The following is a 57179-nucleotide window of genomic DNA, read 5'->3' as shown; positions in this document are numbered from 1 at the left end:
ACCTCGGTGGGCACCGCCTCGATCGCCCGGTTCCTGCGTCCGGTGGTGTTCCAGTCGGTGCCGCCGGAACTGTTGCCGCCGGAATTGCGCGACGACAATCCGCTGGGTGTGCCTCGATCGGTGAACGGGGCACGGGCGCAATGACATTCGACACGTCCGGCACATCGTCCGTGAGGGGGACCGATGTGCTGATCATCGGCGGCGGCGTGATCGGCTGCGCGCTCGCCGACCGGCTCGCCGTGGCGGGCCTGTCGGTGCGGATCTGTGAGGCGGGCGAGGTGGCGTCCGGGACCACGGCGCACGGCGAGGGCAACGTGCTGGTCTCGGACAAGGGCCCCGGTCCGGAGCTGGAGCTGGCGCGACTGTCGCGGCGGCTGTGGCCCGAGACGCTCGCGCGCATCGCCGAACGGCTGCCCCGTGCGGTCGCGGCCGTCGAGTGGGAACCCAAGGGTGGCATCGTCGTAGCGACCACCGACGCGGGTGCGTCCGCACTCGCCGCCTTCGCCGACGGCCAGCGCGCGGTCGGTGTGCACTGCGCCGATCTCGACGCGGCCGCACTCGCTGCGGCCGAGCCGGCGCTCACCACCGAGGTGAGCAGCGCGGTCCACTACCCCGACGACGCGCAGGTCCAGCCGGTCGGCGCGGCCTCGGCACTGCTCGCCGCCGCGACCGCGGACGGGGCGATCGTCGAAACCCGGTGCGCTGTCACCGGTTCGATCGTCAGCGGCGATCGGCTGCTGGGCGTGCGGACCACGCGCGGCGACCGGTTCGCCGATGTGGTGATCAATGCCGCCGGGCCGTGGTCGGGTCCGGTGGCGGCGGTGCTGGGCGCGCCGATCGCGGTCAAACCGCGCCGCGGCGATGTGCTGATCACCGCTCCGCTGCCGCCGACCGTCTTCCACAAGGTCTACGACGCGGATTACGTCGGCGCGGTGGGCAGTTCGGATACCGCGCTGCAATCCTCGGCCGTGGTGGAGTCCACCCGGGGTGGCCCGCTGCTGATCGGATCCTCGCGGCGGCAGGCCGGATTCGACGACCGGATCCGCCCCGACAGCCTCGCCGCCATCGCGCGCAAGGCATTGCGCCTGTTCCCGATGCTGGCGGACGTCGCGATCATGCGCGCCTACGGCGGTTTCCGTCCCTACGTCGACGACCACCTCCCGGTGATCGGCCCGGATCCGCGCCTGCCCGGACTGTGGCACGCGACCGGCCACGAGGGCGCGGGCATCGGGCTCGCGCCCGGCACCGCGCAGCTGGTCGCCTCCGCCCTCACCGGCCGGCCCGACGAGGTCGACATCGCGGCCTTCACCGTCGACCGACCGGCGGTCATCACCTCGAGCACGGAGTACGTCTCACCATGAGCCCCAATCTGATTCCCCCGGACCGCGACCGCCTCGGCCGTGCGGACCGGCCGCTGACCATCCGCGCCGACGGCGTCGAGGTGGCGGGTGTGCACGGTCAGACCCTGGCCACGGTGCTGCTCGCCGCCGGGCGGACACACTGGCGCACCGCGCGCGACGGCGGTGGCCGCGGCGTGTTCTGCGGTATCGGCGTCTGCTTCGACTGCGTGGCGACCGTCAACGGCGTGCCGGACGTGCGCCTGTGCCGCCGCCCGGCGCGCGACGGCGACACCGTCACCAGTCAGAGCCGAGCGGGCGGGAGCGAGCGATGAACCGGCACGTGGTGGTCATCGGCGGTGGTCCGGCGGGCACGGCGGCCGCCGAAGCGGCGCTGCGGCACGGCGCGACGGTGACGCTGATCGACTCCAACGAGGCGCTCGGCGGCCAGTACAACCGCCGCATACCCGCGGCCTACGGAGTCCGCCGGCCGCTGGCCATCGGGCACGGGTACGCGGCCGCCGAGCGCCGGGCCCGGCTCCTGGCCGAGCATCCGCGCTGCGAGTATCTGGCCCGTGCGGCGGTGTACCACCTCGAACGCCACCCTGAGGGCGGTTGTCCCACAGTGCGATTGCTCATCGGCCTCGAGGGTGATCGCCGTACGCATCGGGCGGTGCGCGGGGACGCGCTGATCATCGCGACCGGAGCCTACGACCGCGTGTGCCCGTTCCCCGGCTGGGATCTGCCCGGCGTCTACACCGGCGGGGCCGCGCAGACCCTCGCGAAAACCCAGCGGCTGCTCATCGGGCGGTCCGTGCTGGTGTCGGGCACCGGGCCGTTCCTGCTCCCGGTCGCCCACTCCCTGGCCGATGGCGGCGCGCGGGTCCGGGCGGTGCTCGAGGCCAATCCGGCCCGGGCGATCCTGCGGCACTGGGTCGCCCGGCCGTGGGAGCTGCGACACAGTGCCGGCAAGGCGGCCGAACTGATCGAGTACGCGGGTTCCGGTCTGCGCCATCGAATTCCGGTGCGCACCTCGACCGCGGTGGTCGCGGTCGCGGGCGACGGCCGGGTCGAAGAGGCGACCGTGGCCCGGCTCGACGAAGACTGGGCACCGGTGCCGGGTAGCCATACGACCATCGCGGTGGACGCGGTCGCGGTCTCGCACGGCTTCACCCCGCAGCACGAACTCGCGGTGGCCGCGGGCGCGCGCCTGACAGCCGACGGGTTCGTCAGCGTCGACCGGGATCAGCGGACGAGCGCCGACATGGTCTGGGCGGCAGGTGAACTCACCGGAATCGGTGGGGCGCAGGTCGCGGCGGTCGAGGGCGTCGTCGCCGGGATCGCGGCCGCGGGTGGCGATCCGAGCGCCGAACGCGGCCTGCGCGCCCGCCACCGCACCGCCCGGCGGTTCATCGCCCGGCTCGCTGCCGCGCATCCGATCGGCACCGAGGCGGTGGCCTGGTCCCGCCCCGAAACCGTGATCTGCCGGTGCGAGAACACCACCCGGGAGGAGCTGACCACGGCCTGGGCGGACGCTGCGGGCGAGAGCTACCGGGCCGCCAAACTGGCCACCCGCGCCGGGCTCGGGCCGTGCCAGGGCCGCATCTGCGGGACCGCCGTCGCCGCCCTGCGCGCCGCGCAGTCCGCCGGTACCGACGATCCGGCCCTTGGCGGCCAATGCGGCTACGGCACAGCGGATCTCGCTCCCACCGGCCTGGCCGCCGCCACTCCCGCCTGGCGTCCGCTGGCCGCCGTCGTGCGATTGCGCGAACTCGCCGAACTCGACACCGAAGGGCAATCCTGATGCACAGCAGCAGAATCATCTCCGCCATCGACACTCACACCGAGGGTATGCCCACCCGGGTGGTCACCGGCGGGGTCGGTCCGATTCCGGGTGACACCATGGCCGATCGGCGCGACTACTTCCTCGAGAATCTGGACGGCCTGCGGAAATTCCTGGTCAACGAGCCGCGCGGGCACGCGTCGATGAGCGGGGCCATCCTGCAACCGGCCACCACCGCCGACGGGCACTACGGGGTGCTTTTCATCGAGGTGAGCGGGCTGCTGCCGATGTGCGGGCACGGGACCATCGGCGTGGCGACTGCGCTGGTGGAGGCGGGCATGGTGCCGGTGACCGAACCGGTCACCGAGATCCGCCTGGACACTCCCGCCGGACGCGTCGTCGCGACCGTGAATATCACGGCGGGCCATGCCGATTCGGTGGCGCTGCGCAATGTCCCGGCCTACTGCGACAGCCTCGACAACGAGGTGGAGGTGCGCGGGATCGGCACCGTCCGCTACGACATGGCCTACGGTGGAAACTTCTACGCCATCGTCGATCTCGGCAAGCTCGGTATACCGTTCGACCGCGCCCAACAGGATCGGATCCTCGACGCCGGCCTGCGAATCATGGCCGCCGTCAATGAATTCCAGCGTCCGGTGCATCTGGAGGACGAGCGGATCGGCGGATGCAAGCACGTCCTGTTCCTGGATCCGGCCTCCGAACCCGCGCACACCCGCAATGCCATGGCCATCCACCCGGGCTGGTTCGACCGCTCGCCCTGCGGCACCGGCACCTCCGCGCTGCTGGCCCGCCAGCACGCCCGCGGTCTGCTCTCCGATGGGCAAGTGCTGCGCAACGACTCGTTCATCGGCACCACCTTCCACGCCCGCGCGGTCGAGACCGTCAGCGTCGCCGGACATCCCGCCGTGGTGCCGGAGATCACCGGTCGCGCGTGGTTGACCGGCACGGCCAATTACCTGCTCGACCCGGCCGATCCGTTCCCCGAGGGCTTCGTCTTCTGAGAGGGCTTCGTCTTCTGAGGCTCGCGACTGCCCCGCCGTCCACCACCCCTAGTTGAAGAATCACCACCTGAAAGGCGCGACAATGTCTGTCGTCACCCGCCGCCCACGCCCGCCCATCACCCTCGCCGGAGTCATGCGGCGAATGCCCGTCACCGATGCCGATTCCGGCGATTTCACCAAGAGCATGGGCCTGTGGCAACTGGTCGCGCTGAGCCTGGGCGGTCTGGTCGGCGCGGGAGTATTCTCCCTGGCCGGTGTCGTGGCCAACCAGGTGGCGGGTCCGGCCGTGCTGATCTCCTTCGCCATCGCGGTCGTGGCTTCCGGCGCGGCGGGACTCTGCTACGCCGAATTCGCCGGCATGGTGCCGAAAGCCGGTTCGGCTTACACGTATTCGTATGTGGCGCTGGGCGAGATCATCGGATTCATGATCGGCTGGGATCTGCTGCTCGAGTACACCGCCATCGTGTCGGTGGTGGCGATCGCGGTCTCGGGCTACCTGAACTACATCACCCATTACATCGGATTCGATCTGCCGACCTGGGCGCTCGGCGCGCCCGGCACCGGCGAGGGCCGCAAGATCGACCTGTTCGCGGTCGTTCTCTGCCTGCTGCTGGCCTATCTGCTCTCGCGTGGTACCCGTGAATCCGCACGTGTGCAAACGGGATTGGTGGCGGTGAAGGTGTTGATCGTGGCCATTGTCGTCGTCGCGGGCGCGTTCCACATCAAGGCGGGCAACTACACGCCGTTCTTCCCGTTCGGGGTCGGCGGCGCGGTTTCCGGTGCGGCACTGGCGTTCTTCGCGGTCTACGGTTACGACGCCATGAGCGCGGCCGCCGAGGAATCCAAGGACGGCAAGAAGCTGCTGCCCAAGGCCATCCTGATCAGTCTCGGCATCGCCTCGGTCGTCTACCTGCTGGTGTGCCTGGTCATCGTCGGCATGGTGAACTACACCGATATCGATGTGGCCGCGCCGTTCTCCAGCGCCTTCGACACCGTGGGCATGGGCATCCTGGGCCTGGTCATCGCGGTCGGCGCGGTCGTCGGCGTCACCACCTCCGCGTTCGCCAATATGCTCGCCGTCACCCGCGTCGGCTTCGCCATGAGCCGAGACGGCCTGCTGCCCAACTACTTCGGCAAGACCGGCGAACGCAAGGTGCCCACCCGCGTCATCTGGCCGGTCGGCGTCGTCTCCGCGCTCATCGCCGGCTTCCTCCCGATCCGCGAGGCCGCCGAACTCACCAACGTCGGCATCCTTATGGCCTTCATCGTGGTGGCGCTCGGCATCATGCGCCTGCGCCGCACCCGACCCGACGCCGACCGCACCTTCCGCACCCCTTGGGTGCCGGTCGTCCCCCTCATCGGCATCGGCTTCTCGATCTGGCTCATCAGCCACCTCGACATCGTCACCTGGATCCGCTTCGTCGTCTGGCTGCTCCTCGGTCTCGCCCTCTACACCACCTTCGGCTACCGCAACTCGACGCTGAACCGGACCGGGATCGACACCGCCCCGGTGCCGATCGAGGACTGAGCCCCGCCACTGCACAGCGTCGCCCACGGGACAACTGCCCGTGGGCGACTCGTGGATCCGCCGACTCCGCGGTGGCCGGCCGTCGGCAATCCATCACCGCACCTGGTCAGGGTCGAGCGCTTCGGGGCTGCGGCTGCCCGAATCGACCGGTTGGCCGCTATTTCACCTGCCCGTGATCACGGCTGGTTGGTGACCCACCCCTGTACGGCGTCGATGAAGTCCGGGCCACCCATGACGTATCCGCCCACGGTTGCACCGATCAGCGCACCCACGGGGATGCTGAGACCCCAGATCAGGGGAATCATCGCCCCGAGGATGCCGCCCACGATGGCGCCGACGGCGATGCCGGGCAGGTTCTTGTTGACCTGCTCCTTGAGCCGGTCGTAGGAGTTGATGTCCTTCAGTTGCGCAATATCTTCTGCCGTCGGAGTCGGCGTCAGCGTCACGGTGCGGCCGTCCGGACCGATGTGCTGCGCAATCGCGATCGAACGCCCGTCGACCGCGAGCGATTGCGGCACTTCGGTCACCGCCGCTCCATCGCCGGACTCGAGCACCACCGCACCGTTCTGCGCGACCTCGAACTTGCCATTCTCGACAGTGGCGACAACTGCCTTGTCGACTGGCGAAACGGTGATCTGGTAATTGATTCCATGATCCACGCCGGAAGTCGTGTCCTCCGCAGTCGGCTGTTCCGTTAGGGCCGGCTCTGCATGAGCGGTCGCCGCACTGATACCCACGGCCGAGATTGCCATGAAAACGACAGCGGTGATTTTCCCGAACGTCATTCGTCGAACCCTCCACTCAGCTACCCCTGATGGGCGGACCGAGTCAGAACCTTAGACGTCGAATTCAATGGTGTGTGGTACGCCACACGCAGTTCGAAGTCGCTGCACTCCCGTTTCCCATGCGACCGGCCGAGAAGCCGCATTTCGCGCGGTCCGAATCGGACAGAGCGGGCGCAACCGGCAACGAGACCAAATACGGCCCAGGACATCCGCATACGGAGTCACCGCCTCCGGACTGCTGGTTCTGGGTCTGGCCACCGCGCTGGGTGTGGTCGGATTTCTCGACGATTTCATCAAACTCTATAAGCGGCGCAATCTCGGGCTGACCGCCCGCGGCAAGTACGTCGGCCAATTCGGTGCCGCGATCATTTTCGGTGTACTGGCACTGCGTTTCCCCGATAGCACCGGACTGACCCCGGCCAGCAGGCACTTGTCGATCCTGCGCGATGTCGGCTGGCTGTCGTTCGTCCCGGCGTTGTTCCTGCTGGCGGTGTGCATCATGGTGGTCGCGTGGTCGAACGCGGTGAACATCACCGACGGGCTCGACGGCCTGGCCGCGGGATCGATGGGCCTGACTCTAGGCGCCTATGTGCTGATCACGTTCTGGCAGTACACCAACGCATGCACGACACGCCCCGGCGCGGGGTGCTACACGGTTCGCGACCCGCTCGATCTGGCCCTGGTCAGCGCTGCGGCGGGCGGGGCCTGCGTCGGGTTCCCGTGGTGGAACGCGGCACCGGCGAAGATCTTCATGGGCGATACCGGATCGCTGGCGTTGGGTGGGCTGCTGGCCGGGCTGTCCATCACGACCCGCACCGAACTGCTCATGGTCGTGATCGGTGCATTGTTCTGCGCCGAGATCCTCTCGGTTCTGTTGCAGATCGTCGTCTTCCGGACCACTCGCCGCCGCCTGTTCCGCATAGCCCCGATGCACCACCACTTCGAACTCAGCAGCTGGCCCGAGACCACGGTATCCATCCGATTCTGGCTGCTCACAGCAATTTCCGCAGCTACCGGCCTGATGCTGTTCTACGGAGAACACCTCGCAGCCACCCGATAGTGAAATCCGCAACCGCCGCGCTGTTCGGACCGGCCACGCGGCACACCCGAAGATCCACGGGCGGAGATCATCTCGAGCGGCCGCGCACCTACCGAACGCACTATGCCGAGTTCAGGGCATTGGCCGGATCAGCCACAGGCCAGTAGTAACTCAGGCACTGTGCAGGTCGGGCTCGTCGAAGATCTGAAGTTTGTCGTCCGATGCGGTGTGATGCCAGACGACGTAATGGGCAGCCAGATAGCGCAAATCGCGACGCTACGCTGGATGCTCTACCGGGGTGGAGGTTCAGCAGGTCGTGAGAGACGGTATGCAGCCGCGCGTGGTGGTGAGTATCGGGGAGTTGGCGCGCAGGACCGGGATGGCGGTGCGCACGATCCGGTTCTATTGCGACGAGGGCATTCTGGAATCGTGCCGCAGTTCAGGTGGGCATCGGATGTTCGATGCGCAGATCGCGACTGATCGGCTGCTGCTGGTTCGGCGGCTGCGCGCGCTCGGTCTCGGCCTGGGTTCGATCTCCGATGTGCTCCACGCAAAGCGGTCGATCGCTGAGGCGATCGCTGCCGAAAGCGCACGAGTCGATGCCGAATTCAGGTCGTTGGCCTGGCGGCGCGCATCGCTGCGGGCCCTGGGCGCAGCCGGACCGGCGCAGCTGGCGCAGCAAATGGCGGTGCTGGCCGCCGTGGAGGATGGCGATGCGGCACACGACTACCTCCTCCGATTCTGGCGGCGTGTCCTCGCACCGATACCGCAGCGCGACTTCGATATCTACGTTTACTGGAATGTTCCGGAACCGCCGGGCGATCCCTCTGTCGAGGAGGTTGTCGCGTATGCCGAGTTGGCAGCCCTCGTCAGTGATCCCGCGATGGACAGCGTAGTGCGACAGCAACTCTGGCGAGGCCAACCGGAGCTGATCCGTGACCGTCGCGGCTTGTACACCGATGTGGGTGACATTCTGGTGGATGTGGTGTCACTGGTCATGGAAGGAGTGCAGCCACACGGCGGCGGTGAACTCGATCGATTCGTCGGCGCTCACGCCGGTGCACGCGGTGAACGCGATACTCCTCGTTTCCGAGAGCAATTGCTGATCGACGCGACCGACAGCGACCATCGCATTCGACGGTACTGGGCCCTCACCGGTCAATTCCTCGGAACTCGTGTCACTGTCGGGCAGGCCCACCACTGGCTGTTCGACGCCCTGAGCAACTGCACCGACCCAGTCAACGGGCCAACAGCTTGGCAATCCACACTTGTCCCAGGTGATCTGAGCGGTTCCGGCAACGAGCCCGACAGCGCACGACGTCGCGCCGGCCGACGGGCCGAACTGCTCCGACACCTGCTGTAGCACCAGCCCGCATCTCGACTCGCCACGAGGATGAGTCGCAAATGAACGCACTGTCGTGCTGCTTGCGGCTCGATCCCCAGCGGTCAAACCGGTGGCCGATCAGTGGTGTTGGCAGCGTCGTTTGCAGCGCGGCTACCGTGGCGAGGTGAATTTCATCCAAGGGGGATCGATGATCGATCAACGCCCGCTGTCGGGGTGGGGCCGTACCGCATCGTCTGTGGCGCAGGTACTTTCCACTCCCGACCTCGACACGGTCGCCAAAGCCGTCAGCGCTGCCGGACCGCGCGGGGTCATCGCCCGCGGGCTCGGTCGCAGTTACGGCGATCCCGCCCAGAACGGCGGCGGCCTGGTCGTCGACATGACCGCCTTCGACCGCATCCACCACATCGACCGCGACACCGGCGTGGTCGACATCGACGCCGGCGTCAGCCTCGACACCCTCATGAAAGCGGCTCTGCCCCATGGCCTGTGGGTTCCGGTCCTCCCCGGCACCCGTCAAGTCACCGTGGGCGGCGCGATCGCCTCCGACATCCACGGCAAGAACCATCACTCCCATGGCAGTTTCGGCAACCATGTCCTCTCGATGGAACTGCTCACCGCCGACGGCACGCTACGCACCCTCACTCCCGCAGGAACCGACGCGGATCTGTTCTGGGCCACCGTGGGTGCCATGGGGCTGACCGGCATCGTCGTGCGCGCCCGGGTACGGATGAAACACACCGAAACCGCGTACTTCCTCGTCGACAACGACCGCACCGACAATCTCGAACAGACCATGGAACTGCTCACCGGCGGCTCCGATGACGGCTACGAATACTCGATGTCGGTCCCGGACACCATCAGCACCGGCCCGAAACTCGGCCGCGCGGGCTTCAGCCGCGGCTCCCTGGCCACCCTGGATCAGCTCCCGCCCAAATTGCGCCGCGACCCGCTGAAATTCGATGCACCCCAACTGCTCACGGTGCCCGACGTCTTTCCCAACGGCATGGTCAACAACCTCACCATCCGCATCGCCGCCGAAGCCGCGCACCGGGTGTATCCGAGGCGGGCGCGTGGGCGCATCCAGAACCTCACGCAGTTCTATCACCCCCTGGATCTATTGGGTGAATGGAACCGCGCCTACGGCCGCCGCGGGTTCCTGCAATATCAGTTCTCCATGCCCTTCGGCGCCGAACCACAGCTCGCGGCCGCAGTGCGCGCGATCGCGCACTCCGGCCACCGGTCGTTCCTGAACGTGTTCAAGCGCATGGGCGCCGCCAACCCGGCCCCACTGTCGTGGCCGCACCCAGGGTTCATGCTCAGCCTGGACTTCCCACTCAAACCCGGACTCGGCGAATTCTGTGCCGAACTCGACCAGCGGGTCCTCGACGCGGGCGGACGCTTGTACTTCGCCAAAGACTCCCGCACCACCCCGGAAATGGTCCGCGCGATGTATCCGCGGCTCGAGGAATGGCGGCGCGTCCGCGACAGTATCGACCCCGAACGGATCTTCGTCTCTGACCTCGCCCGCCGCCTGCACCTCATCGACGACAACCTCGTCCACACAGGCCACTGATCACCGGCAAGCGTTGCCTACCAGGAAAATACGGGTAGGCAACGTCTAGCCCAACGCCCTCTTCCCACCGCATGGCACGCTGACCGAACCGGCCAGCGCGTGGCATCGGAAGATCAACTGGCCGTGACGATCCAAGGCCCGCGGAACGTTCGCAACTGCCGGGTTTCGTGCGTCGCGTCACGGGTGGGATCCGTCCGAAAATCGGCCGGGGTAAGCCCGAAGTCGGAAGTACTGCGGTGTGCGGTCGATGCCGCATTGGATGGATTGCTGTGAGCCAGATCGCAGTTGAGGTTGACCCGAGGTCAAGGTGGAAGCTCGGCGCAGCGGCACGACGCCGACGGGACACCACAGCTTCGAGGAGCGGACCACCATGACGATCATCCTTTCCGACCAGGACAAGAGCACCCTGCGGACCGCCGCCTACGGCACGGTGTCCCTGATGGCGGCCGCCACCGGCGCGCCCCACAAGGCCGCCGCGAATGCCGTCATCGCCCTGACGTCGGCGACCGGCCTGGTCGGGCACGTGCTCGCGGCGAGGACCAAGGACATCGAACTGACGGGCAGGACCGTCGCCGACCTCGCCGACCGGGTATTGCCCGCTCTGACCGCGGCCATGCGGGTGCTCGGCGAGCAGGCTCCGGCGGAGTCCGAGAACTTCCGCGGCACCATCCTGCTGGCTGTCGAAGCCGCTCAGATCCATTCGGCCAGTGCCGGTTCCACCGCGGTCGAGATGGCCCGCAAGATCACCGCTGCCTTGGACGCCGCCGCCGGGCAGGATCGCCCGGAGTTGCGGAAGGCGATCGAGGAGATCGTCGATTCCGGTTTCATCGGAGTGTCGGTGCGCGTACGCGACGAGCGTGGCGAGTGGGCCGATAGCGCCGGAGTGGCCGAGTTGGGCGGGGCCGCGACGCCGCCGATCGATGGACATGTCCGCATCGCGAGCAACACAAAGACTTTCACCGCGGCCCTGGCGCTGCGGTTGGTGGCCGAGGGCAAGATCGGGCTGGACACCCCGGCAGTGGCCTATCTGCCCGAGTTCGCGCTGGACGAGCGGATCACGGTGCGAATGCTGTTGCAGCACACCAGCGGGATCTTCAACTTCACCGGCGAGCTCTACGCGGATGGGACGATCGTGGCGGGGATCCCCGCGCCCGGCACGCCCTGGGGGAAGCAGTGGGTGGACGACCGCTTCCACACCTATCGGCCGCAGGAATTGGTGGAGCTGTCGTTGTCCAAGCCGCCGCGTTTCGAGCCGGGCACCGGCTGGAGCTACTCCAATACGAATTACGCGCTGGTCCGGCTGCTGATCGAGAAGGTCGCCGGCCGCTCGTTCGCCGAGGAGATGCGGCGGCTGATCCTGGAGCCGCTCGCGCTGTCGGGCACCGTGGTGCCCGATGGCCCCGAGGTCCCGGAGCCGCACGCCCACGCCTACTACCGGTACGAGGAGGAAGGCCGGGAGAAGACGGTCGACGTCACCCGCCACGACCCGTCCTGGAACCCCAGCGGCGGTGACATGATCTCGACCACCCGCGACCTGGCCACCTTCATCTCCGCTCTGAACAGCGGGAAACTCCTTCCTGCCGAGCTGCTTTCGGAGATGCGCACGCCGTTCCCGACGGGCATTCCGGGCATGGGTTACGGCCTGGGGGTGTTCGTGCAGGAGACGCCCTGCGGCGGAACCGTCATCACCCACAACGGCGGCCACGCGGGCTACGCGACACTGATGTATGCCACGCCCGACGGCAGCAAGACCATGACCGCCTCGTTGACCTGCGTGGACGACTCCGCCATGTCCATCGCGGCACCGTTCCAGCTGGCACAGCAGCGCCTCGTCAACGAGGTGTTCTGCGGCGGCCGGGCCGATCCCGCTCAGCCGAGCGCCTGAGCGACGGCGATCTGCACGACCCGGCGGGCGACTGATCCTGTCGCGCCTCGGATGGACCGCGAGGGGGCCGCGGCGAGCTCAATGAGCCCGCCGGGCCCCCTCTCGTGCGCTTTCCAACTCATCCCGCATACCCATTCATGAACTGTTCGAGGAGTTCTCGTTATGTACACCATCGAAGGCACGCGATTGCCCCGGATTGTCGAGCGGCTGCTCGACGACCGCCATTCCCTGCCACTGTCCGTCGCGTTGCACCTTGTCCCCGGCGTCCTCATCGTCGGCGCCTACCTGCTCATCGGCGAACCATTCGCCAAGGCCATCGGTTGCCCGGCCTTCCTGGGCTGGGCAATCGCGCTGTGCCTCATCCTGATACCGATCCAAGCCGGGCTGCTGTGGCTGGGCCACAAGCGCAACGGCCGCTTCGCGCTACACGGCGTGCTGCACTACACCGACAAGCCGGTTCCGCGTGGCAAGCTCATCGCGATGGTCACCGCACTCATCGGGTGGATGATGGTGTTCGGGGTCGCGCTGGCCCCGTTGAACAACTTCTTCAAGCACTTCTTCACCTGGCTCCCGTACGCGAACACCGGGGGCAGCGGTAACAACACCTACCTCGATCTCCACGGATACTCGCACTCGGTTCTGCTCACCACGACGGTGATCTGCCTGCCGCTGACCGGGATCTCGCTGCCGCTCATCGAGGAGCTGTACTTCCGTGGCTTCCTGCTGCCCCGCATCGCCCACCTGCGCGCCTGGGCGCCGGTGGTCAGTACCGTGCTGTTCGCGCTGTACCACCTGTGGTCGCCGTGGGTGTTCGTCTCTCGGGTGATCTTCACCTTCCCGGGGTACTGGTTCGCCTGGCGGTACAGGGACATTCGGCTCTCGATCGGGATGCACGTCGGCGTGACCTCGATCGTGGCGACGCTCGGTACCGCGGCCCTTGCGCTGGGCCTGATTTGACGCAGGGCAGGCTGATCCCATGAGGAACGGAGTCACGATCGGGCAGGCGGCGGCCTTCGTCGGCGTCACGATCAAGACCGTGCGGCACTATCACAAGCTCGGCCTGGTCGCCGAGCCCGACCGCGACAGCTCCGGCTACCGGCGGTACGGATCGGACGATCTGCTGCGGCTGGTACAGGTACGGACGCTGGCCGCCGCCGGGGTACCGCTGGCCGAGATCGGGCCTCTGCTCGACGCCGACGCCGACCGGTTCGCCGCCGCGCTCGCCGACGTCGAACGCGGGCTCACCGAACGGATCGAGGAAATGATCGCGCGCCGTGACACGCTGCACCGGCTCGCCGACGGGGACCGGGCACTGCTGGGCGACCACGCTGTAGCGCTCCTGGAGCGGATGACCGGTCTCGGGTTCCCCGCAGACGAGGTCGCGACTGCCCGGGAAGGCTGGGTGCTGGCCAAAGCCCTTGTCCCGGAAGGCTTCGACGACTATCTCATTCATCTCGACCACGCCCTCGACGACCCCGGCTACGTCGCCTTGATCAAGCGCGCCGCCGAGTCCAAGACCTGGGAACCGGACGACCCGCGCGGCGCCGAGCTCGCCACCGACATGGCCGACCACTTCCTCGCCAATCCCGAACACCTGAAAGTCGTGACCGCCCTGCAAGCTCGCACGGATACCGCAACCCGGTACACGATGATCGCTCAGCACGGTGAAGCGCAGACCTCCGCCACGATGCGGGCAGCCGCGGTTTTCGAGAACAGGCTCCGCGCCGCTGGCGTCCGTATCCCCAGACCGAACACTCATTGATGCCGAATGCCGTACATCGGAGCGGCTCAGGTGTTGATCCACCAGCCGAGGGGGTTGTCGTCTTCGTCGTAGACGTTGCCGTACCCCCATGCACAGCCGTGCTCGGTCGCCCATCCCTCGATTACATCCTCTATCGCAGGAAAACCGACCGCGACCGGAACTGTGATCACGATGAATCGTCGGTCGGGCGGCATCTCGACCACTCCGCCGAGCCGCTCGAATCCCGCAGTGAGAGTACTGATCCCGACATCGGAGGGCGGCATACCCGTCGGGTAGGCCCTCAGGCAGAGGTTTCCCCCACGGCGCAGTACCTCGAAACCGCCGTCGTCGAAGACGCGAAGATGGTCTCCGGCGGCGAAATCGTAGGTCAGGCCGGGACTGCCGAGAATCTCATAGTCGTTGTGCTCCAGAAGCTTTGCGGGAAGTACCTCGTAGACAGGTTCACCGGCAGCGCCTGCCCCAGCAAGCACCCGGACGTGCGTATGGCCGCGGGCACTCAGATCATCTGACACGGGTGGATTTTGTCATCACACTCCCACGACACCCAGGCAGCCCCGAAACGTGCGGTACCAGAGCCTTGATCTCGCTCCGTGGCATCCGGCCACCGAGCCTCCGCGAAAACCAGTTGGCGGACCACGGCGACCACTGCTACTTTCCTGAAGGCCGTGCCAGAGAACGAGGAGGTGGTACCCGTGAACGCAATATCGACATGGGTGCTCCCCTCCGGGGTCACGGTCGGGCGATAGGTCGTCCGGGAGCGCCGTTCAAGAGCACTCCCGAAAGGCACGACCGTGCAATTCAATTCGGAACAGCGCCTCGACGACGACAGCGTCCTCGAGCGTGAATTCACTCTCGGCGAGATCCACGGCATCCTGTGGACGCCCGGATCCGCATCCGCACCAACCCCGCTGATCCTGCTCGGCCACCCCGGTGGACTGCAGAAGATGTACCCCCGACTGGTGGCCCGCGCCCGGCACACCGTGGCGGAAGGCTTCGCCGCGGCCACAATCGAACTGCCCGGCAGCGGTGACCGGCCCCGTTCCGCCGTCACCGATCAGGCTCGCACCGACCTGCACCGGGCGTTGAAGGCCGGCGAACCGGTCACCGACGAAATCGTCGAACGTCTCATTCTCCCGCTGGTCGAACAGGCAGTTCCCGAGTGGCGAGCCACCCTGGACGCCCTCCTGGCGTTGCCCGAGATCGGCGGCCCGGTCGGGTACTCGGGAGGGGTGATCGCCCTCGGCCTCCGGCTGGCGGTGGTCGAGCCGCGCATCTGCGCCGCCCGCCTGTTCGCCGGGAGTTTCGTGCCCCGCAGCATGTTCGCCGAGGCCCGGCAGGTCACCATTCCGCTGCAGGTCCTGTTGCAGTGGGACGACGAGGGAAACGACCGGCAGCTGGCGTTGGACCTGTTCGACGCCTTCGGCTCCAAGGAGAAGGCGCTGCACGCCAATATGGGCGGGCATACCGGCGTCCCGGCGTCCGAGGCAGATGAAGGGAGCCGGTTCTTCGCCCGGCACCTGAAGTGAGGCCGGCCCGTCGGGCCGGCAGCAGACGATAGGAGCTGTCGGCCAGGCCACCGCCATCGAGGACAGGTCCCGGCCCTCCTCGATGGCGGTGGCCGGCAGATGCGAGTTGCCTTGTGCCAGAACATGTCTAGGATCGAGCTGGCAAGATCATCGAAAACGTGGGGGTGGGTTGTGTTTCTGGTTCGAGCGTGGCGGCTACTCGTTTCGTTCGCGGCGATCCTGGCGGCGGGTGCCATCGGTCAGGCAACAGCAATGTGGCTCGGCTTCACGGTGCTCTTTGCAATGCTGATCGGCGGAATCATGTTCGAGAACCGCGTCATTCGCCGCAAGCTGAGGTGACCCACTCCGACCCGGCCAAGCACGACCGCTCGGACGATCAACCGGCGGAGCGCCGTGATGTCGTCAGTGGGGACGGTTGGGGTGTACGAGGCCGTGTTGGTGGGCGTAGACGACGGCGTGGATGCGGTCGCGCACACCGAGTTTGGCGAGGACTCGGGAGACGTGGGTTTTGACGGTTTCCTCGCCGACGCCCAGGGCGGCGGCGATCTCGCTGTTGCTGCGGGCATCTGCCACCAGTAGGAGTACCTCACGTTCGCGGGCCGTGAGTTGCGCCAGCTCCGGTGGCTCGACCGGCGGGGCGATGCCGGTCACCAGGCGGGTGGCCAGGCGGCGCGTCATGGATGGATCGATGACGGCGTCGCCGCGCACGGCCACCCGGATGGCGGCTACGAGTTCTTCGGGCGGAAGGCTTTTCAGCAGGAAGCCACTGGCCCCGGCCGACAGCGCGCGGTGCAGGTTGGCCTCACTGTCGTAGGTGGTGAGCACCAGCACCCGGGTGCCGCCCGCCGCCACGATGGCGGCGGTGGCGGCGAGCCCGTCCAGCTTCGGCATGCGCACATCCAGGATCGCCACGTCCGGATGGGTGCGGGCGGCCGCCTCGATGGCGGCGCGGCCGTCGCCCACCTCGGCCACGCACTCCAGATCAGGGTGCGCGTCCACCACCGCGCGCAGACCGGAACGGAACACGGTGTGGTCGTCGGCGATCAGGATGGTGATGCTCATACGGCTCCGATCGGCTGTGCGGTCCCCATGGGCATCATGCGGTCCCAACGGGCACGGAAACCCGGATGACCCAACGGGTTCCGGACGGGTCGGCGCCGTAGGCGACGGTGCCGTCGAACAGTTCGACCCGGCGGCGGATCCCGTCCAGGCCGCGCGGTACCCCGGTGGTGCTCTCCAGGGCCGCAATGGGATTCGTCTCGCGCAACTCCACCGCGCCCGGGAGATAACCGATCTCCAGCGCGGCCGCATCACGCCCGTGCCGCAGCGCATTGGTCAGCAGCTCCTGGACCACCCGGTAGAGCATGACGTCCAGCGACTCCGGCAGCACCGGCGGCTCACCCGAAACCGTCACGTGCACAGTCAATCCGGCGTCCCTTACCCGCTGCACCAGATCCTCGATATCGGCCAGGCCGGGCTGCCGCTCGCCCTCGTCGTCGCGGCCGTGCAGCAGGTCCAGCTGCCGGCGCAGATCCACCATGGCGGCGCGGCTGCTCGACTCCACCGCGGACACCGACCGCGCCGCCGCCTCGGTATCGGTGCGGGACAGCGCCATTCGCGCCACCCCGGCATGAATCCCGATGGCGCTCACATGATGCGAGATGACGTCGTGCAGATCCCGGGCGATGGCCTCGCGCTCATCGGCCAGCGCCCGGTCCAGCGCCGCCCGCTGCTCCTGCTGCCGCAGGCTCTCCCGCTGCTCCAGCTCCGCGATATAGGCCCCGCGCGCCGCGGTGTACCGGCCCACCAGCCAGGGCACCACGCCCGCGCCCAGCGCGAAGATCGCCAGCCGGATCGGATTGTTGGCGCCCGCGATGGCCGCCACCAGGTTCACCGTCAGCGAGCCGCCGGCCAGCAGCAGCACGGTCAGCACCGAGCTGATCCCGCTCAGCCACGCACCCGCCTGATACCCCGCGACCAGGAAGCCGACATCGAAAACCCGTGCGGTGATGCCGTAGTGGTGGGCGAACAGCGCCACCGCCACCTTCACCACCACCTGCGCCATCGCCACCGCGGCCGCCGTCGAGGCGGGCGCGGCCAGCGCCAGATCCGCGGCCACCGTGGCCAGCGTCAGGATCGCGGCCAGCGCGGGCGCGGCGCCGAAGGCCCCGCACATCACCATCTGGGCGCCGTCCAGCGCCGCCGCGACGGCGGCCACCAGCAGCGACTGCCGGGCCAGCGACCTGGTCACATCCATGGCCGCACGGTACCCCGGGGACCGGCCGTCCCCCGTGTGGGGGACGCGCAATCCCCCGCCGGCGCGACGATCCGCGCGCGCCGCCGAACTAGCGTCGAGCACATGTCAGCAGCCCGACCGCCCCGCCGAGGAGCACGCCCGTGAATGCCGATCTGTTCATCTACGCCCTGCCGGCGTTCGCGCTGCTCATGTTGATCGAATGGATCGACAACCGGCGCGACCCGGACCGCCCGGCCAATGGCATCGACCGCCGCGACACCACCTCCAACATCGCCACCTTCGTGCTCGGCCGCATTGCCAAACCGATTCTGGCGCAGGTGATTCCGTTCTCCGGCGTGGTGCTGGCCGCGCACTTCACCCCGTTGCACCTGTCACCCGCGCACTGGTGGGTGTGGGTGCTGGGCCTGATCGTCACCGATTTCTGCTACTACTGGGCGCACCGGGCCGACCACCGGGTGCGGCTGCTGTGGACCTCGCACAGCGTCCACCACTCCAGCCGGTTCTTCAACTTCTCCACCGCCATCCGGCTGCCCTGGGCGCATCCGGCCGCCAATATCGTGCGCGGCCTGTGCTGGGTGCCCGCGGCACTACTGGGCTTCCCGGCCTGGATGGTGTTCGCCCTGCAGTCGCTGGGGCTGCTCTACCAGTTCCCGATCCACACCCAGCGCGTGAAAACCCTGTGGCGGCCCCTCGAATTCGTGTTCAACACCCCGGCCCACCACCGCGTGCACCACGGCTCCAACCAGCCATATCTGGACACCAATTACGGTGGCATCCTGATCATCTGGGATCGCCTGTTCGGCAGCTTCGCCGCGGAAACCGAACCGATTCGCTACGGGTTGACCAAGGACATCGAAACCGACAATCCGATCAAGGTCAATTACACCGAACTCGTCGATCTGGTCCGTGATGTCCGGACTGCCCGAACCTGGCGCGGCCGTCTCGGATATATCTTCGGCCCGCCCGGCTGGCACGAGAATGCCGTCACCCCCGACCTCGAAAAGGTCTCGGCCACGGTCTAGTCCAATAAGAAAAGGGGCGCTTCGTCTTACGACGAAGCGCCCCTTTCGTCGCTCGGTGAGTGGCTACGCCACACCCTCCGCGCGAGCCGCGTTGCCGACGGCCTCGGCGACGGCCGGGGCGACCCGCGGGTCCAGCGGGCTCGGGATGATCTTGTCCACGGACAGCTCACCGGCCACCACGTTGAAGATCGCCTCGGCCGCGGCCACCTTCATGCCCTCGGTGATGCGGCGCGCACCAGCGTCCAGCGCGCCCTTGAAGACGCCCGGGAACGCCAGCACATTGTTGATCTGGTTCGGGAAGTCGCTGCGGCCGGTGGCAACGATGGCGGCGTACTTCTTGGCCACCTCGGGGTGGATCTCCGGGTCCGGGTTCGACATGGCGAACACGATGGACTCGGGAGCCATCGACGCGATGAGCTCCTCGGCGATGGTGCCCGCCGACAGGCCCAGGAACACGTCCGCGCCCGCCAGCGCCTCGGCCGCGCCGCCGGTGAGACCGCGCGGGTTGGTGCGCTGCGCCAGTTCGGCCTTCACGCTGTTGAGGTCGGCACGGTCCCGGCTCACGATGCCCTTGGAGTCGAGCACGACGATGTCGGAAACCCCGGCGGCCAGCAGGATGTCGGTGCACGCCACACCGGCCGCGCCGGCGCCGGACACCACGACCTTCAGGCCGGACATGTCGCGGCCCTGCACCGCGGCCGCACCCTTGAGGGCGGCCAGCACCACGATGGCGGTGCCGTGCTGGTCGTCGTGCATGACCGGGCAGTCGAGGGCCTCGACGACGCGCTTCTCGATCTCGAAGCAGCGCGGAGCGGAGATGTCCTCCAGGTTGACCGCGCCGAAGCTCGGGCGCAGGCGGATCAGGGTCTCGACGATCTCGTCGACGTCCTTGGTGTCCAGCACGATCGGGATCGAGTCCAGACCGGCGAACTTCTTGAACAGCGCCGCCTTGCCCTCCATCACCGGCAGCGAGGCGCGCGGGCCGATGTCGCCCAGGCCCAGCACGGCGGTGCCGTCGGAGACGACCACGACCAGGCGCTCGGCCCAGGTGTAGGTCTTGGCCAGACTCTCGTCCTTGTGAATGCCGCGGCAGACCTGCGCCACGCCCGGGGTGTAGGCGATGGACAGATCGCGCTGGGTGTCGAGCGGAGCGGTGAGTTCGACCGAGAGCTTGCCGCCAAGGTGCCCGGCGAAAATTTCTTCCGTGGTGATGTCGGACAGGTTCGCCCCATTGGACGCGGGGGCCTCGGTGGCATTCACTGCTTCAGTCACGGGTGACACGATTTCACTCCTGATCGGTTCGGACTCAACCGTTTGACGGTTACCGTTCGGTAATAGCGGAATTTGTGGTTTCGGTGCTCATATATCTTTTGCCGCAGCCGCGTTCAGCGACGTCGACACCACTTCCGAGCCACTTCGTGGAAACCTTGCCACCTCATCGTGGCGACGCATACAAAGTATTACGGCATTGCGAGAAGTGTGTCGCGGCAGCGCAGATCGTCGAGCGAGAACCGGAGGGGTGTGTCCGGGCGATACAGCCGGGGTGACCTCGTGTGAACCCGCGAGTCGGGGTTCGTGATCACCGAGTGTCCCGGGCCGGGCGGTGGCTGCGGCCGGGATCGGCCCATTCTGCCAGTCGCTGCGACGGCCTGCCAAATCGCCCCCGGGTCCGTCGCGTCGCCTCACCATCGTTGAAGGGTAAGGCAGTCGAATCACGCCGAGATGAACAGGAACTCGCTGGTCGGAACCTGAACTCGGAGAACTGTCACAACGCGGTCGCGGCGGCGGCTGTGAGCTGTCAAGCGGGGGTCACACCCGCCGCTGTGAGGTCCGGCCGGACCCAGACACTGCCGAGACCCCCGGAGAGCAACCGTACGCGCCAGTCGCTTCCGGCGCCCGGATGGTCGGTGCGGCGATGCATGCCGCGGGTCTCGGTGCGGGCCAGGGCGGAGTACTTGGTCCAGCGGGCGACGGCCAGCAGCGCGGCGGCCTGCCGGGCGGGCAGGCGATCGGGTCCCTTTCCGCCGAGCGCCAATTCGACGCCGGGCCACATGCCGTCCAGTTCGCCGATGCTGTCGCGCAGGCTGCCGTCGCTGCGCCAGTAGCTGCGCCGCAGCGGCAGCGTGTGCTCCTGGACCAGGCCGACCACCGCGCGCGGATCGAGGCGCGCCCGGTCGCCCAGGCCCGCGCCGGGCACCGGGCGCGCCTTGCCGAGCTTGCGGCGGCCCACGGCGAAATCGGCCGCGCCCGCGCCCGCCCAGACGCCGGAGGAGATGGCCCACGCGCCATTCTGGCCGCCGAACCCGCTGACCGCCCCGGTGATGGGCTCCCGGGTGGTGACGTCGCCCGCGCCGTAGAGACCGGGAACCGTGGTCGCGCAGTCCGGTCCGGTCAGCCGCAGCCCGCCGGTGCCGCGCACCGTGCCCTCCAGCACCGCGCACAGCGGCACCTGACCGGTCAGGCTGGGCCCGTGCCGCTGCAGCTCCGCGCGCACCGCCTCGGGCAGTTCGTCCAGCGCGGCATAGACCCGCCGCCCGTCGGCGATGGCCGCGAAAGCCTGTGCCCGCGAACCGCATCCCTGCCCCCACAGCACCGCCCGCGACTCGTCGTAGAGGGTGGCGAAGTGCATGACCTGGTCGGAGGCGAACACGGCGGCCACCGGGCGGCCGCCCAGCAGCGGCGAATCGGCCACCGGGGTCAGCGAATACGCGTTGGAGAACTCCATACCGGACAGCTCGGCCCCCGCCTCGGCCCCCATCAGCAGCCCGTCACCGGTGTCCACATCGGTGCCGGCGCCACCGGAGAGGAAGGCACAGCCGCCGGTGGCCAGCACCACCGCGCGCGCCCGGACGGTCCAGCCGCGGAACTCGCCGCCCTGCGTCACACCCGCCGCGCCGGACACGACGCCGTCACGGTCGGTGATGAGCTGGAGTGCGGGATGGTGGTCGAGGATGCGGATCCCCGCGATCACCATGCTGCGCCGCAGCCGCCCCAGATACTTCGCGCCGTCGAGATAGACCCGCGCCGGGCGCTCGGCGTGTTCACCCCGGAACCGGAAGCCGCCGGTCACCAGCTGGCCGACACGCCGATGGGTCTCCTCCAGCACCCGGTACATCCACTCCGGGTCCCCCAGTCCGCCGCCGTGCGCGAAGTTCTGCCGCACGGCCTCGTCCCGGGCCGGACCGGACGGAATGTTCCACAGCGTGACCCCGCCCCGAGCCGTGGGGCCGCTGCTGCCGCAACGGCTCTTGTCGGCGACCAATACCCGCGCGCCCGCAGCGGCAGCGGCCAGCGCGGCCCAGGCTCCGGCCGGGCCACCTCCCAGCACCAGCACATCGGCGTCGAATTCGGTCATAACGACAAATGTTCGACGACGGTTCACTCACTCGCAACCGTTATGGGTATTTCAATTCCACCACTGCGCCCAGAGCAGATATCCGGCTATCACGAAAACGACCAAACATCCGAAAAAAGCCGCAAAACCCCGATGTCTATCCGCATAAATTTGGGCGGCCAGCACGGCTGCCGCCGCGGTCACATGCCACGTCACAGCCGCCCATCCGGGACCCGGGAAACCGCGCCGAGCACCGATGATCGCGGTGGTGGCGACCGTGGCCGCCAGCACCAGCGTGCCCCCCGCAACCACTCCGCTCAGGCCCCGGACCACTCTCATGCGGTGATCACCGGGACTCCACTCGCTTTGCCCACGATTTCCTCGAATTGCGTTGGGTCGGTGGTGAATTCGCCGAGCCGAATGGTCTTGTTGGCGCCGTGGTAATCCGAGGAGCCGGTCGTCAGCAAACCCAGCTCGGCGGCCAGCCCGCGCAGCACCTCGCGGTCCTCCGCACTGTGGTCGGGGTGATCGAGTTCCAGGCCGCCCAGCCCGAACTCGGTCAGCTCGCGAATGTGATCCAGCGCCAGCAGCCGCCCGCGCTTGCGAGCCCGGGCGTGCGCCACGACACTCACGCCGCCGGCCGAGGCCACCATTTCGACGGCCCGCCGCAGCGGCGTGTCGGCCTTCTCGACGTAGTAGCGGCCGTGCGGGGCCAGCAGATCCTGGAACGCGGCATCCACGGTCGGCACCACCCCGGCCTGCACCAGCGCCCGGGCCAGATGCGGGCGACCCGCCGACGGGCCCACGGAGGCCATGACCGCGTCCGGATCGATGGGCAGACCGTCGGCGGCCATCTGCTCGGCCATGGCCCGTAGCCGCACCACCCGCTCGGCGCGCAACCGCTCCCGCTCCTGCGCGAAGGACTCGTCCTCGGGGTCGAACAGGTAGGCCAGCAGGTGCACCGGCACCGGATAGCCGTCCTCCCCCAGCCCGACACACGACATCTCCATGCCGCGCACCAGCGTCAGGCCCGGAGGGAGCGCGGCGGCTGCCTCGGCCCAGCCGGAGGTGGTGTCGTGGTCGGTCAGGGCCACGACGTCGAGCCCGGCAGCGGCGGCGTTCGCGATCAGTTCGGCCGGGGTGTCCGTGCCGTCGGACGCGTTGGAATGGGTGTGGAGATCGATGCGCACGCCCCCTATATTGCCTGCGGCCCGAACCATCGCCAGGGGGCGGGACGATTAGCATCCTTGATGTGTCCTCGATACCGCCGCTGCCGTCCTTCCACTGGCCCGGGCGGTCCGGCGAGCCGCGAGACCCCGCCAAGATGCCCGTCCATCACGGCCGGATCGTCGACTGCGCGGTCTACGTCGAGGGGGTGCGGCTGTTCGAGCACAGCTCCTACAAGAACGCGCTGGCCGAAGTGCGCGAACGCCACGAAGGATTCGTCTGGCTCGGACTGTTCGAACCCGGCAAGGAACTCATGGCCGATATCGCGCAGACCTTCGGCCTGCACGAACTCGCCGTCGAGGACGCGGTCAAGGCGCAGCAGCGGCCCAAACTCGAACGCTACGACGACATCCTGTTCCTGGTGCTGCGCACGGTGCGCTACGTCGAGCACGAGCTCAGCACGGTCAGCGAGATCGTCGACACCGGCGAGATCATGGTGTTCGCGGGACCCGATTTCGTGATCACCGTCCGCCACGGTGAGCACACCGAATTGAGCGGTGTGCGCAAGGATCTCGAAGCCGACCCGCGCCAGCTCGCGCTGGGGCCCAGCGCGGTCCTGCACGCGGTGGCCGACCGCGTGGTCGACTCCTATGTGGAGGTCACGGCGGCGATCGAGGAGGATGTGGACGCCATCGAGGAGGCCGTCTTCACCCCCGCGAACAAGCTCCAGATCGACGCCATCTACCAGCTGAAACGTGAAGTGGTGGAACTGCGCCGGGCCGTCAAGCCGCTCGGGCTGCCGCTGCAGGTGCTCACCCACGACACCACCCTGCCGCTGCCCAAGGAGATCCGCCGCTACCTGCGCGACGTGACCGACCACCACACCGCGGTCACCGAGCAGATCATCGATTTCAACGAATCCCTCAGCGCCCTCATCAACGCCGCGCTGGCCAAGGTGAGCGTGCAGCAGAACACCGATATGCGCAAGATCTCCGCCTACGCCGCCATGGCCGCCGTGCCGACCATGATCGCGGGCGTCTACGGCATGAATTTCGAACACATGCCGGAACTCTCGTGGACCTACGGCTACCCCATCGTGATCGTGGCGATGATCGCCCTGTGCGCCCTGCTGTACGCGAATTTCCATCGCAACAACTGGCTTTGAGCACCGAAAGCCACCAGCGGCTTTGCCGGCCGCCTCGACGCGCCCGCGGCCGGGTTGCTATGAATTCGGCTGTGTTCGTGATGAGGACTTCACCGGTCCGCGGCCGGATGGCTTGGTGGACAGCAATATTCGGGCTTCTCCTGGCGGTGCCGGTGCCCGCCGCGGCCGGTCCGGCGACCGACTCCTACGTCGACGCCCTCGCCGATGCCGCACCGGCACCCACCCTGCAGTGGACCGACTGCGATTCCGGATTCTCCTGTGCGACAGCGCGAGTGCCACTGGACTACGCGCATCCCGAGGCCCGATCTATAGACCTGGCCGTGATCAAACTCCCCGCCGCCGACCCGGCCCGGCGGATCGGCACGCTCTTCGTCAACTTCGGCGGCCCCGGCCGGTCCGGGGTGCAGCGGCTGCGGGAACGGGCGCACTGGTCGTGGCTGTTCTCCGACGAGCTGCGCGCCCGCTTCGATCTGGTGTCCTGGGATACCCGCGGCGCCGCGAACAGCGCACCGGTGCACTGTTTTCCGGATGCGACCGCGCAGCAGCTGTTCTTCGCCACCTATCCCCCGATGCCGGGGACGCCCGGCACGGAGCCGCCGTTCTTCGCGGCCGCGAAGACGCTGGCGGACAACTGCGGACAGCGTGCCGCCGACCTGCTGCCGCACCTGTCGACCGAGAACACCGCGCGGGATCTGGATCTGCTGCGCCGGGCCGTCGGCGACGACAAGCTGACGTACCACGGCATTTCGTACGGCACCTACCTCGGCGCGTTGTACGCCAACATGTTTCCCGGCCGGGTCCGCGCCCTCGCGCTGGACGGCTCGATGGACTTCCGCGGCAACGCCCTCGGTCTCGACGACGCCGCCGCCGACCAGCCCATCGACACCCGTCAGGACGTGGCCACCGGAATCGCGGGCGCATTCGACGCCATGCTCGACGCCTGCGTGGCGGCCGGGCCCGAATGCGCCTTCTCCCAGGGAGATCCGCGGGACAAATGGCAACGGATCCTGGAACGGGTACGGCGCGAACCGATCTCGTGGGACGGCAAACGCTACGACTACGGCACCGTGGTGGCCGCGGCGGGCCAGCTGTCCAATCCGGCCGGCTGGCCGCAGGTCGCCGCCACCCTGCAACTCCTCTACGACCTGCGCAACACCCCGTATCAGCCGACCGATGTGCTCGCCGAGACCGCGGCCCTGGTGCGGCAGGTGGCCGACATCGGCACGGGCAGCTCGCAGGGCCTGGGCGGCACCGGCGCCAACACCTACGACGACAACTACACCGAGGCCTTCCACGGCGTCCAGTGCGCCGACAGCCGGGTGCCGCGCGACGAGCGGCGCTACAGCGCCCTCGCGATCAGTGAGGACCAGCGGGTGCCCGTCTTCGGCCGGCTCGGCGTCCTGGACGCACTGACCTGCGCCTACTGGCCGCAGACCGCCGTGCACCCCTACTCCGGACCGTGGAATCGGCCGACCGCCCCGATCCTGGTGATCAACAGTCGCAATGATCCCGCGACACCGCTGGCCGGAGCCGCCGCCGGCGCGGCGGAACTGTCGGACGCGCGCCTATTGGTGGTGGAGGGAGCCGGGCACAGCAGCATGTACGTGCACAGCACCTGCTCCGAGGCCGCGAAACGCGACTATCTCATCGCGGGAACGCTTCCGGCCGCCGGCGCGACCTGTCCGATCGACGGCAACCCGTTCGATTAGAGCGACGCAGCGGTCGATCAGAGCGACGCTGCGGCCCGGGCGGGATCGCGCACATCGATTCCCGCCTCGGCCCAGGCGTCGCGCAACGCCGCCGCGCCGCGAATCCGCACCCACGCCGCCTCCGTCGCGGTGATCGGCGCGACCGTCAGGAACCGCACGGGCTCAGCGGGTTCCGGCAGCGCCACCTCCGGGATGTCGCTCGCACCCAGCAGCACCGCGGTGAACGGCGCGTTGGTCCACAACGGTTCTCCCAGATCGAGCAGCGCATCCGCCTGCAGCACAACACCTTCCACCGCGGGTGCCGCCACCAGCACGCCCAGCGTCCGGGTCAGCCCCGAACCCGCGCCCGCACCGCCGCGCAGCGTCAGCACCAGCTCCGCGCGCGGCCCGCGCACCGGATCGGCCAGCGCCGCGGCCGGATCCGTCATCGGATGCCGGGAGCCGCCCAGCGTGGCATAGTGCACGAACTCGCCGTCCGGGATACGCAGGATGTCGATGGGCTCCAAACCCAGGAACGTCACCGACGCCGCGTCCGCGGACTCCACCTCGAAATGACCGAGCACCGCGGCCCGGACCTGATCCAGTACCTCCATGGATCTAGATGGCCAGCCTGGCGAGCATGTCGCGCGCCTGCTCGGCGGTCTTCGGGTCGCACAGCACGTCGTAGCGGCCGGCCACCAGCTGCATGGTGGAGGCGAAGTCGCGCTGGCCCCGGGTGGCCGCGTACGGGATGGACGCGGAGATGAGGCCGAAGATGATGCCGCCGACCAAGCCGACCACCAGCGGGCCGATGGGCCCGCCGGAGGTGAACATGCTCAGCAGCAGACCCAGGAAAAGGCCCAGCCAGGCACCCGAAACCATGCCGCCGCCAATGACCTTGCCCCAGGTCAGCCGGTACAGCACGCGCTCGACCTGCATGAGGTCGACGCCGACGATGGTCACGCCCTCCACCGGGAACTGGTTGTCGGCCAGGTAGTCGACCGCCCGCTGCGCCTCGGCATAGGTCGGGTAGGAGCCGACCGGCCAGCCCGACGGTGGCGTCGGCAGGCCGGGACGGCCCCGGCTCGGATTCCCCATGGGATTCGTCATGACTCCATCATGCTATTTCGCGTCGACGGACACCGATTCGCCGTGCCCGATTCAAAGGGCAGGCGTGGTTCGCGCCATTCCGGCCGCCCTGCCCTTATCAGCAATCACCTGAGCCATCTTCGCGCTGGCCTCGTCGATCATCTCGTCACCGAGCATCACCGCGCCCCGCGCGCCGCCCTCGGTCGAGGTGTGGAACGCGTAGGCGTCGAGGATCTCCTCGGCCCGGTCGTAGTCGGCCTGGCGCGGGCTGAAGATCTCGTTGCAGGCGGTGATCTGATCCGGGTGCAGCACCCACTTGCCGTCGAAACCCAGTGCGGCCGTGCGGGATGCGTTGCGGCGGAAGCCGTCGATATCGCGGACCGCCAGGTAGGGGCCGTCGATGGCCTGCAGGCCGTGGGCGCGGGCCGCCAGCAGGATCGTCATATAGATGTGGTGATAGGCGTCACCCGGCTCATAGCCCTCGGGCTGCTCGCCCACCACCAGGGTGCGCATATTGATCGAGGCCATGAAGTCGGCGGGTCCGAACACCAGGGTCTGCACCCGCGGGCTCGCGGTGGCGATGGCATCGATATTGCGCAGCCCGAGCGCGTTCTCGATCTGCGGTTCGATCCCGATCCGCCCGACCGGCAGTCCGTTGGCCTTCTCCAGCTGGGTCAGCAGCAGGTCCAGAGCCTGCACCTGCCCGGCATCGGTGACCTTCGGCAGCAGGATGGCGTCCAGCTCCGAGCCCGCGCCCTCCACCACCGTGATGACGTCGGCATAGGTGTGCTCGGTGGTCCAATCGTTGACCCGCACAACGCGGATCTGGGCGCCCCAGCCGCCGGAGTTGAGGGCCGCCACGATGTTCGCCCGCGCGGCCTCCTTCGCCGCCGGTGCGACCGCGTCCTCGAGATCCAGGAACACCTCGTCGGCGAGCAGTCCCTTGGCCTTCTCGATCATGCGCGGGTTGCTGCCGGGGACGGCGAGCACCGATCGGCGCGATGTCATGGCTCACTCCTTCACGTGGCGCGACAATTAGGACGCGTTTGACCCACTAGCCTTACCAAACATGGCAGCGACGAAGGTTTTCGCCGCCCGGTTGGCGGGCTTGGTGGTACTGGGACCGGACGGCGAGTCTATCGGCCGCCTCCGGGACATCGTGATCTCGATACGTTATGACCGCCAGCAACCCCGAGTCCTGGGCGTTCTCGTCGAATTGCCGACCCGGAAGCGGATTTTCGTGCCCATGCTGCGGGTGCAGACCATCGACCCCGGCGCGATCACCCTCACCACGGGCACCATCAGCGTGCGCCGCTTCGAGCAGCGGCCCGGCGAGCTGCTGGCCATCGCGCAGATTCTCGACTCCACCGTCCGCGTCGCGGATCCGGAGTTGCCGCACCTGTCCGGCACGGACGTGGTGGTGGTCGACCTGGGCATCGAGCAGGGCCGTACCCGTGACTGGGTGGTCTCCCGGGTGGCCGTGCGCGAACGCCGCCGTCTGGGTGTCGGCTTCGGGCGACGCGGTGCGGTGCACGTGGTCGACTGGGCGCAGGTGCGCGGGCTCACCCAGACCGAGCTCAACATGCCGGGCCAGGACGTCACCCAGCTGCTCACGCAATTCGAGGGCATGCGCCCGGCCGATGTCGCGCACATGCTGCGCGAACTGCCGCAGAAGCGCCGCATCGAGGTCGCCTCCGCCTTCGACGACGAACGTCTCGCCGACGTGGTCCAGGAACTGCCCGAGAACGACCAGGTGGAGTTGCTCGAACAGCTCGGTGTGGAACGCGCCGCCGACCTGCTCGAGGCCATGGACCCCGACGACGCCGCCGACCTGCTGGGCGAACTGCCCGAAGGCGAGGCGGAATCGCTGCTGGCGCTGATGGATCCGGAGGACTCCGAACCGGTGCGCCGTCTGCTCGAGCACGCGCCCTACACCGCGGGTGGTCTGATGACGCCCGACGCGATCGTCATCACCGCCTCCACCACGGTCGCCGAGGCGCTGGCCCGCATCCGCGATCCCGAGCTGACCCCGGCCCTGGCCTCGATGGCCTTCGTGGTGCGTCCACCCACGGCCACCCCGACCGGCCGCTACCTGGGTTGCGTGCACTTCCAGCAGCTGCTGCGGGAACCGCCCGCCAACCTGGTCGGCGGCATCGTCGACACCGATCTGGTGCAGCTGCGGCCCGATGCCCCGCTCACCGCCGTGACCCGATATTTCGCCACCTACAACCTGGTGTGCGGACCCGTGGTCGATGCGGAGAATCATCTCTTGGGAGCCGTCACCGTCGATGACGTGCTAGACCACCTGCTGCCCGAGGACTGGCGCGAGCAGGACGAAGACCAACACGATGCACACGGCGTGCCCGTGATCGAGGGGACGGGAGGCCGCGCATGAGCGAGCGGCTCGAAAAACTCAGCGCCCGCCAGCGTTTGGAGACCCCGCTCGAGAGCCGCTTCCGCGGCCTGGACTGGGATCCCGAGGCGATGGCCCGATCCAGCGAGAAGGTGGCCCGATTCCTGGGCACCGGCCGCTACCTGGTGATCCAGACCGTCATCGTGGTGGTGTGGATCCTGCTCAATGTGTTCGCGCTGCGGCTGCAGTGGGACCCGTATCCGTTCATCCTGTTGAATCTGGCGTTCTCCACCCAGGCCGCCTACGCCGCGCCGCTGATCCTGCTGGCGCAGAACCGCCAGGACAATCGCGACCGGGTCTCGCTCGAGGAGGACCGGACACGAGCGGCCCAGACGAAAGCCGACACCGAATTCCTGGCGCGTGAGCTCGCCGCGCTGCGGCTGGCCGTGGGCGAGGTCGCCACGCGCGACTACGTGCGCCGGGAACTGGACGACATCAAGGAGTCACTGGTCAGGTTGGAGAAACTGACAGTCGGCGACGAGGTCACGAAGGTCAAGAAAGCAAAGAAGAGTACCGATCGGAAGCCTGACGAGGTCGCAATTTCGGCACAAAAAGATGGCGACTGACCACCGAAGTCGTTCCGATCCAGCTGACTCATGGGTAACCTGGATCACGTTGTTCCGAGCGACCGACCCAGACACCGCCGCTGTATGAGCGTTACCACGGGGCACCGGCCGCACGACTGAGGGGATTGTGTGGTGGCGAAGAGAATTTCTGCTCCGGTGACAGCGTCGGCACTGTTGATTGCGGGTCTGGTCACCGCCGGTTCTGCCACCAATACGACCGTCCACACCGTGGCCCCGCAGGCCGCGCCGGACGCATTGCTGGCGGCCGCCGCCACGCACAACGCGAGCGTGAACAGTCCCGCCGACACCCCCTCGGATCAGACCGTCGGCCTGGTTCCGGCAGCTCCGGAGGCCCCCCGCAAACTCAGCGCTATGACCCCGCCCGCCGACGGCTCGCCGCTCTTCGGCGGCACTGTGCCGCTGCAGGACATCGCGCTGCCCGGCGGCAGTGGCGTGCTGGGCATTCCGGAGATCGTGCTGGCCGCCTACCGCAATGCCGAACTGGCGCTGCAGTCTTCGGAACCGAACTGCCATCTGCCCTGGTACCTGCTGGCCGGAATCGGACGCATCGAGTCCAACCACGCCAACAACGGCCGCACCGACGCCGCCGGCACCACGGTCTCGCCCATCTACGGCCCGGCCCTGGACGGGACGCTGCCCGGCAACGAGATCATCAAGGCCAGCGACGGCAGTTTCGTGCGGGCTATCGGCCCCATGCAGTTCCTGCCCGGCACCTGGTCGGTGTACGCCGCGAATGGAAAGGGCAGCGGCACACCGGATCCCAACAATGTCTTCGACGCCGCGCTGGCGGCGGGCAAGTACCTGTGCTCGGGCGGCATGGATCTGGCCGATCCGCAGCAGCAGCTCAGGGCCGTGCTGCGCTACAACAATTCGGTGTCGTACGCGGCCAATGTGCTCAGCTGGGCCAACGCCTACAAGACCGGCGGCGCCCCGCAGCAGGTGAGCATCTCGCCGGATCTGGTGCCCAACAACTACGTTCCGGTCAACGGCCCCGATATCTCGGTGGCCTCCACCACGATTCCGGCCACCGAGGCGCCCGACACCACGCGGCAGTCCACCACGCCGACGCCGACCCAGGTGATGATCACCATCCCGGGCTTGCCGCCGATCCCGTGCGGCATCTTCTGCCCGGCTCCGGTGGTGCCCGCGAATCCCTGTGAGCAGGTGACGGTTCCGGCGCAGCAGCCGGATCAGAAGGCCGACAAGGTCCCCGGCGACCCGGCCACCGATGACGAGACCAAGCCCGAGGACGCCGTCAAGACCAAGCCCGAGGACGCCGCCAAGGCCGAGAACGGCAAGCCGGCCGAGCAGCAGTTCGGACCCGACGGCAAGCCGGTGGTCAAGGATCAGCCAGCCGTCACCACCTGCAACACCCAGACGGGTCAGCAGGGCCAGAAGCCGCAGGATCAGCCGCAGCAGTCCGTCCAGCAACCGCAGGACCAGCAAACGGTCGCGCCCTCCGGGACGCCCGAACCCGAGGCCGCGGCCCCGGCCGAAACCACTCCGGACGCCACCACGACCACCACCCCGGCCCCCGGCATCACGCTGCCGTTCGGCATCACGATTCCGCTTCCGGCGCCGGCCCCCGCGCCCGCCCCGTAACGATTATGCGATTCGCGAGTTCCGGCGCGCCGCTCCGGAACTCGCGTCTGACTTGCGTTTCCTTCAAATCCTGAGAGTTGGTCACGAAGGGGTAACAGAAAGGTCTCGGATAAGGTAACGTGGCCTTCGTTGCATCACCCCGGTATCAACCGATGGCAATGGAGGGTCACCACACAGTGGGTCGTCACCGCAAACCCCCGGTCCCGAAAGTTCGCCGTGGATCGGTCATCGCATTGACCGGGCTCGTACCCGCCGGACTGGCCACAGTTACCGGAGCCGGCGACGGGAACATCGCTGACAAGCTCGCGGCTACCGTCCAGCACCAGCTGTCGAACGACAGCGAGGAACAGCTACCCAAGCCCGAGGCAGCCGTAATACCGGCCGCCGCACCGGAACCGCTGCTGCACGAGGCCAAACAGGTTGCGCCCGTTGGCCCGCCGGAGGTCAAGTCCGTCGCGCAGCCGGACGGCCGGGTGCCGTCGGCACGCGCCGCCGGGCCGCTCGGCATGCCGGGCGTAGCGCAGGACGCCTACGAGAACGCGGAACGCATTCTCGCCGTGGAGAATCCGACCTGCAATATGCCGTGGAACCTGCTGGCCGGCATCGGCCGGGTCGAATCCACCCACGGCTACGGCAAGATCGACGACAACGGCTATCCGCTCGAATCCGTCTACGGCCCGATCCTCGACGGCAGGCTGGCCGGGAACAACGTGGTCGCGACCTCCGACGGCGGCGACCTGGACGGCTTGTCCGGCAGCTACCGCCGCGCCGTGGGCCCCATGCAGTTCCTGCCCGAAACCTGGCGCAAGTACGCGGCCGACGGCAATGGCGACGGCGTCGCCGATCCGCAGAACATGTACGACGCCGCGCTCACCGCCGGCAAGTACCTCTGCTCGGGCGGCCTCGATATGCGTGATCCGGGCCAGCAGACCCGGGCCATCCTGCGCTACAACAACTCCATGGCCTACGTCGCGAACGTCATGGCGTGGGAGACCGCGTACGGCTCGGGAATCTCCCCGGCGGCCGCCGCGCTGCCTCGCATCTAGACCACGCCCCCACACCCGCCCCGGGTATAAGCGGAGGGCGAAAACGGCACGGCCGACGGCGCTCCTAGACTTGGGCGCATGCCAGTGGTTATGGAATCGGATGTGCGGGTCGCGCTCGCGAAGGTGATCGACCCGGAGATCCGGAAGCCGATCACCGAGCTGGGCATGGTGAAGAGCGTCGAGGTCGGCGCGGATAGCGGTGTCCACGTTGTGATCTACCTGACGACATCGGCCTGCCCGATGAAATCCGCCATCCAGGAACGGGTCACGAAGGCCGTCGCCGACGTGGCCGGAGTCGGCGCCATCACGGTCGAGCTGGACGTCATGAGCGACGAGCAGCGCACCGAACTGCGCCGCAAGCTGCGCGGTGACGCCGCGGAACCGGTCATCCCCTTCGCCCAGCCCGGCTCGCTCACCCGCGTCTACGCGGTCGCCTCCGGCAAGGGCGGTGTCGGAAAGTCCTCGGTCACCGTCAATCTCGCCGCCGCCATGGCCGCCAAGGGCCTCTCGGTGGGCGTGCTCGACGCCGACATCTACGGCCACAGCGTGCCCCGCATGCTGGGCACCGAGCAGCGGCCCACCCAGGTCGAGCGCATGATCCTGCCGCCCATCGCGCACGACGTGAAGGTCATCTCGATCTCCATGTTCACCCAGGGCAACACCCCCGTGGTGTGGCGTGGCCCGATGCTGCACCGCGCGCTGCAGCAGTTCCTGGCCGACGTCTTCTGGGGCGACCTCGACATCCTGCTGCTGGACCTGCCGCCCGGCACCGGCGATGTGGCCATCTCGCTGGCCCAGCTGATTCCGAACGCGGAGATCCTGGTCGTGACGACCCCGCAGCTGGCCGCCGCCGAGGTCGCCGAGCGCGCGGGCTCCATCGCCCTGCAGACCCGCCAGCGCATCGCCGGTGTCATCGAGAACATGTCCTGGCTCGATCTGCCCGACGGCACCCGCATGGAGCTCTACGGCGCCGGCGGCGGCCAGACCGTGGCCGACAACCTGACCCGTGCCATCGGCGCGAATGTCCCGTTGCTGGGCCAGATCCCGATCGAGCAGCAGCTGCGCGAGGCCGGCGACGAGGGCACCCCCATCGTGCTGCGCGCCCCGGAGAGCTCGTCGGGCAAGGCCCTGCTCGACATCGCCGACAAGCTGTCCGTCCGCCGTCGCGGCCTGGCCGGCATGTCCCTCTCCATCGACACCACCCGCCACCTGTAGCAATCGCGATCAGGGAGCTCTCAGCGCGGAATTCGCCCGAATCCCGCGCCGAGAGCTCTCTGACTTTGTTCTCCCCTTGGGGGAGTGCGGAATTCGAGGGCGCGTTTCCGCCAGGGGTACGGGCGGACTGCGCTGCGGGCGGGCCCTAAGCTCGGGGCATGCTCACGATGCTGCTGTACGTGCTGATCGTCGGATTGGTCGCCGCGCTGCTGTTCCTGGTGGCCAGTGCGATCTTCGGGCGGTCGGAGGAGCTCGGGCCGCTGCCGGAGGGGACGACCGTCACCGTGCTGCCCGCGACGGGGATCAGCGGCCGCGATGTGCGGGCGCTGCGCTTCCAGCAGGCGTTCCGGGGGTACAAGGCGGGCGAGGTGGACTGGGCCCTGACGCGGCTCGCCGCACGCATCGACGAACTCGAGGGCGAACTCGCCCGCGCGACCGGAGCGGAGGCCGCGGCGGAGCCGACCGCCGAGCCCGGCACCAATTCGCAGTCCGGGCCGAGCGAGGCGGCGGTCCCCCAGGTGCTTCCGGCCGAACCGGCCGTCCCGGCGGAGCACGGCGAAGAGCCGGGCGCGCGGTGACCGCGGACGCGAGCACCGAGGGACTGATTCGGTGCGGATGGGCGGAGGGGTCCCAGCTTTATCGGGATTACCACGATCAGGAGTGGGGACGACCGCTGCACGGCGATGACGCGCTATTCGAACGAATGTGCCTCGAGGCGTTTCAGTCGGGGTTGGCGTGGATCACGATTTTGCGGAAGCGGCCCGCCTTCCGGACCGCATTCGAGGGCTTCGCGATCGAACGGGTGGCGGGGTTCGGGGACGCCGATGTGGAACGCCTCATGGCGGATCCCAGCATTGTTCGCAATCGGGCCAAAATACTGGCGAGCGTCCACAATGCGCGAGTTGCCCGCGATCTCGGCGAGAGCCTGGACGCCCTGCTCTGGTCCTATGCCCCGGCCCCGCGCACGCGCCCGCGGAGCATGTCCGATGTGCCCGCTGTCACAACCGAAAGCACCGCTCTCGCAAAAGAACTCAAGCGACGCGGGTTCAAATTCGTGGGACCCACGACCGCATACGCACTCATGCAGGCGACGGGGATGGTAGACGATCACATCGCCGATTGCTGGGTGAATGTCGGTACTCGCTGAACGCCACGACGGTCGGTTTTTGGAACTCAGGTACCCGCCCCGATCCGCGATAGGGAAGAATGGGCATGGTGTAGCCCGCCACATGCCGGCGGGCTGCCTGGTTGGTGACAACTGGAGTTCCATGAAAGTGCGCAGCAGACCGCGCAGATCTGGAGGGAGCAGAGGATGGCGGCCATGAAGCCCCGCACCGGGGACGGTCCCCTCGAGGCAACCAAGGAAGGGCGGGGAATCGTGATGCGGGTTCCACTCGAGGGTGGCGGGCGTCTGGTCGTCGAGCTCACGCCGGATGAAGCCGCGGCGCTCGGTGACGAACTCGTCAAAGTCACCAGCTGATCGATCGACTCGCCGGTGCCGGTGAGCCCAACTCCCGGGACTCTCAGGGGCTTCGCCCCCGAACCCCCTCGAGAATCCCGGGGGCTCCCAGGCTTACCGGTACCACGGTGAACAACAACTCATATCCCCCCACAGTCGGCACTGCCGAGCCCTCCCCCGCGGAACGGCTCCTGGCCTGCGCCGACCTGCTGGCCTGCCCACAGTGCGGCCTGCCCCTCACGGCTCCCGTCGCCGACCCCGGAGCCGGCGACCCGCCCGCCCGAACCCTGCGCTGCCCGCACGGCCACAGCTTCGACCTGGCCAAGCAGGGCTACATCAGCCTCCTCACCGGCGCGTCCACCAAAATGACCGGCGACACCCCGGCCATGCTCGACGCCCGCACCGCCTTTCAAGCCGCAGGGCATTTCGCCCCCATCGCCGCCGCCCTGGCCGAGACCGTCGCAGCAGCCCTCCCCCACCGCGACGCCACCCCCCGCCCCTTAACTGATTCCGACACAGCAGTATTCGGAGCGGACTCCCCCACGGCTGCCGCCTCGCCCACGCACCTACCCGCAGCCCGGCAACACGGTGGCGCCGCCGACCCGGCGAGCTCCCACATTCCACGCAAACCCGGCCCAGCCACGCCGACCCGGCATCGACGCCTCCGCCCCGGAACCCTCGCACCCGGAACGACCGTCACTGCGGCCTCCGCAGCACGACTCGCCACCACCCTCCTCTCCGCAGGCGGCGGCCCGGCGCTGCTCGAGATCGGGGCGGGGACCGGGTATTACCTGGCGGCCGTGTTGGATGCCGTGCCGGGAGCTCGGGGAGTCGCCCTCGATGTGTCGAAGGCGGCGGCGCGGCGGGCGGCTCGGGCGCATGCGCGGGGCGGGTCGGTGCTGGCGGACGCGTGGCGGGGGCTGCCGGTGCGGGATGGCGTGATGGGGGCGGTGGTGTCGGTGTTCGCGCCGCGGAATGCGGACGAGGTGGCGCGGGTGCTGGGAGACGAGGGGCGGTTCGTGGTGGTGACGCCGACCTCGCGGCATCTGGGTGAGCTGATCGAGCCGCTCGGGATGGTGAGTGTGGATGCGGCCAAGGCGGATCGGCTCGCCGAATCGCTCGGGGAGCGGTTCGAGCTGGTGGGGCACGATGCGGTCGAGTACACGATGGAGCTCTCGCACGAGGATGTGGCGAACGTGGCGGCCATGGGGCCGTCGGCGTTTCATGCCGTCGAGGGGCGGGCGGAACAGATTGCGGCCCTGCCTGATCCGATGCCGGTGACCGCGTCGGTCACGATCTCGGTGTATCGCCCACGCTGAGCCCGAGCGGTTCCGGAGGTTTCGGGCGGTTCGGGAGCAGGTCGAGGAGGTTGTGGACCAGGGGGCGGGTGTCGTCCGCCCGGGTGGCGATGTAAATCGTTGTGGCCGCGTCGGTTTCGGCGAGGGGGATGATGCGGACCGAGTCGGGGGCGGTGAAGGTGGCGCTGCGTGGGGCGATGGTGACGCCGAGGCCCGCGGCGACCAGGTAGAGGATGATGGTCCAGTTGGTGGCCTCCTGGACGATGCGGGGGCGGCGGCCGGATTCCAGGAGCGGCGCGAGGTTCTTCTCGTAGGCGAGTCCGCCCGCGGCGCGCGGGAAGAAGACCAGCGGGTTCTCGGCGAGTTCGGCGCCGGTGAGGGTGGCGCGTCCGGCGTCGGGGTGGTCGGCGGGGAGGATCGCCACGAACGGCTCGGTGATGAGAGGGACGGTGACGGTGCCGGGTTGCTCGTCGGGGTCGCGGACGATGGCCATGTCGAGAGTGCCGTTGGCGAGGCGCTCCATCAGGTGGCTGGTGAACCCTTCGACCAGGTCGACCTGCACGAGCGGAAAGCGTTCACGGAATTCGCGGACCCCGCGCAGCGGTTCGAGCGGCAGCACCGAGGGGACGAAGCCCAGGTAGAGCGTGCCCTGACTGCCCTGGCCGATGCGGGTGACCTCGGCCAGGTCGCGTTCGGCGTGACCGAGCAGGGCGCGGGCGCGCTCGCGCAGCACGATTCCCGCGGCCGTGAGCGCGACGGTGCGCGAGGTCCGGTCGAAGAGCCGGGTTCCGAGCAGGGTTTCCAGGCGCTGGATCTGCTGGGTGAGGGCAGGCTGGGCGATGTGCAGGCGGGCGGCGGCCCGCCCGAAGTGCAGTTCCTCCGCGACCGCCAGGAAGTAGCGCAGGTGCCGCAGCTCCACACCGGGGTTCATAAGTTGATCATATCGATCGCAGCTATCAAGTATTGGACGTTATGGTTCGACGTCCGACATGCTTTCCTGGTGACTCAGCAGACGGAAGCCCGCGCCCCGGAACTCGATTCGATCGTGGTCGCGCCGATGTCCTCGCCCGACGACGCCCGCGCCTTCAAGGACCTGAACCTGGAGTGGATCGAGACCATCTTCTCGGTCGAGCCCGCCGACCTGGCCACCCTCGACGATCCGCAGGCCATCGTCGATCACGGCGGCGAGGTGCTGATCGCCCGGCTGGACGGCGAGGCCGTCGGCTGTGTCGCCCTGGTCCAGGAGGAGCCGGGCGTGTTCGAACTGTCGAAAATGGCCGTCTCGCCGCGCTTCCGGGGCCGCGGCATCGGCCGGGTGGTGCTGGCCACCGCCATCGAGCGGGTGCGCGATCTGGGCGCGACGGAGTTCTTCCTGGCCAGCAATGCGCGGCTGGCCAGTGCCGTGCACCTGTACGAGGCCATGGGTTTCGTGCACGTGCCGCCCTCGGAGCTGCCGCCCAGTCCCTATGACCGGGCCGATGTGTTCATGCGGTTTCCCCTGACCGCCTGAACCGGCGCCGGGCTATCCCTTGCGGACCAGGTCGTAGATGTGCGCGGTGTGCGCGGCGATCCGGTTCCAGTCGAAGGCGCCGATCGCCCGGTCGCGGCCGGCCGCCCCCATCGCGGCGGCCGTGACCGGGTCCGCCGCAACGGTGTTCACGGCGCGGGCCAGGCCGCGCTCGTAGTCCCGGGGCGCGGTCTCGTCGTAGTGGACCAGCCGCCCGGTCTCCCCGGGCACCACCACCTCCGGAATCCCGCCCACATCCGAGGCCACCACCGCGGTCCCGCAGGCCATGGCCTCCAGGTTCACGATGCCCAGCGGCTCGTACACCGACGGGCACACGAAAACCGTTGCGGCCGCGAGCACCTGCCGCACCAGCTCGGTGGGCAGCATCTCCTTGATCCAGAACACGCCGTCGCGATCGGCCCGCAACGCCCGCACCGACGCCGCCACCTCGGCCTCCATGGCGGGCGTGTCGGCGGCCCCGGCCAGCAGCACCAGCTGGATGTCCGGATCCAGATGCCGGGCCGCGGCCAGCAGATGCGAGACGCCCTTCTGCCGGGTGATGCGCCCGACGAATGCCGCGATGGGCCGCCCCTGGGACACGCCGAGTTCGGTGAGCACGTCCCGCGAGCCGGACGCGGGACCACCCGGATGCCAGACGTCGGCGTCGATGCCGTTGTGCACCACATGGACTTTGGCGGGATCGATGTCGGGGTAGGCGGCTAGCACATCGGCGCGCATGCCCGCGCTCACCGCGATGACGGCGTCGGCGTGGGTCATGGCATTGTGTTCCGACCACGAGGACAGCCGGTAGCCCCCGCCGAGTTGCTCGGCCTTCCACGGCCTTCGCGGTTCCAGTGAATGCGCGGTCAGCACGTGCGGAATCCCGTACAGCTCCCCGGCCAGATGCCCCGCGAGCCCGGTGTACCAGGTGTGCGAGTGCACCACGTCGGCGAAGCTCGCGGCGTCGGCCATACGCAGCTGCGCGGACATCATCTGCAACGCGGAATTCGCCGCGTAGAGCATCGGATCCGGTTGGTGCACCACGGCATCCGCGCGCGCGACCCCCATGCAGTGCACGGTGACATCGCACAGCCGCCGCAACCGCGGCACAAGTTCGGTGACGTGCACCCCCGCCCCGCCGTACACCTCCGGCGGGTATTCGCGGGTCATCATGGCCACTCGCAGTCCGCGAGCTCCATCCGCGCGGTAACTCACCGGTCCAAACTAAACGTTAGCTCGCGGGCTAACCAACCGAGGTGGTCCGCAAGATCGCGATGAACACGGCACCAGCTGGACATTCCGTGTTCGGGCACAACCGGTAGTTTCAGGAGTGTGAGGAGCCAGCCGCACGTACTCGGGATCGTGCTCGCCGGTGGCGAGGGCAAGCGACTCTTTCCGCTCACCAAGGACCGCGCCAAGCCCGCGGTTCCCTTCGGCGGCGCGTACCGGCTCATCGACTTCGTGCTGTCGAATCTGGTGAATGCGGGTTACCTGCGCATTTGCGTACTGACGCAGTACAAGTCGCATTCGCTGGACCGGCACATCTCCCAGACCTGGCGGCTGTCGGGCTTCGGCGGGGAGTACATCACCCCGGTGCCCGCGCAGCAGCGGCTGGGCCCGCGCTGGTACACCGGCAGCGCGGACGCGATCATGCAGTCGCTGAACCTGATCTACGACGAGGACCCGGAGTACATCGTGGTCTTCGGCGCGGACCACGTGTACCGGATGGATCCGGAGCAGATGGTGCAGGCGCACATCGACTCCGGGGCGGGCGTGACGGTGGCGGGCATCCGGGTGCCGCGCAGTACGGCGAGCGCCTTCGGCTGCATCGATTCCGACGAATCCGGCCGCATCATCGGCTTTCTGGAGAAGCCGGTGCATCCGCCCGGCACCCCCGACGATCCGAATGTCACCTTCGCCTCCATGGGCAACTACGTGTTCAGCACCAAGGTGCTGGTGGACGCCATTCGCGCCGACGCCGACGACAACGACTCCGACCACGACATGGGCGGCGACATCATTCCGAGCCTGGTGCGGTCGGGCGCGGCCGCGGTCTACGACTTCTCCACCAATGTGGTGCCCGGCGCGACCGAGCGCAGCCGCGGTTACTGGCGCGACGTCGGCACCATCGACGCCTTCTACGAGGCGCACATGGATCTGGTGTCGGTGGATCCGGTCTTCGATCTCTACAACAAGCACTGGCCGATTCGCGGTGCGGCCGAGAATCTGCCGCCCGCCAAGTTCGGCCGCGGCGGCCTGGCCCAGGAGTCGATCGTGGGCGCGGGCAGCATTCTGTCGGCGGCGACGGTCCGCAATTCGGTGCTGTTCTCGAATGTGCTGGTGGAGGACGGTGCGACGGTGGAGGGCAGTGTGCTCATGCCGGGCGCGCGGATCGGCCGGGGTGCGGTGGTGCGGCACGCCATTCTGGACAAGAACGTGGTGGTCACCGAGGGCGAGATCATCGGCGTGGACCGGGACCGGGATCGGGAGCGTTTCGCGGTGAGCAATGGCGGCGTGGTGACCGTCGGCAAGGGCATCTGGGTCTGACTACCAGGCGTTTCAATCCATCCGGCCGCGCGAGCGACACGGATAAGAGTGGACATCCGGCCGATGCTGGTCCGAAAATCTGTGCATGGAGCGCCGCCGCCGACGGGCCGCGCGGGAGGGATCACCATGCGCCGTCCGGCACGTGTCGTCACCGCCATCACCTGCCTCGCCTTGACCGCCCTGCTGTCCGGATGCGGTAGGTCCGGCACCCCGGTTCCCGGTGAGCTGGACGTCCGCACCCTGGACACCGGGTCCTATCCGGTGAACCGCTACACCTACGACCGCAACAACGGCGGCAAGGGCAACACCCTCGAGGGCATCCGCATGACCGCGGCCATCGCCCCGGCGGTGAAGATCGACTCCCATCTCAATATCGGCCGCGGCGGCGTGGTGCTGTCCACGGTCGACGATGTGGTGAATGTCAGCCACCTGTCCTCGGCGGTCAAGAGCGTGCTGACCAACCGCGGCTTCGTGGCCGGTTTCGCGGCCAGCGGCTCGGACCGCGAGGACGTCAACGACAATCCGGATCCGAACGGCACCACCATCACCACCCGCGTGCTGCGCTTCCCGTCCGCCGACAATGCCAAGCTGGCCGCCCGCGAACTCGAGGACGCCGACTTCAATGTCGCGCTGAACGTGAACCAGAAGCTCACCCTGCCCGACTATCCGGACGCCTACGCGCACTGGCGGCCGGGCGTGCCGAACATCGGGTTGACCATGGCGCGCAAGGACTTCGTGATCTCGTTGTTCATCCTGCGCCCCAGCGCCGATCAGAAGGATCTGCTGTCCTGGGCCAAGAAGACCCTCGACGCCCAGGCCCCGACGCTGGACGCCTTCCAGGAGACCCCGAACGACCAGATCTCGCAGCTGCCGGTCGATCCCGATCGCCTGCTGGCCCGCACCCTGGTGACCGACCGCGACCACAAAACCGTCGATCCCGACAATTTCGCGGTGTTCCCGGCCAATTGGCTCATCCTGCCCTCCGACGACATGGCCTACTGGACCAAGCTGGTGTCCGATGGCGGTGCCGACGAGATGTCCAGCGCCGACGGTAATTTCGTCATCCGGCTGCGAGATGGCAAGGCGAGCACGGATTTCGTGACCGGCATGATCAGCAACCTGCAGGAGTCCGCGACCAGCGGGCCGGACAAGGTGCCCGACGTCAAGTGCGTGCACCGCACCTCGGACAAGACGCCGAGTCGCTGCTACGTCAGCTACAAGCAGTACGTGGGCGTGGTGAACGGGACCAATGATTCCGACGCCCAGAAGAAGGCGGCCGCGCAGTACGCGCTGCTGGCCAACAGCCTGTAGCGGATCCGGTGCGGCGCTTCAGAATCGGAGGACATCCGCGTCCAGCAGCCGCCAGGCGGCGGGCCGGGACACGGGACGGTGCGACCGCTCCTCGTGCGGCTGCGGAGTGACATCGGCCGGCGCTCGATCCCCGGCGCACCGGCAATCCGGCTCCGCTGCCGTGCAGTCCTTGTCGCAGGCGTCCGGGCGCACCGCGGCCGCGCTACGCGAGACCGCGTGCCCGGTGCGGGTGCGCCCGCTGCGCGGCGAACTGTCGTCACGGAACCAGTAGTCGCGAAAACCGAACGGCTGCAGCAGCGCTCGCAGGAAGGCCGCGCCGTCCTCGGGCAGCACGGTGCGGTTCTCGCCGAGAATGTCGACGCCCTGGTGGTACCAGACGCGGGCGACCAGTCCTTCGACCGGGTCCACCGTCCGGAAGGTGGCGCGACCGTCCGCGGCGAGCCGGAATTCGGCGATGCGCCGCCACTGCCCGGCCTCGCGGAAGTACAACCCGACCACGGCCGGGATCCGCTGCCCCATGGGTACCCCCACTCGTCGAACTATTCCCGTGGAGTATCCGCGCCGACGGTCCGGAAACCTCGATACGACCGTTCAGTTCGAATACCCGGGTACCGGAGTTCGCGCACCGCAGAACGGTTCACACGTACTGGTCGTCGTCGGCACGTACCGCGACGCGTGGTCGTCGAAACGGGCTCCGCTCACCAGTAGCAGTACCAGCAGCCCCACGCAGATGATGCTGCCGAAGAAAACCAGTGCGGGCCAGAGCCATCCGGCCGGTAGGTGTACCCCGAGGGCCAGTCCCTCGAACATATCCCCCACCTCCTAGCAAAAATCGATCCCCCTCTGCTGTACCACCGCGTCACCACGCGAATCCAGACCTCAGCACTGCCCCTGCACCGCCCACCCTGCCCGATCGCCGTACCCGCACCGGCAACTGAGGATTCGCCGGCGACGGAACGCGGCGCTACCCGGCACACCGGGTCACCGCGAACACCCGCACCGGCGGGTCCGGTGCGGGCGGTCGCGGAGGTGTCGCGCTAGGCGGATCGGAGGTCGCGGCGGCGGAATGCCATGAGCCCCACCGTGATCAATGCCACGTCCACGAGCACGAGCACCACCAGCGGGGTGGCGGTGAACGCCTCGCCGGGCACCTTCGGGGCGTGCTCGAACGGGTTCAGATCGCGGAACCACTGGGGTGCGCCCGCGAGCGAGCCCAGCAGGAAGACCGCGATGGCGGCGGTGAGGAAACCCCACGCCACGGTCGCCCAGCGTGGCAGCAGACCGAACAACAGGACGGTGATGGCGGTGAAGGTCCACACCGCAGGCACCTGCACCAGCGCGGCCCCCAGCACCTGACCGGTCTTCTGACCGACGTCACCGGCGGCGCGACCGTAGATCAGGCCGCCGAGCAGGCCCGACACCGCGAGCGCCAGGGCGGGTCCGAGCAGGGCGAACGTCAGATGCGAAGCCACCCAACGGGTTCGGGAGACCGCGCCGGTGAGCACGGCTTCCGCGTGCGCGGTGCTCTCCTCGGAGTGCAGCCGCAGCGCCGCCGACACCGAGTAGGCCGCCGCACCCAGCGCGACCATGGTGAACGCGTAGCTGATCAGCGACTTCTCCAGCGATTCGGAACCGCCCATGCGGGTGATCAGATCGCGAATGGTCTGGCTGCTGCCGAGTTGTTTGCCGACGCCGTTCGTCACGCTGCCGATCATCAACCCGTACAGCCCGAGTCCGACCGTCCAGGCCAGCAGCGTCCCGCGCTGCAGCCGCCAGGCGAGTCCGAGCGGGCCGCCCAGCGCGGGCCCGGCCACGAATGCGCCCGGCCGCTCCGCGATCAGGCCGGCACCGGTATCCCGGTGCGCCAGTAGGTAATACGCGACGACGGTCAGCACGGTCGCGGTGAGCAGGTGCAGCAGCAGCACCGCGAAGTGATCGCCCGCGAACGCCCGCACCTGCAGCGACCAGCCCTGCGGGGCCAGCCAGGTGAGCGGGCTGGTCGGGCCCGCCGCGGCACGCACGTCACCGACTGCGCGCAGCGTGTACGTCGCACCCAGCACCGCGAAGGCGATACCGCGCGCCACGCGGGCGCCGGCCGACAGCTGGGCGGCGATCGCGGCCACCGAGGCGAACACGATGCCCGACCCGGCCAGCGCCAGACCGAAGGCCAGCGAGCCGGAGCGCGGCACGGAAGTGCTCGCGATGCTGGCGAATCCGATCAGCCCGGTGGCCAGCGCGCCACCGTAGGCCACGATCAGCGCCGCGGTCAGTCCGGCGAACCGCCCGACCCGCGTCGAGGCCAGCAGTTCGGTACGCCCGGTCTCCTCGTCGGCCCGGGTGTGCCGGATGACGGTCAGGATGGTGGCCACGCCGATGAGCGTGAAGAACATCCCGGCCTTCCAGACGCCCGAGGCGCCGAGGCTGGTGTTGTAGATCGGCCCGTACATCGCCAGTTCGGCAGGGTTCGACAGGATGCCGTCAGCGAAGCCTTGGAAGTCGGCGGGCGTGTGGTAGATCTTCTCGAGGCTCTTGATGTACACACTGCCCAGCGGCAGCGACAGCAACAGCACCCACAGCGGCAGAATGATCCGGTCGCGCCGCAGATACAGCCGCAGCAGCTGCCAGGTCCCGGTGAAATCCCCCGCGAATGACGGCGTTTCGAACGCGCGGGGCGCGGTGGCGGTGACCGCGGTCATTTCGACACCCGCTCGCGCTCGTCGGCCGGAGCCCGACCATCGAGCGAATAGTGGCGCAGGAAAAGCTCTTCCAGCGTCGGCGGCTGGCTGACCAGGCTGCGCACACCGGCGTCGCCGAGCACCCGGATCAACTCACCCAGGTGTTCACTGTCCACCTGGGCGTGCAGGGTATTGCCCTCGACGCTGATGTCCTCGACTCCCGGGATGCGGCTGAGATCGCCTGGACTGCCGACCATTTCGGCGGTGATGGAGGTGCGCGAGAGATGCCGCATCTGGGCCAGCGTGCCGGTCTCGACGGTCTTGCCCGCCCGGATGATGGTCACCCGCTCGCACAGCCGCTCCACCTCGGACAGAATGTGGCTGGACAGCAGCACCGTGGTGCCGCGCGCCACCGCCTCGGCCACGCACTCGTTGAACACCTGCTCCATCAGTGGATCCAGGCCCGAGGTCGGCTCGTCCAGCAGGAACAGCCGGGCGTTCGACGAGAACGCCGACACCAGAGCCACTTTCTGCCGGTTGCCCTTGGAGTAGGTGCGCGCCTTCTTGCTCGGATCCAGCTCGAAACGCTGGATCAGCTCGGCGCGGCGATCCTGATCGATCCCGCCGCGCATGCGCGCCAGCAGATCGATGGTCTCACCGCCGGACAGCGACGGCCACAGCGTGACATCGCCCGGGACATAGGCGATGTCGCGGTGCAGCGCGACCGCGTCCCTCCACGGATCCCGGCCCAGCACCACGGCCTCACCGGAGGTGCGCGACAGGATGCCCAGCAGGATGCGGATGGTGGTGGACTTCCCGGCCCCGTTCGGCCCGAGGAAACCGTGCACCTCGCCCTCGGCGACCTCGAGGTCGAGACCGTCCAGGGCTCGCACCTGCCCGAAGTTCTTGTGCAGATCCCGGACTTCGATCACGGGATTGGCAGGAACGTTCATCGAATCTCCTTGTAGGAAAACGACGTTGATGGGTTATTGCTCAGCACTGGTCAATGCGTCCAGCGCCGTGGAATCGGCGAGCATGCCGTGGGTGTAGATCTCCAGCGCGGGCAGCATCATCCGGTCGGCGTATTCGCGCAGCGCCTTGCGGAAGTCGATGGGCCCCGGCTGTTCGGCCGCGTAGAGCTGCAGGAACATCATCATGCCGCCGCCGTTGTTGGTGGCCACGTAACGCGCGGTGGCCCGCACGTCGCGCATCGGCTTGATGGACCCGCCCGCGACGCCCGCGCGCAGGTACTGCTCGGTGTCCTCGACCATGTGCTCGAAGAAGGTCTTCATCAGCGACCCGCCCGCCTGGAAGCTGCGCATCAGGTAGGCCATGCCCGGGGCGAACTCCTCGATCTCGGCCAGCTGGCGCATGAGCCCGCCGGGCGAGGGGTTCTCGATGTACTCCATCTTGGCGGCCCGGATCGTTTCCCGGACCCACTCGTCGCACGCCTCCCGCAGCCCGTCCTTGGACCCGAAATGGTGATTGACCAGCCCGGCAGAGACTCCCGCCGCGGCCGCGATGGCCCGCACGCCGACCCCGAACCCTTGCTCCCCGAACACGGTGATCGCGGCGTCGCGAATCCGGGCCCGGGTTGTCAGATCGTCGGTTGAACGCATGTTTAATACCTTAAACACGTGTTCAAGTCGAAGGCAAGGGCCTTTCGGCTCGAGTCGAGAGGATTTACGAAATCCAGACGTCCGGGCACTTCGTCACCGGAGAATTTCCGCGCCGGGAAGGTTCTCCGACCACAGTTGTCGACACGCGGACTATCGCCGCGCGGAACCCCACGGCGGAATCGAATTCCACACCGGGCGTTGAGTTTTCACCCGCGCGAAGCGCAGAACCTCACCCGCGCAAGGCGCAGAATCTCACCCACGCGCAGCGCAGAGCAGCCCGTCGCCGACCGGGATCAGCACACTCGTCAGATCCGGATCCTCGGCGATCGCGCGGGTCGCCGCCCGCACGGCCATGGTCTGCGGGTCGCGCTGGGCGGGGTCCGGAACCCGGCCCCCGAGCAGGGCATTGTGCAGCAGGATCGCGCCGCCGTCCCGCAGCAGCCGCACTGCCTGCGCCACATACTGCGGGTGCTCGAGCGGCGCGGCATCGATGAAGACCAGGTCGTAGGCCCCATCCGCGAGCCGCGGCAGCACATCCAGGGCCCGCCCGTTGATGAGCCGGGTGCGCGCCGGCGCGATCTCGGCCGACCGGAACGCCTCGCGGGCCGCGCGCTGATGCTCGGGCTCGGAGTCGATGGTGGTCAGGGTGCCGTCCTCGCGCATGCCGTCCAGCAGCCACAGCCCGCTCACCCCGGCCCCGGTGCCGACCTCGACCACGGCCCGCGCCCCGAGCAGCTGGGAATACATGCTGAGCAGCGCGCCGACCGCCGGCGCGACCGGGGCCGCGCCGAGTTCGAGGGCGCGCTCGCGCGCACCGACGAGGATGTCGTCCTCGGCGACGGATTCCTCCACGTAGGCGAGGTTGCGCTGCAGGTTCTGTGCCGCGGGAGTCTGGCTCACGAAGTAGAGGCTAATGGCGATACAGCGGTAAGGCGTGGCGGTGACCGGCTGGTGTGGCGATTTTTCTCAGGTGTCCCTCAGCCTCTGCATACGGCGGCCTCATCACGACCCGCCAGAGTAATGCTCACGCCAGGCCAGCGACCGCGGGCTCGGAATCGGGAACAGCTGATCCAGCAGATTGGTTGTCCTCGATATCGGGTCCACGGTCCCGAGTAGGAGGTAACGCCATCCACATGGTCGACGCGGCGCGTGAACACGCCAACACTCTGCACCCGCAGATCAAGCCGCTGGACAGCGACACCACGCTGGACAGCGACCTTCTCCTGTCCCCCGCTGACGACGAGGCCGCCCTGTCCGGGACCGCAGCCTTCGACGCCACCGGCGATCGCTCCGTCATGCCGACCTGGGACGAGCTGGTCCGCGAGCACGCCGATCGCGTGTATCGCCTGGCCTACCGCCTCACCGGTGATCCGCAGGACGCCGAGGATCTGACCCAGGAAACCTTCATCCGGGTCTTCCGGTCCCTGCAGAACTATCAGCCCGGCACCTTCGAGGGCTGGCTGCACCGCATCACCACGAACCTGTTCCTGGACATGGTCCGCCGTCGCAACCGCATCCGCATGGAGGCGCTGCCGGAGGACTACGACCGGGTGCCCTCCGAGGGCCCGGATCCCGAGCAGGCCTATCACGACGCCAATCTGGATCCGGATCTGCAGTCCGCGCTGGACTCGCTGGCCCCGGAGTTCCGCGCCGCGGTCGTGCTCTGCGACATCGAAGGGCTGTCGTACGAGGAGATCGGCGCGACGCTGGGCGTCAAGCTGGGTACCGTGCGCAGCCGCATCCACCGAGGACGTCAGGCACTGCGCGAGCACCTCGAGCATAATGGGATTGAGCGGCGATTCGCCGCCACCGAAAACGTCGGGTGAGCCGCGGGCACTGCGCCCGCGCTTCCTGGACACCACGCCCGCGGGCAGGTGTCGCCCGAACAGCTCGAGTCGTCCGGAAGGGTGTGCAGCGTATGAGTGGCGAGGACCGACCGCACCGTCGTCCCCCGCGTTTCGCCCCCACCGAGCACCTGGCCAGTGAGGCCATCGCCGCCTATGTGGACGGCGAGCTGCGGATGAACGCGTACCTGCGTGCCGCCCACCACATTTCCGTGTGCCGCGAGTGCGCGGCCGAGGTGGATGCCCAGCAGCAGGCCCGGATCGCGCTGCGGCAGTCCTCGGATCAGATCTCCGCGCCGCTGAGCCTGCACGACACGCTCAGCCGGATTCCGCGGGCGTTGCTGCAGGAGTGCGGCAATCACCAGACTCCCGACCCCGCCGACCGCGATCGGGGTCCGCTGGCGCGCGGCATGAGTTCCTTCGGCCTGCGCCAAGATTCGTTCGACAGCAGGCGGTGGACCTCGTGGTGGCGCAAGTAGAGTCCATAGCGTGACCACCGAATCGAAGAACACGGGCCCGGGGCCCGAGCGGGATGCGGTTTCCGATTCGGCGGCCAATCGGGGGAACCTGAGGCCGTCGGACGCACCGGTGCTGGGGCCGCGGCCGGTCCTGCGGCCACATGTGGACACCCACACCGCGCGTGCCTTCCGCCGCCCGAACGGTCAGCACGGCTCGTTCGCCGCGCGACCGAAGGGTGCCGCCGGGGTCGCGCCGCATGGGGATACCGAGATTCAGAATCGCCCGCCGGACGCGGTGCTGGCGGAGGCGTTCGGCCGTCCGGAGGGTTCGACCGACCTGCTGCAGCGGGACCCGGAGGCAAAGACCGAGACGACCGCCCCGGCTGCGCCCGCCGATCCGTGGCGGGACCCGAATTCGGCCGCGCGCCTGGGCACTCCGGCCGTGGCGCAGGCCCGGCCGCAGGCGCTGACGCCCGGACCCAAGCTGGGTGCGCGGGAGGTGCTGTTCGGTGGCCGGGTGTCCTGGCAGGCGCTGGCGCTGCTCGCGGTCATCGCGGCGGTCATCGGTTTGCTCGGCGGGTTCGTCGGGGCGTTCACCGGCTCGTCGGCCTCCGCGCTGACCTCACGCAAGGTGGCGCTGCAGTCCGCGCCCGCACCCAGCGAATCGCACAACCAGATCACCAAGGTGGTCAATGCCGTCATGCCCGCGGTGGTCACCGTCCGGGCGTGGCTGGGCGACACCGGATCCACAGGGTCGGGCGTGGTGATCGACGGGGCCGGCTACATCGTCACCAACAACCACGTGATATCGCTGGCCGCCAATGACAAGTCGGGCAAGGCCAAGCTGGATGTGGTGTTCTCCGACGGCTCGCGGGTGCCGACCCAGATCGTCGGCCGCGACACCAAGTCGGACCTGGCGGTGCTCAAGGTCGACGTGAAGAACCTGTCGGTGATCCAGCTCGGCAATTCCAATGACGTGCAGGTCGGCGACGACGTGCTGGCCCTGGGTTCACCACTGGGCCTGGAGAAGACGGTCACCTCCGGCATCGTGTCGGCGCTGCACCGGCCGGTGAAGGTGGGCGGCGAGGGCACCGACACCGATGCCACCCTGGACGCTGTGCAGACCGACGCCGCCATCAACCACGGCAACTCCGGTGGCGCGCTGGTGGATATGCAGGGCCGGCTGATCGGCATCAACTCGGCCATCAAGTCCGAGAGCGGCGGTTCGGTGGGCCTGGGCTTCGCGATTCCGGTGGACCAGGTCAAGCGGATCTCACAGGCATTGATCCGCGACGGCTCGGTGCACCACCCGCGGCTGGGAGTCAGCGCCAAGACCAAGATCGTCGCCAATGACGTGATGAGCGGCGCGGCGGTGGCCGATGTGCAGGCCGGTAGCCCGGCGGCCAAGGCGGGCATCGTGGAGGGCGACGTGATCGTGAAGGTCGGCGATCGCGATGTGTCGGGTCCGGAGGAACTGACGGTTGCGGTGCAGTCGCACGAGATCGGGCAGACCGTGACGGTGCGCCTGATTCGCGACGGCCGCGAGGTCGATGTCCCGGTCACCCTGGAATCGGACTGATGGACACCACCTGAAAAATAGAACGACCCAGAGTTCGCGGCCCGCCCCGGTCTGGACCGACGGAGCGGGGGAGCGAACGGCTCCATAGACCTGCGCCTTGGAGGAGCGGAGGAGGGAAGACCGGGGTAACAGGGCCGCGAACCGCCTGGAGCGAAGCGGAAGGCAAAATAGACACTGTGTTCAGCAATATCGGCTGGGGCGAGATGCTCATTCTGCTCGTCGCCGCACTTGTGATTCTGGGTCCGGAGCGTCTGCCCGGCGCCGTTCGCTGGACCGCGCACGCTCTCAAACAGGCGCGCGATTACGCTACCGGCGCGACTCAGCAATTGCGCAGTGAGCTCGGCCCGGAATTCGACGAGATCCGGAAACCGTTGGAGCAGTTGAACGAACTGCGCAGTATGAATCCGCGATCCATGGTCACCAAACACCTGCTCGACGGGGACGATTCGATCCTGAACAGCTTCAATGACCTGACCAGTTTCGACAAGCCGGTGAGCTCCCCGAACAGCGGAAACGGTTACACCAACAGCGGATCCGGCCCGGTTTCGATGCCGAAGGAACAAAAACCGCTGGAGCGCAACGAACGTCCGCCGGTGGATCCGGACGCCACTTGAGATCAAATATGTCGAGCGTACTTGACGCATGATGCTGTCCAGCTATCTAGACTGCGCACATGTCGGCCGACGAGGTGGCCCGGGTATTCGCGATCGAGGACAAGGTCGAACGCCTGAAAGCCGCCACCGAAGGCGTGGCAGCCGCGCAGCAGCAGATCAATGAGCTGACTCGCATCCGCCGCGCCGTCATCCGCGAACTGCATGCCGAGGGCTGGACGTTCGCGAGAATAGGTGCGGCCGCGGGACTTTCCCGCGCCCGCATTCACCAGGTGAGTACTCAAGGGCCAGTACCGGAAGGTTTGTTCTTCGGGCACGGGCCGCTCACCATCCTCACCCCGGACGTTCGCAGCACGACGCGCGCCATCGCCGTCGTGGGTGCGCCCGATGCCGCGGCGCCGCACCGGCTGGTCGAGCTACTGCGGGAACTCGGCTTCACCGCCAATGTCCAGCGCTTCCTGCCGGGCCGTCCACTCGACCTCGACCGGGACGGCCTGATCGTGCTCGGCGGGCCCGAATTGTCGCCCAGTCTGCGGTATCTCGTGGCCGCGGACCCGCGCCTGCGCCGCACGGTGGCGCGCGCCGGGCGGGTACGCCGGGGCATCGAGGACCGGGCCGCCCGCCGCGTCTACCGCCCGGGCGGCACCGAGCCCTACGACATCGCCTACCTGGCCCGCCTCCCCCGCCCGGACGGCAAGGGCAGCGTGCTGGTCATCGACGGCCTGCACCCGCCCGCCTCGCTGGGCGCGATCCGGTTGCTGGCAACCAGACTCGCGACCCTGCACGAGCGCGCGAGCACCCATCCGTTCTCGGCGGTGGTCGGTGTCCGGTACGACCGCTCCACCGGCGAACCGATCGAGGCCGACCTGCTGACGCCGATCTACCGCCACGACCGCTAGCCGGATCCATGGCCGACATGATGGCGCGCAACGGAATCCAGCGAGGTGGCGCGGGCGAGGGCAGTGCGCCGCCGCCCGGCCCCTCGAGGTCAGGCGGCGGCCTCCTCCGGGCGGAGGGTGTTCATCGGGGGTCGGTCGGCCAGCGAGACTTCGGTGGCGTGGGCGATGAATTCGCCTGCGACCATGGGGAACTGGGTCAGGGCTGCGCCGGAGTCCTGAATTCCGCTGCGGCCCAGGACGGTGCCCAGGATCTGGCGGCTCATGACGCCCAGGTCGGCCAGCGGGCGGTTGCGGTGCTGGCGGACGCCGAGATTGACCTGGCCGATGCTGGACAGGCCCAGCATGTCGTAAGTGTCGAGCAGCAGCCCGATTTCGACGCCGTAGCCCGGCGCGAACGGTACCGAGGTGAGCAGTTCGCGGGTGCCGGCGTACTCACCGCCCAAGGGCTGCAGCACATTCGACAGTTCGGGCCGCAGCGCGGCCAGCAGCGGGCGGGCCACCAGTTCGGTGACGCGGCCGCCGCCGTGGTGGTCCACCGATTCGCCGGTGCGCAGCGGGCGGCGGTAGTACGCCTTGACCAGGTGCATGCCGTCGACGGTGAGCAGCGGGCCCAGCAGCCTGGGGACGAAGTTGGGGTCGGGGTCGATGAGATCGGAGTCCACGAAGGCGATGATGTCGCCGCTGGTGACCGCCAGCGAGCGCCACAGGCATTCGCCCTTGCCGGGTACGGGGTCGAGTTCGGGGACGGCTTGTTCGCGGGTCACCACGGTGGCTCCGGCCGCCCGTGCACGGGCGGCGGTGGCGTCGGTGGACCCGGAGTCGAGGACGACGAGTTCGTCCACCAGCGTGCCGAGCAGGGGCCGGATGCTGGCCACCACGGCGGCGACGGTGGCTTCCTCGTTGAGGGCGGGCAGCACCACCGAGACGGTGCGGTCGCCCTTGGCGGCGGTGAGTTCCGCCACCGTCCAGTCGGGGCTGTCGAAGGTGTTGGTGTTCACCCAGTCTGTTTTCATGCGAGACCTCGCAGGGTACGGGCGGGTGGGCGGTGACCCTGGATGGCGGCGATCATGTCCACCACCCGGCGGGTGTGAGCCACCTCGTGCACTCGAAAGACGCGAGCACCCGCGGCGGCCGACCAAGCAGTCGCTGCCAATGTGCCCTCCAATCGTTCGGACAGCTCGACGACACCAAGAGTCTCTCCGATGAAATCCTTATTGCTCAGCGCCATCAAGACGGGCCATCCGGTTTTCACAAGAACGTCTATCGCACGCAACAATTCGAGCCCGTGATAGGTGTTTTTGCCGAAATCATGGGTCGGATCGATCAAAATCGAGTCCTTGGCCACCCCTGCCGCCGCAGCATTTTCGGCCGCGGCCACCACCGTCTCGGTGACCTGGGTCACCACATCCGTGTACCGGACCCGGTGCGGACGGGTCCGAGGAATCGCACCCCCGGTGTGTGAGCACACAATTCCTACGCCCAGTTCGGCGGCGACGCCGACCAGATCCGGGTCCGCCCCCGCCCAGGTGTCGTTGATCAGATCCGCGCCCTCGGCGACCGCGGCCCGGGCCACGTCGGCACGCCAGGTGTCCACACTGATGAGCAGATCCGGGTAGCGCTCGCGGATGGCCGCCACGAACGGCACCACCCGGCGGGCCTCCTCGACGTTGTCCACCTCGGCGCCCGGACCGGCCTTGACCCCGCCGATATCGACCAGATCCGCGCCCTCGGCGACGGCCCGGTCGACGGCCCGCATAGCGGCCTCGTCGCTGAACGTCGCGCCTCGGTCATAGAAGGAGTCCGGCGTCCGGTTCACGATCGCCATGACAAGCGCCCGATCCGTCGCCACCGGCTTCCCGCACAATGTCGGCAACGGCGCACACATGCCCTCGACTGTACCGAGGGCTGTGGCACCGCTGCTGGGCAGCCGACCGGAACCGGGCTCCGACCGGCTGCTGTTCAGTTGCCGGGCGCGCGCCCCGCGGCGACGTCGGCGGCGTATTCGGAGTACGCGGGAACGTAGCCCTCGGTGCGGCCCGCGAGGACGTAGAGGGTGCTCTCGTCGTCGGGGGTGTAGCCCTGCTTGCGCAGTTCCACCTTCCGGTTCTTGAAGGTGGAGGTCTGCTCCAGCTCCGGCACCACGCGGATGAACAGCGGCACGGCGTAGGTCGGCAGATGGTCGTAGAGCACCTTGGCGGCGACCTTGCCGTCGAAGTGCCCACCCTCGTGCAGCGTCACCGCGGCCATGCCCGCCTTGCCGTCGGTGCCCGGGATGTCGACGCCGAAAACGACCGCCTGCGTGACGGAGTCGATGCCGTCGAAGGCGCCCTCGACCTCGGTGGTGGCGACGTTCTCGCCCTTCCAGCGGAAGGTGTCGCCGAGGCGGTCCACGAACGCGATGTGGCCCCAGCGCTGGTCGCGCACCAGGTCGCCGGTGTCGAACCAGCAGTCGCCCGGCTCGAAACCGTCTCGCACGAGCTTGGATTCGGTGGCGGAGGCGTCGGTGTAGCCGTCGAAGGGCGAGCTCGTGGTGACCTTGGCGAGCAGCAGCCCGACCCCGCCCGGCGGCACCCGGCGCAGGCGGCCGTCCGGGTGGCGCAACGCCCTGCCGGTGGCGTCGTCGTATTCGACGATGGCGAAGGGCAGCGGGGTGAAGCCGGCGGTCCGCGCAACCGAGAAGGCGTTGATGAAGGCGACGTTTCCCTCACTGGCCCCGTAGAACTCGACGATCCGCTCGATGCCGAAGCGCTGCTGGAACTCGTCCCAGAGCTCGGGCCGCAGGCCGTTGCCGACGCAGAGCCGGACGGTGTGCGCGCGGTCGGCGGGCTTGGCCGGCTGATTGAGCAGGTAGCGGCACAGCTCACCGATGTAGATGAAGGCGGTGGCCTGATTGGCGATGGCCTCGTCCCAGAAGCGGGTGGCCGAGAACTTCCGGCCCAGCGCGAAGGTCGCACCGCCCGCGATCACCGAGGACAGCGCCACCGTGAGCGCGTTGTTGTGGTAAAGCGGCAGACAGCAGTACAGCGTGTCCCGGCCGTCGAGCCGGACGCCGAGCCCGCCGATGCCGGCCATGGACTTGGTCCAGCGCAGGTGGGTCATGACACTGGCCTTGGGCAGCCCGGTGGTGCCGGAGGTGAAGATCAGGTAGGCGCGTTCCTTGGCGGTGATCTGTTCGGTCACAGCGGGATTCGAGGCGTCGGCGGTGCGGGCCTCGGCGGCCAGCTGCTCGGACCAGAGCAGGGCGGGCCGGGCCTCGGTGAGGGTGTCGAGGGCGTCGGCGCACTCCTCGCCGATCACGTCCAGCACCGAGTTCAGCAGCCCGAAACTGTGCTGCAGCACCACGTCCCGCTGATTGTGGTTGAGCAGGCCCGCGGTGGCGCCGAGTTTCACGGTGGCGAGCACGGTGAACAGCGCCTCGGCGCGATTGACCATCAGGATGCCGACCACGTCGCCGCGCTCGACCCCATGCGCGGCGAGTACCTTCGCGTACCGGTTGACCTCGGAGTTGGCCTCGCCCCAGGTGTACACGCGCCCTTCGAATTTCAGGAAGGGCCGGTCCGGGTGCCTGGCCGCGCCGCGCTGGAAGAACAGCCCGATGGACGCCTTGTCGCCGGATTTCACCAGCATGTGCACAACATTGCGGAGCATGCCGGGGGCCTGCATCGCCATGCCGGGCAGACCGCGGACCAGGTCGAGCAGGCTCACCGTCGAACGGACATCGGTATTCACTTCGCTGTGCTCCTCGCGCTCACGTCCCCCGGTGCCCACCCTTACCGATTCGCCCGATCTTGTCGAGTGAAACCAGCTGGTTTCTCAACGGCTGGGGCGCAGCGCCTCGAACGCGGAGTCGAAGTCCTTGGTCACCAGCACCCGATCGATCGCTTCGCGGCCCGCGTATCCGCGCAGCCGCAGCCCCCCGACCCACTCGAACAGGCCCGCGTAGTGGTCCTGCGGATCGAGCACCACCACCGGCTTGGCATGCACGCCCAGGTAGGCCCCGGTCCAGGTCTCGAAGAGTTCCTCGAGCGTGCCGATGCCGCCGGGCAGCGTCAGGAAGGCGTCGGCGCGGTCGTCCATGACCTGTTTACGCTCGCGCATGGTGTCGGTGACGATCAGCTCGTCGGCGTCGGTGTCGGCGACCTCGCGGTGCACCAGCTTCTTGGGGATCACCCCGACGGTCCTGGCCCCGGCGGCCCGGGCCGCCTGCGCGACCGCGCCCATCATGGACACATTGCCGCCGCCGGACACCAATTGCCAACCGCGACGGCCGATCTCGTCGCCCACCCGGGTGGCCAGATCGAGCGCCACCGGATCGTCCACGCTGGCCGAGCAGTACACGCAGACCGCGTAGGCGGTGCTCACCACTGATCCTCCACGCCCGCCTCGTCCAGCTCACGGCGCGCGTGCGCGGCCTCCACCACGATCCGCACCACCTCGTCCACGCTGTCCGTGATGTGCAGCAGCCCCAGGTCGCCGGGGGCGACCTTGGCCGTGCCGAGCAGCGAGTCGCGCATCCAATCCATCAGTCCCGCCCAGTATTTGGTGCCGAACAGGATGATCGGGAAGCGGGTGATCTTGCGGGTCTGCACCAGGGTCAGCGCCTCGAACAGTTCGTCGAGGGTGCCGAAACCGCCGGGCAGGCAGACGAATGCCTGGGCGTACTTCACGAACATGGTCTTGCGCGCGAAGAAGTACCGGAAATTGATGCCGAGGTCGACCCACTCGTTGAGGTGCTGCTCGAAGGGCAGCTCGATACCGAGACCGATGGAGTATCCGCCCGCCTCCGACGCACCCCGGTTGGCCGCCTCCATGGCGCCCGGTCCGCCGCCGGTGATGACCGCGAAACCGGCTCGGGCCAAGGCACTTCCGATGGCCATGCCGGCCTGGTATTCAGCCGACTCGGCGGGGGTGCGGGCGGAGCCGAAGACCGCCACCGCGGCCGGCGCCTCCGCCAAAGCGCCGAAGCCCTCGACGAATTCGGCCTGGATGCGCAATACACGCCAGGGGTCGGTGTGCACCCAGTCGGCCGGCCCGCGCTCGTCCAGCAGATGCTGATCGGTGGTGCCTATCCCCTTCTTGCGATCCCGCCGCAGCATGATCGGCCCGCGGAATCGTGGCGTCTTAGGCGAACGCACACCCTCGTACTCGGCGTCAGCAGACATGCAGCCAACCGTACAGGGAGCGGGTGACCCCCGCCGGTCG

The 57179-nt window shown here is 68.4% G+C and carries 55 protein-coding genes and 1 pseudogene; 33 read left to right on the top strand and 23 right to left on the bottom strand.

Annotated elements, in window-relative coordinates:
• The first annotated feature begins 140 nt into the window (after positions 1-140).
• The 5 genes from ACFXN1_RS27760 (at position 141) to ACFXN1_RS27740 (ending at position 5670) form a co-directional block, all read left to right on the top strand.
• Entirely contained in the window at positions 141-1361 is a 1221-nt protein-coding gene (locus ACFXN1_RS27760) for an NAD(P)/FAD-dependent oxidoreductase (RefSeq protein ID WP_379463700.1), read from the top strand.
• Complete coding sequence (locus tag ACFXN1_RS27755; protein ID WP_379394043.1) at positions 1358-1672, top strand: (2Fe-2S)-binding protein; 315 nt, start codon at positions 1358-1360, stop codon at positions 1670-1672. The genes ACFXN1_RS27760 and ACFXN1_RS27755 overlap by 4 nt, the downstream gene beginning before the upstream one ends.
• On the top strand, positions 1669-3141 hold the full coding sequence (locus tag ACFXN1_RS27750; protein WP_379444533.1) for an FAD-dependent oxidoreductase: 1473 nt from the start codon (positions 1669-1671) through the stop codon (positions 3139-3141). The genes ACFXN1_RS27755 and ACFXN1_RS27750 overlap by 4 nt, the downstream gene beginning before the upstream one ends.
• A complete protein-coding gene (locus ACFXN1_RS27745) occupies positions 3141-4142 on the top strand; it encodes a proline racemase family protein (protein ID WP_379444535.1) in 1002 nt (333 codons plus the stop codon). The genes ACFXN1_RS27750 and ACFXN1_RS27745 overlap by 1 nt, the downstream gene beginning before the upstream one ends.
• Before the next feature lie 82 nt (positions 4143-4224).
• The gene (locus tag ACFXN1_RS27740) at positions 4225-5670 is read left to right on the top strand and encodes an amino acid permease (protein ID WP_379444536.1); all 1446 of its coding nucleotides are present in this window, start codon (positions 4225-4227) and stop codon (positions 5668-5670) included.
• Positions 5671-5846: 176 nt separating this feature from the next.
• On the opposite strand, the gene ACFXN1_RS27735 is transcribed toward ACFXN1_RS27740, so the two are convergent.
• Positions 5847-6455 (bottom strand): hypothetical protein, encoded by a 609-nt coding sequence (locus ACFXN1_RS27735; protein ID WP_379444538.1) that lies wholly within the window; start codon positions 6453-6455, stop codon positions 5847-5849.
• Positions 6456-6666: 211 nt separating this feature from the next.
• On the opposite strand from ACFXN1_RS27735, the pseudogene mraY reads away from it, so the two are divergent.
• From mraY to ACFXN1_RS27705, 6 genes and pseudogenes are all read left to right on the top strand, one after another.
• Positions 6667-7515, top strand: a pseudogene (gene mraY / locus ACFXN1_RS27730) (phospho-N-acetylmuramoyl-pentapeptide-transferase); the annotation flags it as partial.
• Between the two features lie 295 nt (positions 7516-7810).
• Positions 7811-8857, top strand: coding sequence for a MerR family transcriptional regulator (locus tag ACFXN1_RS27725; protein WP_379444539.1), 1047 nt, complete (start codon positions 7811-7813; stop codon positions 8855-8857).
• Between the two features lie 169 nt (positions 8858-9026).
• Positions 9027-10412: an FAD-binding protein gene (locus tag ACFXN1_RS27720; protein ID WP_379444541.1), complete on the top strand. Its 1386-nt coding sequence runs from the start codon at positions 9027-9029 to the stop codon at positions 10410-10412.
• Between the two features lie 370 nt (positions 10413-10782).
• Positions 10783-12297, top strand: coding sequence for a serine hydrolase domain-containing protein (locus ACFXN1_RS27715; protein WP_379444542.1), 1515 nt, complete (start codon positions 10783-10785; stop codon positions 12295-12297).
• A 162-nt stretch (positions 12298-12459) separates the two neighbouring features.
• Positions 12460-13254: a CPBP family intramembrane glutamic endopeptidase gene (locus tag ACFXN1_RS27710; protein ID WP_379444544.1), complete on the top strand. Its 795-nt coding sequence runs from the start codon at positions 12460-12462 to the stop codon at positions 13252-13254.
• 19 nt (positions 13255-13273) lie between these two features.
• Positions 13274-14059 carry a MerR family transcriptional regulator gene (locus ACFXN1_RS27705; protein ID WP_379444545.1) on the top strand — a complete coding sequence of 262 codons (786 nt, stop codon included), beginning with the start codon at positions 13274-13276 and terminating at the stop codon, positions 14057-14059.
• A gap of 26 nt (positions 14060-14085) precedes the next feature.
• On the opposite strand, the gene ACFXN1_RS27700 is transcribed toward ACFXN1_RS27705, so the two are convergent.
• Complete coding sequence (locus tag ACFXN1_RS27700; protein WP_379444547.1) at positions 14086-14571, bottom strand: DUF4265 domain-containing protein; 486 nt, start codon at positions 14569-14571, stop codon at positions 14086-14088.
• A gap of 279 nt (positions 14572-14850) precedes the next feature.
• On the opposite strand from ACFXN1_RS27700, the gene ACFXN1_RS27695 reads away from it, so the two are divergent.
• Both ACFXN1_RS27695 and ACFXN1_RS27690 read left to right on the top strand, forming a co-directional pair.
• Positions 14851-15585 carry an alpha/beta hydrolase gene (locus ACFXN1_RS27695; protein WP_379444548.1) on the top strand — a complete coding sequence of 245 codons (735 nt, stop codon included), beginning with the start codon at positions 14851-14853 and terminating at the stop codon, positions 15583-15585.
• Positions 15586-15756: 171 nt separating this feature from the next.
• Positions 15757-15924 carry a hypothetical protein gene (locus ACFXN1_RS27690; protein WP_379394022.1) on the top strand — a complete coding sequence of 56 codons (168 nt, stop codon included), beginning with the start codon at positions 15757-15759 and terminating at the stop codon, positions 15922-15924.
• Between the two features lie 63 nt (positions 15925-15987).
• Here ACFXN1_RS27690 and ACFXN1_RS27685 read toward each other — a convergent pair whose 3' ends face one another.
• Both ACFXN1_RS27685 and ACFXN1_RS27680 read right to left on the bottom strand, forming a co-directional pair.
• Positions 15988-16647: a response regulator gene (locus ACFXN1_RS27685; protein WP_379394021.1), complete on the bottom strand. Its 660-nt coding sequence runs from the start codon at positions 16645-16647 to the stop codon at positions 15988-15990.
• A gap of 34 nt (positions 16648-16681) precedes the next feature.
• The gene (locus tag ACFXN1_RS27680; RefSeq protein WP_379444549.1) at positions 16682-17842 is read right to left on the bottom strand and encodes a sensor histidine kinase; all 1161 of its coding nucleotides are present in this window, start codon (positions 17840-17842) and stop codon (positions 16682-16684) included.
• 140 nt (positions 17843-17982) lie between these two features.
• Here ACFXN1_RS27680 and ACFXN1_RS27675 point away from each other — a divergent pair, with 140 nt between their 5' ends.
• The gene (locus ACFXN1_RS27675) at positions 17983-18864 is read left to right on the top strand and encodes a sterol desaturase family protein (RefSeq protein ID WP_379444551.1); all 882 of its coding nucleotides are present in this window, start codon (positions 17983-17985) and stop codon (positions 18862-18864) included.
• A 63-nt stretch (positions 18865-18927) separates the two neighbouring features.
• Here ACFXN1_RS27675 and ACFXN1_RS27670 read toward each other — a convergent pair whose 3' ends face one another.
• From ACFXN1_RS27670 to ACFXN1_RS27660, 3 genes are all read right to left on the bottom strand, one after another.
• Positions 18928-20145, bottom strand: a complete 1218-nt coding sequence (locus ACFXN1_RS27670; protein ID WP_379441107.1) for an NADP-dependent malic enzyme — start codon at positions 20143-20145, stop codon at positions 18928-18930.
• Between the two features lie 517 nt (positions 20146-20662).
• The gene (locus tag ACFXN1_RS27665; protein WP_379394013.1) at positions 20663-22219 is read right to left on the bottom strand and encodes an FAD-binding protein; all 1557 of its coding nucleotides are present in this window, start codon (positions 22217-22219) and stop codon (positions 20663-20665) included.
• Positions 22220-22533: 314 nt separating this feature from the next.
• On the bottom strand, positions 22534-23388 hold the full coding sequence (locus ACFXN1_RS27660; protein WP_379379828.1) for a PHP domain-containing protein: 855 nt from the start codon (positions 23386-23388) through the stop codon (positions 22534-22536).
• A 71-nt stretch (positions 23389-23459) separates the two neighbouring features.
• On the opposite strand from ACFXN1_RS27660, the gene corA reads away from it, so the two are divergent.
• Both corA and ACFXN1_RS27650 read left to right on the top strand, forming a co-directional pair.
• The gene (gene corA, locus ACFXN1_RS27655; RefSeq protein ID WP_379441112.1) at positions 23460-24530 is read left to right on the top strand and encodes a magnesium/cobalt transporter CorA; all 1071 of its coding nucleotides are present in this window, start codon (positions 23460-23462) and stop codon (positions 24528-24530) included.
• 80 nt (positions 24531-24610) lie between these two features.
• Positions 24611-26239 carry an alpha/beta hydrolase gene (locus ACFXN1_RS27650; protein ID WP_379441111.1) on the top strand — a complete coding sequence of 543 codons (1629 nt, stop codon included), beginning with the start codon at positions 24611-24613 and terminating at the stop codon, positions 26237-26239.
• Between the two features lie 17 nt (positions 26240-26256).
• Here ACFXN1_RS27650 and ACFXN1_RS27645 read toward each other — a convergent pair whose 3' ends face one another.
• Genes ACFXN1_RS27645 through ACFXN1_RS27635 form a run of 3 tightly spaced genes read right to left on the bottom strand, consistent with a single transcriptional unit; the run spans position 26257 to position 28315 of the window.
• Entirely contained in the window at positions 26257-26832 is a 576-nt protein-coding gene (locus ACFXN1_RS27645) for a suppressor of fused domain protein (RefSeq protein WP_379441106.1), read from the bottom strand.
• Between the two features lie 4 nt (positions 26833-26836).
• Positions 26837-27328 (bottom strand): general stress protein, encoded by a 492-nt coding sequence (locus ACFXN1_RS27640; RefSeq protein ID WP_379394009.1) that lies wholly within the window; start codon positions 27326-27328, stop codon positions 26837-26839.
• 51 nt (positions 27329-27379) lie between these two features.
• Positions 27380-28315 (bottom strand): HpcH/HpaI aldolase/citrate lyase family protein, encoded by a 936-nt coding sequence (locus ACFXN1_RS27635; RefSeq protein WP_379394007.1) that lies wholly within the window; start codon positions 28313-28315, stop codon positions 27380-27382.
• Between the two features lie 61 nt (positions 28316-28376).
• Between ACFXN1_RS27635 and ACFXN1_RS27630 the strand changes: the two genes are divergently transcribed.
• From ACFXN1_RS27630 to ACFXN1_RS27590, 9 genes are all read left to right on the top strand, one after another.
• Positions 28377-29702, top strand: a complete 1326-nt coding sequence (locus ACFXN1_RS27630) for a magnesium transporter MgtE N-terminal domain-containing protein (protein ID WP_379441104.1) — start codon at positions 28377-28379, stop codon at positions 29700-29702.
• A complete protein-coding gene (locus ACFXN1_RS27625) occupies positions 29699-30286 on the top strand; it encodes a DUF1003 domain-containing protein (protein WP_379441102.1) in 588 nt (195 codons plus the stop codon). Before ACFXN1_RS27630 ends, ACFXN1_RS27625 begins: the two co-directional genes overlap by 4 nt.
• 156 nt (positions 30287-30442) lie before the next feature.
• A complete protein-coding gene (locus ACFXN1_RS27620; RefSeq protein WP_379441101.1) occupies positions 30443-31909 on the top strand; it encodes a lytic transglycosylase in 1467 nt (488 codons plus the stop codon).
• Positions 31910-32085: 176 nt separating this feature from the next.
• Positions 32086-32955: a lytic transglycosylase domain-containing protein gene (locus ACFXN1_RS27615; RefSeq protein ID WP_379393999.1), complete on the top strand. Its 870-nt coding sequence runs from the start codon at positions 32086-32088 to the stop codon at positions 32953-32955.
• 78 nt (positions 32956-33033) lie between these two features.
• Positions 33034-34170 (top strand): P-loop NTPase, encoded by a 1137-nt coding sequence (locus tag ACFXN1_RS27610; protein WP_354833649.1) that lies wholly within the window; start codon positions 33034-33036, stop codon positions 34168-34170.
• Positions 34171-34328: 158 nt separating this feature from the next.
• Entirely contained in the window at positions 34329-34748 is a 420-nt protein-coding gene (locus ACFXN1_RS27605) for a DivIVA domain-containing protein (protein WP_379441100.1), read from the top strand.
• On the top strand, positions 34745-35317 hold the full coding sequence (locus ACFXN1_RS27600; protein WP_379441099.1) for a DNA-3-methyladenine glycosylase I: 573 nt from the start codon (positions 34745-34747) through the stop codon (positions 35315-35317). The genes ACFXN1_RS27605 and ACFXN1_RS27600 overlap by 4 nt, the downstream gene beginning before the upstream one ends.
• A gap of 165 nt (positions 35318-35482) precedes the next feature.
• Complete coding sequence (locus tag ACFXN1_RS27595) at positions 35483-35650, top strand: DUF3117 domain-containing protein (protein WP_083869218.1); 168 nt, start codon at positions 35483-35485, stop codon at positions 35648-35650.
• 107 nt (positions 35651-35757) lie between these two features.
• A complete protein-coding gene (locus ACFXN1_RS27590; RefSeq protein WP_379441098.1) occupies positions 35758-36948 on the top strand; it encodes a putative RNA methyltransferase in 1191 nt (396 codons plus the stop codon).
• Here ACFXN1_RS27590 and ACFXN1_RS27585 read toward each other — a convergent pair.
• Positions 36920-37858: a LysR family transcriptional regulator gene (locus tag ACFXN1_RS27585; protein ID WP_379441096.1), complete on the bottom strand. Its 939-nt coding sequence runs from the start codon at positions 37856-37858 to the stop codon at positions 36920-36922. The genes ACFXN1_RS27590 and ACFXN1_RS27585 overlap by 29 nt on opposite strands.
• A 69-nt stretch (positions 37859-37927) precedes the next feature.
• Here ACFXN1_RS27585 and ACFXN1_RS27580 point away from each other — a divergent pair, with 69 nt between their 5' ends.
• Entirely contained in the window at positions 37928-38437 is a 510-nt protein-coding gene (locus ACFXN1_RS27580) for a GNAT family N-acetyltransferase (protein WP_379441095.1), read from the top strand.
• A gap of 12 nt (positions 38438-38449) precedes the next feature.
• Here ACFXN1_RS27580 and glgA read toward each other — a convergent pair whose 3' ends face one another.
• Positions 38450-39619 carry a glycogen synthase gene (glgA, locus tag ACFXN1_RS27575; protein ID WP_379441110.1) on the bottom strand — a complete coding sequence of 390 codons (1170 nt, stop codon included), beginning with the start codon at positions 39617-39619 and terminating at the stop codon, positions 38450-38452.
• Positions 39620-39766: 147 nt separating this feature from the next.
• Between glgA and glgC the strand changes: the two genes are divergently transcribed.
• Both glgC and ACFXN1_RS27565 read left to right on the top strand, forming a co-directional pair.
• Complete coding sequence (glgC, locus tag ACFXN1_RS27570) at positions 39767-40981, top strand: glucose-1-phosphate adenylyltransferase (protein ID WP_379379853.1); 1215 nt, start codon at positions 39767-39769, stop codon at positions 40979-40981.
• A 126-nt stretch (positions 40982-41107) separates the two neighbouring features.
• Positions 41108-42292 (top strand): hypothetical protein, encoded by a 1185-nt coding sequence (locus ACFXN1_RS27565; RefSeq protein WP_379441093.1) that lies wholly within the window; start codon positions 41108-41110, stop codon positions 42290-42292.
• 18 nt (positions 42293-42310) lie between these two features.
• On the opposite strand, the gene ACFXN1_RS27560 is transcribed toward ACFXN1_RS27565, so the two are convergent.
• The 6 genes from ACFXN1_RS27560 to ACFXN1_RS27535 form a co-directional block, all read right to left on the bottom strand.
• Positions 42311-42823, bottom strand: a complete 513-nt coding sequence (locus ACFXN1_RS27560) for a hypothetical protein (protein ID WP_379441092.1) — start codon at positions 42821-42823, stop codon at positions 42311-42313.
• A 60-nt stretch (positions 42824-42883) separates the two neighbouring features.
• On the bottom strand, positions 42884-43102 hold the full coding sequence (locus ACFXN1_RS27555) for a hypothetical protein (protein WP_379441090.1): 219 nt from the start codon (positions 43100-43102) through the stop codon (positions 42884-42886).
• A 227-nt stretch (positions 43103-43329) separates the two neighbouring features.
• A complete protein-coding gene (locus ACFXN1_RS27550) occupies positions 43330-44988 on the bottom strand; it encodes an ABC transporter permease (protein WP_379441089.1) in 1659 nt (552 codons plus the stop codon).
• Complete coding sequence (locus ACFXN1_RS27545) at positions 44985-45920, bottom strand: ATP-binding cassette domain-containing protein (protein WP_379441087.1); 936 nt, start codon at positions 45918-45920, stop codon at positions 44985-44987. Before ACFXN1_RS27545 ends, ACFXN1_RS27550 begins: the two co-directional genes overlap by 4 nt.
• A 33-nt stretch (positions 45921-45953) precedes the next feature.
• A complete protein-coding gene (locus ACFXN1_RS27540) occupies positions 45954-46586 on the bottom strand; it encodes a TetR family transcriptional regulator (RefSeq protein ID WP_379441086.1) in 633 nt (210 codons plus the stop codon).
• 252 nt (positions 46587-46838) lie between these two features.
• A complete protein-coding gene (locus ACFXN1_RS27535; RefSeq protein ID WP_379379867.1) occupies positions 46839-47486 on the bottom strand; it encodes an O-methyltransferase in 648 nt (215 codons plus the stop codon).
• A 233-nt stretch (positions 47487-47719) separates the two neighbouring features.
• On the opposite strand from ACFXN1_RS27535, the gene sigE reads away from it, so the two are divergent.
• The 5 genes from sigE (at position 47720) to ACFXN1_RS27510 (ending at position 51977) form a co-directional block, all read left to right on the top strand.
• Complete coding sequence (gene sigE, locus ACFXN1_RS27530; RefSeq protein WP_379393974.1) at positions 47720-48412, top strand: RNA polymerase sigma factor SigE; 693 nt, start codon at positions 47720-47722, stop codon at positions 48410-48412.
• Positions 48413-48504: 92 nt separating this feature from the next.
• Complete coding sequence (locus ACFXN1_RS27525) at positions 48505-48909, top strand: hypothetical protein (protein ID WP_354833623.1); 405 nt, start codon at positions 48505-48507, stop codon at positions 48907-48909.
• Between the two features lie 10 nt (positions 48910-48919).
• Positions 48920-50467, top strand: a complete 1548-nt coding sequence (locus ACFXN1_RS27520) for a S1C family serine protease (protein WP_379393972.1) — start codon at positions 48920-48922, stop codon at positions 50465-50467.
• 176 nt (positions 50468-50643) lie between these two features.
• Positions 50644-51081, top strand: coding sequence for a Sec-independent protein translocase protein TatB (tatB, locus tag ACFXN1_RS27515; protein ID WP_379393970.1), 438 nt, complete (start codon positions 50644-50646; stop codon positions 51079-51081).
• Positions 51082-51140: 59 nt separating this feature from the next.
• Positions 51141-51977: a hypothetical protein gene (locus tag ACFXN1_RS27510; RefSeq protein ID WP_379441085.1), complete on the top strand. Its 837-nt coding sequence runs from the start codon at positions 51141-51143 to the stop codon at positions 51975-51977.
• 89 nt (positions 51978-52066) lie between these two features.
• Here the strand turns inward: ACFXN1_RS27510 and ACFXN1_RS27505 are convergent, their stop codons facing one another.
• The 5 genes from ACFXN1_RS27505 to ACFXN1_RS27485 form a co-directional block, all read right to left on the bottom strand.
• The gene (locus tag ACFXN1_RS27505; protein ID WP_379441083.1) at positions 52067-52990 is read right to left on the bottom strand and encodes a glucosyl-3-phosphoglycerate synthase; all 924 of its coding nucleotides are present in this window, start codon (positions 52988-52990) and stop codon (positions 52067-52069) included.
• Complete coding sequence (gene folP / locus ACFXN1_RS27500) at positions 52987-53862, bottom strand: dihydropteroate synthase (RefSeq protein ID WP_379393966.1); 876 nt, start codon at positions 53860-53862, stop codon at positions 52987-52989. The genes ACFXN1_RS27505 and folP overlap by 4 nt, the downstream gene beginning before the upstream one ends.
• A gap of 74 nt (positions 53863-53936) precedes the next feature.
• The gene (locus ACFXN1_RS27495) at positions 53937-55706 is read right to left on the bottom strand and encodes a long-chain-acyl-CoA synthetase (protein WP_379441082.1); all 1770 of its coding nucleotides are present in this window, start codon (positions 55704-55706) and stop codon (positions 53937-53939) included.
• An 84-nt stretch (positions 55707-55790) separates the two neighbouring features.
• A complete protein-coding gene (locus tag ACFXN1_RS27490; RefSeq protein WP_379441080.1) occupies positions 55791-56342 on the bottom strand; it encodes a TIGR00730 family Rossman fold protein in 552 nt (183 codons plus the stop codon).
• Positions 56336-57139, bottom strand: coding sequence for a TIGR00730 family Rossman fold protein (locus tag ACFXN1_RS27485; RefSeq protein WP_379393960.1), 804 nt, complete (start codon positions 57137-57139; stop codon positions 56336-56338). Before ACFXN1_RS27485 ends, ACFXN1_RS27490 begins: the two co-directional genes overlap by 7 nt.
• Positions 57140-57179: the final 40 nt, after the last annotated feature.

This window comes from Nocardia sp. NPDC059154 (assembly GCF_042755705.1).
Lineage (GTDB): Bacteria > Actinomycetota > Actinomycetes > Mycobacteriales > Mycobacteriaceae > Nocardia.
The sequence above is the reverse complement of the archived record's forward strand: the minus strand, read 5'-3'. Positions and strand labels throughout refer to the sequence as shown.

Excerpts from the sequence above, each read along its gene's own strand:
- ACFXN1_RS27760 (WP_379463700.1), top strand. The coding sequence starts at position 141 with ATGACATTCGACACGTCCGGCACATCGTCCGTGAGGGGGACCGATGTG.
- ACFXN1_RS27755 (WP_379394043.1), top strand. The coding sequence starts at position 1,358 with ATGAGCCCCAATCTGATTCCCCCGGACCGCGACCGCCTCGGCCGTGCG.
- ACFXN1_RS27750 (WP_379444533.1), top strand. The coding sequence starts at position 1,669 with ATGAACCGGCACGTGGTGGTCATCGGCGGTGGTCCGGCGGGCACGGCG.
- ACFXN1_RS27745 (WP_379444535.1), top strand. The coding sequence starts at position 3,141 with ATGCACAGCAGCAGAATCATCTCCGCCATCGACACTCACACCGAGGGT.
- ACFXN1_RS27740 (WP_379444536.1), top strand. The coding sequence starts at position 4,225 with ATGTCTGTCGTCACCCGCCGCCCACGCCCGCCCATCACCCTCGCCGGA.
- ACFXN1_RS27735 (WP_379444538.1), bottom strand. The coding sequence starts at position 6,455 with ATGACGTTCGGGAAAATCACCGCTGTCGTTTTCATGGCAATCTCGGCC.
- ACFXN1_RS27720 (WP_379444541.1), top strand. The coding sequence starts at position 9,027 with ATGATCGATCAACGCCCGCTGTCGGGGTGGGGCCGTACCGCATCGTCT.
- ACFXN1_RS27715 (WP_379444542.1), top strand. The coding sequence starts at position 10,783 with ATGACGATCATCCTTTCCGACCAGGACAAGAGCACCCTGCGGACCGCC.
- ACFXN1_RS27710 (WP_379444544.1), top strand. The coding sequence starts at position 12,460 with ATGTACACCATCGAAGGCACGCGATTGCCCCGGATTGTCGAGCGGCTG.
- ACFXN1_RS27705 (WP_379444545.1), top strand. The coding sequence starts at position 13,274 with ATGAGGAACGGAGTCACGATCGGGCAGGCGGCGGCCTTCGTCGGCGTC.
- ACFXN1_RS27685 (WP_379394021.1), bottom strand. The coding sequence starts at position 16,647 with ATGAGCATCACCATCCTGATCGCCGACGACCACACCGTGTTCCGTTCC.
- ACFXN1_RS27680 (WP_379444549.1), bottom strand. The coding sequence starts at position 17,842 with ATGGATGTGACCAGGTCGCTGGCCCGGCAGTCGCTGCTGGTGGCCGCC.
- ACFXN1_RS27665 (WP_379394013.1), bottom strand. The coding sequence starts at position 22,219 with ATGACCGAATTCGACGCCGATGTGCTGGTGCTGGGAGGTGGCCCGGCC.
- ACFXN1_RS27650 (WP_379441111.1), top strand. The coding sequence starts at position 24,611 with ATGAGGACTTCACCGGTCCGCGGCCGGATGGCTTGGTGGACAGCAATA.
- ACFXN1_RS27645 (WP_379441106.1), bottom strand. The coding sequence starts at position 26,832 with ATGGAGGTACTGGATCAGGTCCGGGCCGCGGTGCTCGGTCATTTCGAG.
- ACFXN1_RS27640 (WP_379394009.1), bottom strand. The coding sequence starts at position 27,328 with ATGACGAATCCCATGGGGAATCCGAGCCGGGGCCGTCCCGGCCTGCCG.
- ACFXN1_RS27635 (WP_379394007.1), bottom strand. The coding sequence starts at position 28,315 with ATGACATCGCGCCGATCGGTGCTCGCCGTCCCCGGCAGCAACCCGCGC.
- ACFXN1_RS27630 (WP_379441104.1), top strand. The coding sequence starts at position 28,377 with ATGGCAGCGACGAAGGTTTTCGCCGCCCGGTTGGCGGGCTTGGTGGTA.
- ACFXN1_RS27625 (WP_379441102.1), top strand. The coding sequence starts at position 29,699 with ATGAGCGAGCGGCTCGAAAAACTCAGCGCCCGCCAGCGTTTGGAGACC.
- ACFXN1_RS27610 (WP_354833649.1), top strand. The coding sequence starts at position 33,034 with ATGCCAGTGGTTATGGAATCGGATGTGCGGGTCGCGCTCGCGAAGGTG.
- ACFXN1_RS27605 (WP_379441100.1), top strand. The coding sequence starts at position 34,329 with ATGCTCACGATGCTGCTGTACGTGCTGATCGTCGGATTGGTCGCCGCG.
- ACFXN1_RS27595 (WP_083869218.1), top strand. The coding sequence starts at position 35,483 with ATGGCGGCCATGAAGCCCCGCACCGGGGACGGTCCCCTCGAGGCAACC.
- ACFXN1_RS27585 (WP_379441096.1), bottom strand. The coding sequence starts at position 37,858 with ATGAACCCCGGTGTGGAGCTGCGGCACCTGCGCTACTTCCTGGCGGTC.
- ACFXN1_RS27565 (WP_379441093.1), top strand. The coding sequence starts at position 41,108 with ATGCGCCGTCCGGCACGTGTCGTCACCGCCATCACCTGCCTCGCCTTG.
- ACFXN1_RS27555 (WP_379441090.1), bottom strand. The coding sequence starts at position 43,102 with ATGTTCGAGGGACTGGCCCTCGGGGTACACCTACCGGCCGGATGGCTC.
- ACFXN1_RS27550 (WP_379441089.1), bottom strand. The coding sequence starts at position 44,988 with ATGACCGCGGTCACCGCCACCGCGCCCCGCGCGTTCGAAACGCCGTCA.
- ACFXN1_RS27545 (WP_379441087.1), bottom strand. The coding sequence starts at position 45,920 with ATGAACGTTCCTGCCAATCCCGTGATCGAAGTCCGGGATCTGCACAAG.
- ACFXN1_RS27540 (WP_379441086.1), bottom strand. The coding sequence starts at position 46,586 with ATGCGTTCAACCGACGATCTGACAACCCGGGCCCGGATTCGCGACGCC.
- sigE (WP_379393974.1), top strand. The coding sequence starts at position 47,720 with ATGGTCGACGCGGCGCGTGAACACGCCAACACTCTGCACCCGCAGATC.
- ACFXN1_RS27525 (WP_354833623.1), top strand. The coding sequence starts at position 48,505 with ATGAGTGGCGAGGACCGACCGCACCGTCGTCCCCCGCGTTTCGCCCCC.
- ACFXN1_RS27510 (WP_379441085.1), top strand. The coding sequence starts at position 51,141 with ATGTCGGCCGACGAGGTGGCCCGGGTATTCGCGATCGAGGACAAGGTC.
- ACFXN1_RS27505 (WP_379441083.1), bottom strand. The coding sequence starts at position 52,990 with ATGAAAACAGACTGGGTGAACACCAACACCTTCGACAGCCCCGACTGG.
- folP (WP_379393966.1), bottom strand. The coding sequence starts at position 53,862 with ATGTGTGCGCCGTTGCCGACATTGTGCGGGAAGCCGGTGGCGACGGAT.
- ACFXN1_RS27485 (WP_379393960.1), bottom strand. The coding sequence starts at position 57,139 with ATGTCTGCTGACGCCGAGTACGAGGGTGTGCGTTCGCCTAAGACGCCA.